Source organism: Streptomyces sp. NPDC055140 (assembly GCF_053607285.1).
Genome location: NZ_JBSGTG010000003.1, coordinates 1 through 56,671 on the forward strand (window position 1 = coordinate 1; position 56,671 = coordinate 56,671).

Consider the following 56,671-nt stretch of genomic DNA (forward strand, 5'->3'; position numbering starts at 1 on the left):
CCCCGCCGGCGCTGGCGGGGGCCGACGCGGCGTCCGGTGCGGGCGAGCGTGCGTGCCGGGCGTCACGTCGCAGGCGGGGAACTCGGGACAGGCTCCAGCACGCCGCGCAGCGACTCGGGCAGCTCCCCGCCGTACACGACGCCGAGGGTCTGGGTGGCCCGGGTCAGCGCGACGTAGAGGTCACTGACGCCGTACTCGCCGGGCTCCACGACCAGTACGCGGTCGAACTCGAGCCCCTTGGCCTGGCGGGGGTCGAGCAGCACCAGGTGCTTGGTGAGGTCGGGCTCGCCGCCCGCCACGACGTCCGGCAGCACGGCGGCGAGCGCCGTGTGCAGCCGGCGGGGGGCGATCACCGCGAGCCGCCCCTCCTCGGGCGTCGCGGCGACGGCCTCCTCGGCCACGGCCTTCACGACGTCGTCCGCCGCGCGCGCCCAGGGGCGAACGCCCGTCGAGCGAACCGAGGACGGCGGCTCGAAGCCGGGGTGCTCGGCGCGCAGCACGGCCGCCGCCACGTCCATGATCTCGGACGGCGTGCGGTAGTTGACGCCGAGCCGGGTGTGCTCCCAGCGGTCCTCGACGTACGGCGCGAGGATCTTCTCCCACGATCCGACGCCGGCCTCCTCGGCGGTCTGCGCGGGGTCGCCGACCAGCGTCATGGACCGCGTCGGCGAACGCCGCATCAGCAGCCGCCACGCCATCGGCGACAGCTCCTGCGCCTCGTCGACGATGATGTGCCCGAACGCCCAGGTCCGGTCGGCCGCCGCGCGCTCGGCGGCGCTGCGGTGGTCCTCCTCCTCGTACCAGTCGGCGACCCGCTCGGCGTCGACGATGTCGTGCGCGGCGAGGACCTCGGAGTCCTCCTCGTCCTCGAACTCGTACGTCTCGGAGCCGCGCGAGAGTTCGAGGACGCCCTGCGCGTAGCCGATCCGCTCCTGCCGCGCCGCCTCGGCCAGGGCGCGCTCGGCGCTGTCGTCGACGCCGATCAGCTCGGCGGCCTCGTCGAGGAGCGGAACGTCGGCGGGGGTCCAGTCCGCCGGCCCCGTCACGTCCCGCCGGATCGCCTTCGCGTCCTCGCCTGCCAGGCGCACGGGCTCGGCCAGGAAGTCCGCGACGAGGTCCTGCGGGGTGAGCTGTGGCCACAACTCCTCGATGGCGGCGTGCACTTCGGCGCTGGCGGCGACGCCCTTGCCGAGCTGGGCGAGGTCGTCGGGGCCGAGGAAGTTGGGCCCGCCGTACGGGTCGGCGCCGATGCGCTCCGCGAGCTGGGCGGTGAGCGCGTCGATGATCCGGAAGGCGAAGTGGGGGCGGGCGAGGTTGTGCGGCAGGAGCGTGTCGCGGGCCGCCTGCCGGGCCTCGTAGGCGATCTCCCAGTCGAGGATCAGATCACCGTCGTCGTGCCGGATGACCAACGGGGCGCCGGGCTCGGGGAGCTGCTGCCGGTCGCGGACGGCGAGCGCGAGGGCGTCGACCATGCCCTCGGCGCCCTTGACGGCGGCGGCGTGCGGGGTGTCCTCGGCGGTGGCGTGCACGCCGGGGAACAGCTCACCGAGCGACGCGAGCAGCACACCGGTCTCGCCGAGCGCGGGCAGGACCTCGCCGATGTAGCCGAGGAAGGCGGGGTTCGGGCCGACGATGAGCACGGCCCGCTTGGCGAGGAGCTCGCGCTGCTCGTACAGGAGGAACGCCGCGCGGTGCAGCGCCACCGCGGTCTTGCCCGTACCGGGGCCGCCCTCCACCACGAGCACACCGCGGTGCGAGTGACGGATGATCCGGTCCTGCTCGGCCTGGATGGTCTGCACGATGTCGCCCATGCGGCCGGTGCGGGCCGAGTTCAGGGCGGCGAGCAGCACCGCGTCGCCGGTCGGGTCCTCGAACCCGGTGCGCTCCTCGTCGCCCAGGTCGAGGATCTCGTCGTGCAGCTCGGTGACGGTGCGGCCCTCGGTGGTGAGGTGGCGGCGCCGCCTGATGCCCATGGGCGTGTGCCCGGTGGCGAGATAGAAGGGGCGGGCGACCGGCGCGCGCCAGTCGATCAGAATCGGGGTGTGCTCGCTGTCGTCCTCGCGAATTCCGATACGCCCGATGTGATGCGCGGTGCCGCCCGCCTTTTCGGTGAGATCGATCCGGCCGAAGCACAGCGAACCGTCGACCGCGTTCAGCGCGGCGAGCAGGCCGGAACGCTCGACGACGAGGAGATCCCTTTCGAGCCGCGCCTGCTGGCCGGTGCCGACCGGTGTCAGGGCGTCCGTGACCGACTCCGCGGCATCGCCACGCAGCACATCGACGCGCGCGTAAAGCCGGTCGATGAATTCCTGCTCTTTCTGCAATTCAGCGATTTCACGCGCTTCACGGGTTGACAAAGCGGCTCCCTGCCGGGTACAGTGTGTTTATTCGGCCCCTCGTGAGGGGCCTTTTCTGTGGGTACACAGAAACACTAAATATACCCCCTGGCAGGGTCCAATTGCACCCCGGGGATTTCACCGCCGCTATTCGGTCCGACCTCCGTCACACCGACGTGATCAGACGACCTCCGCCAATTCCTCCAGCAGTCGCCTCTTCGGGCGCGCCCCGACCCGCGACCACACCGGCTCGCCGTCCTTGAAGACCATCAGCGTCGGCATCGACAGCACCCCGTAACGCACCGCGGTCTCCGGGTTGCGGTCCACATCGATCACCACGACGTCGAGCCGCTCCCGCTCCTCGTCCGCGATGGAGCGAAGCACCGGCGCGAGCTGCCGGCACGGCCCGCACCACTCGGCGGTGAACTCCACCAGGACCGGCCGCCCGGCCCCCAGGACCGCTCCGTCGAAGTCCGCGTCCGTGACGTCCCTCAGATCCGTGCTCACATCACCCTCCCAGTTCGCAGCGCGGCGACGGGTCCTCGCCCGCCAGCGCGCCCATGGCCTCTTCGGCGCGCTCCAGCTGCGCGCCGACCTTCCCCCGCACGGCGGTCAACTCGCCGATCAGCGCATCGAGTTCGCCGAGCTTGCGGCGGTACACCGCGAGCGAGGCGGGGCACGAGTCGCCCTCGGGATGCCCGGCCCGCAGGCACTCCACGAAGGGCCGGGTCTCCTCCAGCTCGAACCCGAAGTCCTGCAGCGTCCTGATCTGCCGCAGGGTCCGCAGGTCCGCCTCGTCGTACGTGCGGTAGCCGTTGCCCCCGCGCCGCGCGGGCAGCAGCCCGCGCGACTCGTAGTACCTCAGCGTCCGCGTGGACGTCCCGGCCCGCTCCGCCAGCTCTCCGATGCGCATGTCTTCGACCGTAAACGTTGACGCCGACGGAAAGGCCAGCGATTACGCGTTGCTCTGCGCGGCCGACTCCTTCTCAGGGACGTCCGACGCGACCTCGGCGTCCGGCTCAGCGGCGCCGGACGGCTCGACAGCGGCGTCCGCCTCCGTCACCCGCTCTCCCCGCCCCGGCAGCAGTACCGCCACCAGCACCGTCCCGACGCCGAGGATCACCGCGCCGACGACACTCGTGTGCGCCACCGCGTCCGAGAACGCGGAGCCCACCGCGTCGGCCATCTGCCGCGCACCGCCCGCGAGCTGCTCGGCCTGCGCCTTGAGCTGGGCCGCCTGCTCGGGGCTGGTCGCGCCCGCCGCCTTCTCGGCGATCTTGTGGGCCTGGTCCCCGATGCCCTGCGCCACCGCGTAGCCCGCGCCGACCGAGTCCTGCGCGGTGCTCAGCGCGTCGGCGGGCAGCTTCGAACCGGCCGTGTTGTCCGCCAGCTGCGACGAGTACGAACCGGCCAGGACCGAGCCGAGGATCGCGATGCCGAGCGAGCCGCCGAGTTCGAGCGACGTGTCGTTGACCGCGCCGCCGACGCCCAGCTCCGACTCGGGGAACGAGCCCATGATCGCGTCGGTGCACGGCGAGAGGGCGAGGCCGATCGCGAGGCCGAGGATGACGAGGGGCAGCACGAAGTCCCCGTACGAGGACGTGGCGTCGACGCGCGTGAGGAGGGCGAGGGCCGCGGTGCCGCCGACCATGCCGGCCGTCACCGTGATCTTCATGCCGATGCGCGGGGTGAGGTACCCCGTGAGCGCCGAGCCCACGAAGACCGCTCCGGCGAGCGGCAGCATGCGGACGCCGGTGGCCAGCGCGTCGTAGCCGAGGACGAACTGGAGGTGCTGGGTCAGGTAGTAGAAGGCGCCGAAAACCGCGAGGAAGAAGAGGGCGACCGCGAGGTTCGAGCCGGAGAAGCGGCGGTCCGTGAAGCGGCGGACGTCCAGGACCGGGCGCGGGTGGCGCAGCTCCCACAGGACGAATGCCACCAGGGCCACGCCCGCGACGACCGCGGCGCCGATCGCCTTGGCGCCCCAGCCGAAGTGCGGCCCCTCGATGATCATGTAGACGAGGGCGCCGACCCAGACGACGGAGAGCAGTCCGCCGACGTAGTCGATGCGGTGCTGGTGCGTGGCCTTGGACGGCGGTACGAGGACGAGGGCGCCGACGAGGGCGACGGCTGCCACGGGCACGTTGATCAGGAAGGTGGACGACCAGCCGTGGTCGCGCAGGAGCGCCCCGGCGACCAGCGGCCCGGCCGCGATGGCGAGGCCCGCGGTGGCGGTCCACAGCACGATGGCCTTGGCGCGCTCGGCGCGCGGGAAGGTGGCCGCGAGCAGCGACAGCGTGGCGGGCATGATCATGGCCGCGCCGACGCCCATCACCGCGCGGGCCGCGATGACCCCGGTGGAGCTGCCGACGAGCGAGCCCGCGACGGCTCCGCCGCCGAAGACGACGAGGCCGAGGACGAGCGCCCCGCGCCGGCTGTACTTGTCGCCGATCGCGCCGAGCAGCAGCATCAGGGCCGCGTACGGGACGGTGTAGCCGTCGATGACCCACTGGAGGTCGGCGCTGGTCAGGCCGAGGTCCTTGGTCATGTCGGGCGCCGCGACGGTGAGCGCGGTGTTCGCCATGACGATGATCAGCAGGCTCAGGCAGAGCACGATCAGGGCCCACCAGCGGCGGGCGTACGGCCGGTCCATCCCCTCGACCGGTTCCTTCATGACGAGGCGCATTCCCTTGCCACCCTCCGGGGCGCTCGGCCCCCACAGTCCACGAGTCCGCGTGTCCACGGATATTGCACAGCACTGTGCAATTACACAGCCATGTGCAATTTACGTCATTGCACAGCACTGTGCAAAACCACACGTGAACGGGGTCGGAGCCGGGGTGCAGAATGGGCGCGTGACTTCAGGCCGAGCCGACACCAACCGCCGCCGCATCCTCGACGTCGCCCTCGCCGAGCTGCTGCGCGACCCGGACGCTTCCATGGACCAGATCGCCAGGGCCGCGGGCGTCGTCAGGCGCACGGTCTACGGGCACTTCCCCAGCCGCGAGGCGCTCGTCGCCGCGCTGGTCGACGACGCCGTCGTCGCGGTCGAGGCCGCGCAGACCGAGGGGCGCGCGGGCGTGACCGACCCGGCCGAGGCCGTGGCCCGCTCGCTGCTCGCCGTGTGGGAGGTCGCCGACCGCTACCGCCTGCTGGTCGCGCTCGCGCAGCGCGCCGTCACCGTCGAGGGCATCCGCGCCAGGCTCGGCCCGGTCCGCGACAGCTGCACCGAACTGCTCCAACAGGGCCTGGAATCCGGCGAGTTCACCTCTCCCCTGCCGCCGTCGGCCCTCGCGTACGTCCATGAGCAGGTGCTGTTCGGGCTGCTCGAAGCGGTCAACGACGGGCTGCTCCCAGCAGAAGAGGCGGGCCGCTCCGCCGCGGTCACCGTACTGACCGCGGCGGGCGTACCCGCCTCTCGCGCCACCGAACTGGTGGCAGGGCTCAACTAAGGGCTGTCACACGCCCCGTCAGGGGCGCGGGGAACTGCGCGACCAGCCCCTACCGGCCCGCCGCCTCCCCCTCCCCAGGGGCGCGGGGAACTGCGCGGCTGGCCCCAGGCCGACCCGCACCTGCCACACCGCGTACCCGGCGGAGCGCTCAGGCCTTGGCCAGCTCCTTGTCGTCGCCGCCCCGCTGGTCCGGAACGTCGGCCGCCGGGGCGTGGGTCCCGTCGTCCACGAGCGTGCGCTCGTCGAAGGGCAGGTCACCGGCGAGCACGCGCTGGACGCGGTCCTTGTCGACCTCGCCCGTCCACGTACCGATGAGGAGCGTGGCGACCGCGTTGCCCGCGAAGTTGGTCAGGGCGCGGGCCTCGCTCATGAAGCGGTCGATGCCGATGATCAGGCCGACGCCGTCGACGAGTGCGGGCTTGTGCGACTGGAGTCCGCTGGCGAGCACCGCGATACCGGAGCCGGAGACACCCGCGGCGCCCTTCGACGCGACCATCATGAACAGCAGCAGGCCGATCTGCTGGCCGATGGCGAGGGGCTGGTCCATGGCGTCCGCGATGAAGAGCGAGGCCATGGTCAGGTAGATCATCGTGCCGTCGAGGTTGAACGAGTACCCGGTCGGCACGGTGATGCCGACGACGGGACGGCTGACGCCCAGGTGCTCCATCTTCGCGATGAGCCGCGGCAGCGCGGACTCGGAGGACGAGGTGGAAAGGATCAGCAGGAACTCGCGGCCGAGGTACTTCAGGAGCGCGAACAGGTTGTACCCGGTGGCCAGGCGCAACACGCTCCCGAGGACCACCACGACGAACAGGATGCAGGTCACGTAGAAGCCGAGCATGATCGTGGCCAGGGCTTTCAGGGCGTCCACACCGGTCTCGCCGATGACGGCCGCCATCGCGCCGAACGCGCCGACGGGCGCGGCCCACATGATCATGCCGAGGACGCGGAAGACCAGCTTCTGGATGTGCTCGACACCCTTGAGGACCGGCTCACCGGCGCGCCCCATGGCCTGGAGTCCGAAGCCGACGAGCAGCGCGACCAGGAGCGTCTGGAGCACCGCGCCCTCCGTGAACGCCGACACAAGGGTCGTCGGGATGATCCCGAGGACGAAGTCGACGGGGCCCTCGGCGGCGTCCTTCGCCGCGGTGTGGCCGACGTCCTTCACGGCCTGCGTGAGGTGCATGCCGTCGCCCGGGTGCAGGATGTTGCCGACGACCAGGCCGATGGCCAGCGCGACCACGGACATCACCAGGAAGTAGCCGAGCGCGAGCCCGCCGACCTTGCCGATCTTGGCGGCCTTGCGTACGGAACCGACGCCGAGCACGATCGTGCAGAAGATGATCGGCGAGATCATCATCTTGATCAGGTTCACGAAGCCGGTGCCGACCGGCTTGAGCTCCTTGGCGAAGTCCGGCCAGATGAAGCCGACCGCGATGCCGAGAAGGACGGCACCGATGACGGCGATGTACAGATAGTGGGTGCGGTCCCTCTTGGTGGCGGCTGCCACCTGGGTCTCGGCCACGGGTGCCTCCTGACGACGGTGTCTGGCGTACTGCGTACGGGAAACCTGCACGTACGCGCCATGCGTGCGGCTCACGTCTGGCGAATCACGGTGACTATCTCCCGGCTTGTGAGGGCCGTCACCCTTCCGTTCATTTAGTTCACGCTTATACGTTCACTTCGTGCCGAGAGGCAGACTGGGTCCATGCGCCTCCCCCTCCTGCCACGCGCCCGCAGCCTGGCCGGCCAGCTCTTCGCGATGCAGGTCGTCCTGGTCGCCGTCGTGGTCGCGGGGTGCGCGCTGTTCACGTACATCAGCGACGGCAACCAGGCCGAGCAGGCCGCCACGCGCCAGGCGACGGCGGCGGCCCGCGCGGTCGCGGACGCGCCCTCCGTCCGCGGGGCGATCACCGGGGACGGCGACCCGACCCGCACGCTCCAGCCGTACGCGAGCGACGTCCAGCGCCACACCGGCGTGGACTTCGTCACGATCATGGATCCGCACGGCATCCGCTGGACGCACCCCGACGAGCGCCGCATCGGCGAGCGCTTCCTCGGCCACATCGGGCCCGCGCTGCGGGGCCGGACCTTCTCGGAGACGTACACGGGCACCCTCGGCCCGTCCGTGCGCGTGGTGACCCCGATCATGTCGGGGAAGCGGATCGTCGGTCTGGTCAGCGCCGGCATCACGGTCGAGGAGATCAGCGCGCAGGCGCGCGGCCAGGTGATGGCGGTGGCCGGCGTCGCGGCGGGCGCCCTCGTGCTCGGCGGCATCGGCACGTACGTGATCAACGCCCGGCTGCGGCGGCACACCCACGGCATGAACGCGACCGAGCTCAGCCGCATGCACGCCTACCACCAGGCGGCGCTGCACGCGGTGCGCGAGGGCCTGGTGATGCTCGACGGGCAGCGCAGGATCGCGCTCATCAACGACGGGGCGCGCGAGCTGCTCGGCGTCGGCGACGAGACGGTCGGGCGTAACGTCGCGGAGCTCGACCTGCCCACCCCGCTCACAGGCGCGCTCCTCGCGGCGGAGCCTCGCGTCGACGAGGTGCACCTCACCACCGACCGGGTGGTCGTCGTCAACACCTCGCCCGTCTCCAGCGGCGACCGGCGCGGCACCGTGGTGACCCTGCGCGATCACACCGAACTCCAGGCGGTCATGGGCGAGTTGGACTCCGAGCGGGGCTTCACGCAGGCGCTGCGCTCGCAGGCCCACGAGGCCGCGAACCGGCTCCACACCGTCGTCTCGCTGATCGAGCTGGACCGGGCCGACGAGGCGGTCGACTTCGCGACGGCCGAACTGGAGCTGGCGCAGACCCTCACCGACCAGGTCGTCGCCGCCGTGAGCGAACCGGTGCTCGCCGCGCTCCTGCTCGGCAAGACGGCGCAGGCCAACGAGCGCGGCGTGGAGCTGGAGATATCCGAGGACAGCCGCATCGACGACGGCCTGGTGCCGCCCACCCTGCCGGCCCGCGACCTCGTGACGATCCTCGGCAACCTGCTCGACAACGCGGTCGACGCGGCGCAGGGCTCCCCGCACGCGAAGGTGACGGTCACGGCCCGCGCGCAGAACGACACCCTGCTGCTCCGGGTCACGGACACCGGCCCGGGTGTCGCCGACGGCCACGCGGACGCGGTCTTCGAGCGGGGGTGGTCCACCAAGCCGGCCGGTCCCGGCGGGCGCGGCCTCGGACTCGCGCTCGTCCAGCAGTCCGTCGCCCGTAACTCCGGCACCCTGACCCTGGCCGAATCCCCCACGGGCGGCGCACAGTTCACCGTCGTCCTGCCCCTCCAGCGCACGAGCGCGACCACACCCACGGGAGGCACCGCGTGACCGATGCCGACGCCACCAGCGGCACCATTCGAGTACTGGTCGTCGAGGACGACCCGGTGGCCGCCGACGCCCACGTCCTGTACGTGAACCGGGTCCCCGGCTTCACCGCGATCGGCAAGGCGCACACGGCCGCCGAGGCCCACCGTGCCCTGGAGCGCACCCAGGTCGACCTGCTCCTCCTCGACCTGCACCTCCCGGACGGCCACGGTCTCCAGCTGGCGCGCTCACTGCGGGCGGCGGGCCATCACACGGACGTCATCGCGGTGACCTCGGCCCGCGACCTCACCGTGGTCCGCGAAGGGGTCTCGCTCGGCGTGGTGCAGTACGTGCTGAAGCCCTTCACGTTCCCGACGCTGCGCGACCGGCTCGTGCGCTATGCGGAGTTCCGGGCCGCGGCGGGCGAGGCGGGCGGCCAGGACGAGGTCGACCGCGCCCTGGCCACGCTGCGCGCCCCCGGTCCGGCCGCGCTGCCCAAGGGGCTGAGCGCGCCGACCCTGGAGCGCGTCACGCGGACGCTGCGCGCCGCCCCGGAGGGTCTGACCGCCGCGGCGGCGGCCGAGTCCGTGGGCATCTCGCGCATCACGGCCCGCCGCTACCTGGAGCATCTCGTCGAGTCGGGCCGGGCCGCCCGCAGCCCTCAGTACGGCCAGGTGGGCCGACCTGAGCTGCACTACCGCTGGCTGACAGCGGTCTAGACCATTGGTCAACCACCCGCCCCTGCACGGGGATTGACCTTGCTCCGACCCCGCCCGTACGTTCACCGGGCAGCCCCGCTCGGCAAGCCGGCCGGCGGCGGCCCGTAGGAGGTCGTGCCCGTGCGCCCCACCGCTCCAGTGCTCCTCAGCGCCACTCTGCTCATCGCCGCGACCGGCCTGACGGCCTGTAGCAGCGGCTCCGGGGACGACCCGGACACCGTAAGGATCTCCTTCAAGCAGTCGACCGACAACCAGATACGCGTCATGGACAAGTACCTGGCGTCGATGAAGACGCAGTTCGAGAAGGACCATCCGGGCAAGAAGGTGAAGCTGGTGCCGATCAAGGCGCCGGACTCCGAGTACTACACCAAACTCCAGCAGATGCTGCGCTCCCCGAAGACGGCACCCGATCTGGTCTACGAGGACACGTTCCTCATCAACTCGGACATCACCAGCGGCTATCTGAAGCCCCTCGACCCGTATCTCGCCAAGTGGCCCGACTGGAACCAGTTCATCGACACGGCGAAGAACGCGGCCAAGGCCCAGGACGGCAAGACGTACGGCGTCCCGGACGGCACGGACACCCGCGGGCTCTGGTACGACAAGGGCATCTTCGCGAAGGCCGGCATCAAGACCCCGTGGCAGCCGAAGACCTGGGACGAAGTCCTCGACACGGCCCGCACGATCAAGAAGAAGGTCCCCTCCGTCACCCCGCTCAACGTCTACACGGGCAAGCCCGGCGGCGAGCAGTCCTCGATGCAGGGCTTCGAGATGCTGCTGTACGGGACAGGGCCGGGCACCGCGGACCCGCTGTACGACAGGTCGTCCAACAAGTGGATCACCGCGGGCAAGCCGTTCAAGGACGCGCTGAACTTCGTGAAGACGGTCTACGGCGAGAAGCTCGGCCCCGACGTCTCCGACGCCCTCGACCCGAACATCGGCACCCGGGTCCGCGGCGAGCTGCTCCCCAAGAGCAAGCTGGCGATCAACCTCGACGGCTCCTGGCTCCCGCAGGACTGGCTGAAGGGCAGCGGCCACGAGTGGCCCGAGTGGTCGCAGAGGCTGGGCCTCGCGCACATGCCGACGCAGAACGGCCAGGCGCCGGGCAAGGTCAGCATGTCGGGCGGCTGGACGTGGTCGATCCCGTCGAAGGCGTCCAACCCCGACCTCGCCTTCGAGTTCATCAAGACCATGCAGACCAAGGCCAACGCCCAGAAGTGGTACATCGCGAACTCGGGCATCGCGGTCCGCAAGGACGTCGCGGCCGACCCCGCGTACGTGAAGGCGCAGCCCGGCATCAAGTTCTTCACGGACCTGGTGGCGTCGACCCACTACCGGCCCGCGTACCCGGCGTACCCGAAGGTCTCCACGGCGATCCAGGAGGCGATGGAGTCGGTCACGACGGGCGACAGCTCGGTCGAGAAGGCGGCGAGTACCTATGACGAGCAACTCAAGACGGCGACGGACGGCAAGGTGATCACCAAGTGAAGGTGGGGCGGGGCGGTGCACGCCGTCCCCTGACACGCGCCCTGCCCCTGGCCCCTTCCCTGGTCCTGCTGCTGCTCTTCCTCGCGGGCCCGATCGCGTACTGCGCGTACATCGCCTTCACGGACCTGCAGTTGACGGGCCAGGCCCACTCCTCCTTCGTGGGCTTCGACAACTTCACGGCCGCGTTCAAGGACGACGCGTTCCTGAACGCGGTCTGGCTCACCCTCGTCTTCACCGTCCTGTCCTCGCTCATCGGCCAGAACACGCTGGGCCTCGCCCTCGCCGCACTGATGCAGCGCGCGTCGAAGACGGTCCGCACGGTCACGGGCGCGGTCGTGATCTGCGCCTGGGTCCTGCCGGAGGTCGTCGCCGGCTTCCTCCTCTACGCGTTCTTCCGCCGCGAGGGCACGCTCAACGCGATCCTGGACTGGCTCCATCTGCCCACCCAGAACTGGCTGTTCACGCTGCCGATCCTCGCGGTGTCCTTCGCGAACGTATGGCGCGGGACGGCGTTCTCCATGCTGGTCTACTCGGCGGCGCTCGGCGAGATACCCAAGGAGATCACCGAGGCGGCGGAGATGGACGGCGCGGGCGGCTGGCGCCGCATGTGGCACATCACGCTGCCGATGATCCGCCGCTCCATCGGCACGAACCTCATGCTGAACACCCTGCAGACGCTGTCCGTCTTCGGCCTGATCTGGGTCATGACGCGAGGCGGGCCCGGAAACCGCAGCCAGACCCTGCCCCTGTTCATGTACGAGCAGGCCTTCCAGAAGAGCATGATCGGCTACGGCACGGCGGTCGCCCTGCTCCTCCTGGTCGTCGGCTCGCTCTTCTCGCTGGTCTATATGCGCCTGCTGCGCTCGGAGGCCTGAGTGTCCTCACCCCGCACCGTCCGCCACCGCCTCGCGGCCGACGCCGGACTCCTGACCGTCGCCGCGGCGTTCGTCCTGCCGCTGGCATGGGTGGTCCTCTCCGCCCTCGACGCACACGCGAACCTCCAGGTGAAGATCCCCGACGGCGTCACCCTGGACAACTTCGACGCGGTCCTGACCCCCGACATCACCTTCACGCCGCTCCTCAACAGCCTGCTGCTGTGCGGTGGCGCGACCCTCATGACGGTGGCGAGCGCGGCCCTCGCGGCGTACCCGCTGTCCCGCTACCGCTCCCGCTTCAACAACCCGTTCCTGGCGACGGTCCTGTTCGCGACGTGTCTCCCCATCACGGCGATCATGGTCCCGGTCTACGCGCTCTTCGTGCAGGTCAATCTGATCGACACGATGCAGGGCACGATCCTCTTCTTCGCGGCGTCCCAACTCCCGTTCGCCATCTGGCTGATGAAGAACTTCATGGACGGCGTTCCGAAGGAGCTGGAGGAAGCGGCCTGGACGGACGGAGCGTCCTCGTTCCAGTCCCTGATCCGCATAGTGCTCCCCTTGATGGGACCAGGCATATCAGTGGTCACGGTCTTCTCGTTCGTCATGATGTGGGGCAACTTCTTCGTCCCCTTCATGCTCCTGCTCACCCCCGAACAGATGCCGGCCTCGGTGAGCATCAACGACTTCTTCGGCAACCGGGGCACAGTCGTCTACGGCCAGCTGGCAGCGTTCTCGATCATCTACTCGACGCCGGTGATCCTCCTGTACGTCCTGGTGGCCCGGCGCTTCGGCGGGGGGTTCGCGCTGGGGGGTGCGGTCAAGGGCTGACCGGCCGAGCCGCCTGCCGCACCCTCGCGCCCCGCACTGATCGACGGGCCCCCCGGCCGCCCCCTCAGCCGATCGGCACCGGCATCCTCACCACGTCGTACGCCAGGTCGATCGTGTGGCCCGTGGCCGGGTCGGTCAGTTCCACGCGCCAGTGGGGGGCGAACTGGTCGACGCCCTCGGCCATTGGGATCGTGCCGGAGATCAGGACCGTGCCGGGCACCAGGTCACCGCGTTCGCGCAGGACGTCGGCCCAGTAGGCGGGGGTGAGCAGCTCGGCCAGGGTGCCGTCCTGGATCAGGGTCTCCCGGCCGTCGTGGGTCACCCAGGCGCGCAGGGTCAGGTCGTCGAGGCGCTCCTGCACGTCAGCGAGGCGCCAGGCGCGGCGGGCGAGGACGTCGGGGCTCGCGTTCTTGCTCCATGCCACGCCGTGCACCTCCAGCTCGCGGTCGGTGTGGTCGCAGGCGGCCGTCAGGAGCAGGTCGCCGTCCTGGTCGACCACCAGCGCCCACTCGGCCTCGCCCGAGGTGCGCCCGTGCTGGACGCGGACCTGGTCGGTGTGCTGGGCGAGGTAGGGGGAGACGGGGTAGAGCGCGGGGGTCACGGACGGCGCGGGCACTCCCAGCTCGGCGAGTTCCGCCACGTGGGCGGCGACGTCGTCCTGGCTGCGCCCGGCATATCCGGCGTTGAGCACCTGCACGACATCGACCTTGCGGGTGGTGCCGTCGGGCAGTTCGAAGGTCAGCAGCGCCATGGGGTTTCTCCACATCGTTCGCGGTATCGGCGAGGTTAACTTTGCGCGGAAGGCTTGCGCATACGACCTGTATACAAGAAGTATGCCGGAAGGTCGACAGTTAACCTCACCCAAGGAACCTCAGGGACGGACGTCGTGAACCACACCAGCACGAGCACGGAAAAGACCCCGCTCGGCGGGTCCGCGGTCCGCCGCGCCTTCTTCGCCAGCCTGACCGGAACCGCACTGGAGTGGTACGACTTCGCCATCTACTCCGTCGCGGCGGCGCTGGTCTTCGGCGACGTGTTCTTCCCCTCGAAGGACCCCGCCACCGGCACCCTGCTGGCGTTCTCCACGTACGCCGTCGGCTACGTGTCGCGCCCGCTCGGCGGTTTCGTCTTCGGCCGCCTCGGCGACAGGCTCGGCCGCAAGAAGGTCCTGATCGCGACCCTCGTCCTGATCGGGGCCGCGACCCTCGCGATCGGCCTGCTCCCCTCCTACGCCACGATCGGCGTGGCCGCGCCGATCACCCTCGTGATACTCCGCTTCGCCCAGGGCGTCGGTGTCGGCGGGGAGTGGGGCGGGGCGGTGCTGCTGTCCAGCGAGTTCGGCGATCCGCGCCGGCGCGGCTTCTACGCCTCGGCCGCGCAGATCGGTCCGCCGGTCGGCAACCTGCTCGCCAACGGCGTACTCGCCGCCCTCGGCGCCATCCTGACGGAGGCTCAATTCACGTCCTGGGGCTGGCGCGTGGCGTTCCTGCTGTCCGGCGTGCTCGTCTTCTTCGGCCTGTGGATCCGCGCGAAGCTCGAGGAGACCCCCGTCTTCAAGGCGATGGAGGCCGAGCAGAAGCGCCCCGAGGCCCCGATCCGCGAGGTCTTCACGACGCACCCGCGCGCCCTGGCGGCCGCGATCCTCAGCCGCGTGGCCCCGGACGTCCTGTACGCGCTGTTCACCGTCTTCGTCCTGACCTACGCGACCGGCGAGCTCGGCATGTCCCGCGGCTCCGCCCTGGCCGCCGTCCTCATCGGCTCCTCCCTCCAGGTCTTCCTGATCCCGCTGGCCGGCGCCCTGTCCGACCGCGTCAACCGCCGCGTCCTGTACGGGGTTTCGGCCGCGGCCGCCGGCGTGTGGCCGTTCCTGTTCTTCCCGATGATCGGCGGCGGGAGCTGGCCGCTGCTCGCGCTCGGCGTCGTGGTGGCCCTGGTCTTCCACTCCGCGATGTACGGCCCGCAGGCGGCCTTCATCGCCGAGCAGTTCTCCCCGCGGCTGCGCTACACCGGCTCCTCGCTCGCGTACACGCTGGCCGGTGTCATCGGCGGCGCCGTCGCGCCCCTGCTGTTCACGGCGCTGCTCGACGCGTACGACTCGTGGATCCCGCTGGCCCTCTACGTCGCGGGCACCGCGATCGTCACCATCGCCGGGCTGTGCCTGGGCCGCGACGGCGACCGGAGCGACGAGGAGCTGCTGAGCGGCGAACCGGTCCGCTCCCCCGCCACGTCGACGGCGTCCTGACCCCCAGACCGCGCATTCCCGAACCCCCACACGAGGAGGAACGTCTCATGCGTATCGCGCTGAGCCAGATCACCACCGGCCCCCGCCCCGAGGAGAACCTCGCGCTCCTGCGCGAACAGACCCGTCTCGCGGCAGACGCGGGCGCCCGCGTCGTCGTCTTCCCGGAGGCCGCCATGGCCTGCTTCGGGACCCCGCTGGCGCCGCTGGCCGAACCGCTCGACGGCCCCTGGGCCACAGCGGTGCGCCAGATCGCCAAGGAGGCCGAGCTCGTCGTCGTCGCGGGCATGTTCACACCCGCCCCGGACGGAAAGGTGGCGAACACCCTGCTCGCGACCGGTCCCGGCGTCGAGGCGGCGTACGACAAGATCCACCTCTACGACGCCTTCGGCTTCGCCGAGTCCGACACGGTGGCACCCGGGTCCGAGGTCGTCACCTTCGATGTCGACGGCACCCGCATCGGCCTCGCGACCTGCTATGACGTCCGCTTCCCCGAGCTGTTCAGGGCCCACGCCGACGCGGGCGCGGTCGTGTCCGTACTCCCCGCATCCTGGGGCGCCGGCCCGGGCAAGCGGGAGCAGTGGGAGCTGCTGATCCGCGCCCGCGCGCTCGACGCCACGCTCTGGCTCGCCGCCGTGGACCAGGCGGACCCGGCGGCCTCCGGCGTCACCGCCGCGTCGAACGCCCCCACCGGCATCGGCCACAGCGCCGTCGTCGGCCCGGACGGAACCGTGCGGAAGCACCTCGAAGAGGGACCGGGGCTGCTCATCGCGGACCTGGACCTCGACGAGGTCGCCTCGGTCCGCCGTTCCATCCCGGTGCTGGCCAACCGCAGGAACCTTTGACGACGAGCCGGATGTACGGCACCGGCAGGCCGACTATCCCGCGAGCAGCACCTTGAGCGTCGACTCCAGGTGGCCGTCGATCGCGGTGCACGCGGCCTGCCGGTCTCCGGAGGCGATCGCGTCGAGGATCGCCTCGTGCTCATGGAGCACGGACTCCTGCCGGCCGTGCTGGTTGAACAGCGCCACCACCCCGGCCCTGATCTGCCGGCTGCGGAGCCCGTCGTAGTGGCGGTCGAGCAGGGCGTTGCCCGCCGCCGCCACGATCGTCGCGTGGAAGAGGTGATCCACCGCGATGAACTCCTTGGCGTGCTCGGCCCCGCTGAGCGTGCGCTGGCGGTCGAGCAGCGCGGTCAGCTCGGACACGGGGGCCTTGCCCCCGGCGATGACCCGCTCCGCGGAGTACCGCTCGACGATGCCGCGCAGCTCCATCAGCTCGGTGATCTCCCGCCCCGACAGCGGCACGACCTGTGCCCCGCGCTTGGGGACCAGCCGTACGAGGTCCTCGGCGGCGAGCAGCAGGAGCGCCTCGCGGATCGGGGTGCGGGAGACGCCGATCCGGTCGGCGAGCTCCTGCTCGGAGAGGAACTCCCCTTGCCTGTCCGGGTCTGCGAGCACGTTCTCCTTGAGAAACGCGTAGGCCTTGTCCCGTCCCGACGTCACGACTGCCCCCAAGGTTGCATACAAGGAGTATACGGATCTGGTTACCGGGAGTCCCGTCCCCGTAGGTTCCTACGACAAGTAACCCGGTGTGAACAGACCGTAGCCACCGGCATTTCCCACACCTACCGTGTGCCCGTGCACCCAAGCGACTCCGCCCCGCCGTTCAACGCTCCGGCCGCCCGACGCCTCCGCGAGGCCCTCGGGATGGCGCCCGGGCATGTCGCTTACGGCATGCGCGCCTCGTACGGCCAGCATCACGTCACGCCCGACACGATCATCGCCTGGGAGCGTGGACTCACCTCGCCGACATCGGCGGAGCTCACCGCGCTCGCGGGTTCTCTGTGGTGCTCGCCGGGTGACCTCATCGGCGCGGCGCGGACGCTGCGCGAGCACCGGATGGCCCGCGGCATGGCGCCGGAGGACGTGGCGCGCACGGTGGGGGTGGAGATCCATTCGTATCTGCGGATGGAGGAGACCGGCGAGTGGCGCGGCAACGAGCGCCAGTCGGCCACCCTCGCCGAGGTGCTCGGCCTTGCGCCGCCGGCCTTCGCGACCGTCACGGGCCGCGACGAGCAGCTGGCGGACTTCCTGCGCAGCGCGGTGACCACGCGCTGGCAGGCGTACACGCGCCCGATCACCAAGCTCGTCCCCGTACACAAGGGTCAACTGGAGGACGCACTCCAGGAGATGCAGCTCGAGTACCAGGCACTGATGGCCGCGACGCTCAGCTGGGGCGGCGGTTCGGGACGCGAGTCGGGCGAGGCCGGGCGGGAGTTCCTCGACGGGATCCTCGACGAATTCTGGTCGAGGATGCACACGTCGTAGGCGGTAGCCGGACCGTGGAGGTCTAGAAGACCGATTCTGCCTCGTCCATGCGGTCCTTCGGCACCGTCTTCAGTTCGGCGACGGCCTCGGCGAGCGGGACCATCTCGATCTCCGTGCCGCGCAGCGCCGTCATGCGTCCCGAGACGCCCCGGTGCGCGGCCTCGACGGCGTGCCAGCCGAAGCGCGTGGCGAGGACCCGGTCGTACGCGGTGGGGGTGCCACCGCGCTGGACATGGCCGAGAATGACCGGCTTCGCCTCCTTGCCGAGGCGGCGCTCCAGCTCGAACGCGAGGGCCGTGCCGATGCCCTGGAAGCGCTCGTGGCCGAAGCGGTCGATCGCGCCGGTCTGGTAGTCCATCGTGCCCTCGGCGGGGTGCGCGCCCTCGGCCACGCAGATGACGGCGAACTTCTTGCCGCGCGCGAAGCGTTCCTCGACCATCTTGACCAGGTCGGCCGGGTCGAAGGGGCGCTCGGGCAGGCAGATGCCGTGCGCGCCGCCCGCCATGCCGGACTCCAGGGCGATCCAGCCCGCGTGCCGGCCCATCACCTCGACGACCATGACACGCTGGTGGGACTCGGCGGTGGTCTTCAGCCGGTCCATGGCCTCCGTGGCGACGCCGACGGCGGTGTCGAAGCCGAAGGTGCGGTCCGTGGCGGAGATGTCGTTGTCGATGGTCTTCGGGACGCCGACGACGGGCAGGCCCGCGTCGGCGAGCATCCGGGCCGCGGTCAGCGTGCCCTCGCCGCCGATGGGGATGAGGACGTCGAAGCCGATCTCGGTGGCGAGTTCCTTGGCGTTCTCGCAGGCGGCGCGGAAGCGGTCGCGCTCGAGCCGGGAGGAGCCGAGGATGGTGCCGCCGCGGGCGAGGATGCCGCTCACGGCATTCAGGTCGAGGGTGCGGTAGCGCCCGTCGAGCAGTCCCGCGTATCCGTCCTCGAAGCCGATCACCTCGTCGCCGTGGTGTGTGACGGCGCGGTGCACGACCGACCGGATCACTGCGTTCAGGCCAGGACAGTCGCCGCCGGCGGTGAGAACTCCGATACGCATCGTGCGTGTCTCCTGCTCGCTGTTGAGACTTGTGAGCCGCTCCGATTCTTTCACGGCCGTGGGGGCGATGCGGATCACCGCCGGGCGCGGGGGCCCGTGCGGCGCGTGTTCCGGAGGGCTTTCGGCCCCCGGACCAGGGCCTTTGTCCGGCGGGCGACTTAGCCACCCCCGGAGGTATTGTCAAGAGGGCACGGCTACGACTTTCATCAGAGGCCGGTTCAGCGGCCGATTCTCTGCGGCAGAGGCCCCTTCTCTGCGGCCCGTCCAGCGAAAGGGAGAGCACGCGTGACGCGCAGCGTGTACGTGACCGGGATCGACCGGAGTGACGGCCGGCAGGTCGTGGAGCTGGGAGTCATGGAGCTCCTGACCCGGCAGGTCGACCGGGTGGGCGTCTTCCGCCCGCTCGTCCACGACGGTCCCGACCGGCTCTTCGATCTCCTGCGGGCGCGCTACCGCCTCTCCCAGGACCCGGCGACGGTCTACGGCCTCGACTACCACGAGGCGTCGGCCGTGCAGGCCGAACAGGGCACCGACGAACTGGTCTCACGCCTCGTGGACCGCTTCCACCAGGTCGCCCGGGACTACGAGGTCGTCCTCGTCCTCGGCACGGACTTCGCCGACACACAGCTCCCCGACGAGCTGGCCGTCAACGCCCGCCTCGCCAACGAGTTCGGAGCGTCCGTCATCCCCGTGGTGGGCGGCCGCAAGCAGACCCCGGAGTCCGTGCACGCCGAGACCCGCAACGCGTACCGCGCGTACGAGGTCCTCGGCTGCGACGTGCTCGCGATGGTCGTGAACCGGGTGGCGGCGCAGGACCGCGAGGAGATACGCGAGAGCCTGGGGGCCCATCTCCCGGTCCCCACCTACGTACTGCCGGACGAGCCCGCCCTGTCCGCGCCGACGGTCTCCCAGATCGCGCAGGCGCTCGGCGGCGAGGTGCTGCTCGGCGACGACGCGGGCCTCGCGCGCGACGCGCTGGACTTCGTGTTCGGCGGCGCGATGCTGCCGGCGTTCATCAAGGCGCTGACGCCGGGCTGTCTGGTCGTGACGCCCGGGGACCGCGCGGACCTCGTGGTGGGGTCGCTCGCCGCGCACAGCGCCGGCACCCCGCCGATAGCGGGCGTCCTGCTGACCCTCGACGAGCGGCCCGGCGAGGAGATCCTGACGCTCTCCGACCGGCTCGCGCCCGGCACGCCGGTGGTGGCGGTGAAGGGCGGTTCCTTCCCCACGGCGGGTGAACTGTTCTCCATGGAGGGCAAGTTGAACGCGGCGACGCCCCGCAAGGCGGAGACGGCGCTCGGTCTCTTCGAGCGGTGGGTCGACACGGCCGGCCTGCTGGAGCGCGTCTCGGCGCCGAGCAGCGACCGCGTCACCCCGATGATGTTCGAGCACAAGCTCCTGGAGCGGGCCCGCGCCGACAAGCGTCGCGTCGTGCTGCCCGAGGGAACCGAGGAGCGCGTCCTGCGCGCGGCGGACGTCCTGCTGCGCCGCGGGGTGTGCGACCTGACGCTGCTCGGCCCGGTGGAGCAGATCCGCAAGAAGGCCGCCGACCTGGGCGTCGACCTGGTGGACTCGCAGCTCATCGACCCGGCCACGTCCGAGCTGCGGGACCGGTTCGCCGCCGAGTACGCGCAGCTGCGCGCCCACAAGGGCGTCACGGTCGAACTCGCGTACGACGTGGTGGCGGACGTGAACTACTTCGGGACGCTGATGGTGCAGGGCGGTCTCGCGGACGGCATGGTGTCGGGTTCCGTGCACTCGACGGCCGCGACGATCCGCCCCGCGTTCGAGATCATCAAGACCAAGCCGGACGCCGCCATCGTGTCGTCCGTCTTCTTCATGTGCCTCGCCGACAAGGTCCTCGTCTACGGCGACTGCGCGGTGAACCCGGACCCGGACGCGCAGCAGCTCGCCGACATCGCCGTCCAGGCGGCCGCCACCGCCGAGCAGTTCGGCGTGGACCCGCGGATCGCGATGCTGTCGTACTCGACGGGCACGTCGGGCTCGGGCGCGGACGTCGACAAGGTGCGCAAGGCCACGGAGCTGGTGCGCGAGCGGCGCTCCGATCTGAAGATCGAGGGCCCCATCCAGTACGACGCGGCGGTCGAGCCGTCGGTGGCGGCGACCAAGCTGCCCGGCTCAAAGGTCGCCGGCCAGGCCAGCGTGCTGATCTTCCCCGACCTGAACACCGGCAACAACACGTACAAGGCCGTGCAGCGTTCGGCAGGCGCCATCGCCGTCGGTCCGGTCCTGCAGGGTCTGCGCAAGCCGGTCAACGACCTCTCGCGTGGCGCGCTCGTGCAGGACATCGTCAACACGGTCGCCATCACGGCGATCCAGGCCCAGACGCCGGCCTCCTGACCCCTACGAAGAGGTAAGCACCTGTGACCGCCACGCCCAGCCGAGTTGTCGTCCTCAACTCCGGTTCCTCATCGCTGAAGTACCAGCTGCTCGACATGGAGAGCGGCGCCCGGCTCGCCGTGGGCCTGGTCGAGCGCATCGGCGAGGAGACGTCCCGCCTCAAGCACACGCCGCTGACCGGGGGCGGCGGCGAGGCGCGCGAGGTGAACGGCCCGATCGCCGACCACGACGCGGCCCTCAAGGCGGTCGCCGGGGAGCTGGCCCGCGACGGGATGGGCCTGGACTCCCCCGAGCTCGCCGCGATCGGTCACCGGGTGGTGCACGGCGGCATGTTCTTCACCGAGCCGACCGTCATCGACGACGCGGTGCTCGCGGAGATCGAGCGGCTGATCCCGGTCGCGCCGCTGCACAACCCGGCCAACCTCACGGGCATCCGCACCGCGATGGCGCTGCGCCCGGACCTGCCGCAGGTCGCCGTCTTCGACACGGCGTTCCACACGACGATGCCGGAGTCGGCGGCGCGCTACGCGATCGACGTGAAGACCGCCGACGAGCACCGGATCCGCCGCTACGGCTTCCACGGCACGTCGCACGCGTACGTGTCCCTCAAGGCCGCCGAGCTCCTCGGCAAGACCCCCGAGGAGGTCAACGTCATCGTGCTGCACCTGGGCAACGGCGCCTCGGCGTCGGCGGTGCGCGGCGGCCGGTGCGTGGACACGTCCATGGGCCTGACGCCCCTGGAGGGCCTGGTGATGGGGACGCGTTCGGGCGATGTGGACCCGGCCGTCATCTTCCATTTGATGCGGGTGGGCAACATGTCCGCCGACGAGATCGACGTACTGCTCAACCAGAAGAGCGGTCTGGTCGGTCTCTGCGGCGACAACGACATGCGGGAGATCCGGCGTCGTATCGACGAGGGCGACGAGGAGGCGCGGCTCGCCTTCGACATCTACATCCACCGTCTGAAGAAGTACATCGGCGCCTACTACGCGGTGCTCGGCCGGGTGGATGCCGTGGTGTTCACGGCGGGGGTCGGCGAGAACGCGGCGCCGGTGCGCGAAGCTGCCGTCACGGGCCTGGAGGAGCTGGGCCTCGCGGTCGACGGCGAGCTCAATTCCGTACGTTCGGACGAACCGCGGCTGATCTCGCCGGAGTACGCGCGGGTGGCGGTCGCCGTCGTCCCGACCGATGAGGAACTGGAGATCGCGCGGCAGACCTACGCCCTCGTGCACGACTCCGCGGCCCGCAACGACTGAGCGCACCACCGCCCATTTGTAGATTCCACCAGACGGAATATTCCGCAGCGAAACAAACCGATAGGATCGCCCCCATGCGCCGTTCCAAAATCGTCTGCACGCTGGGCCCCGCCGTCGACTCCGAAGAGCAGCTCATTGCGCTGATCGAAGCCGGCATGAATGTGGCCCGCTTCAACTTCAGCCATGGCACGCACGCCGAGCACCAGGGGCGGTACGACCGTGTCCGGGCCGCCGCGGAGAGCACCGGCCGCGCCGTCGGCGTCCTCGCGGACCTCCAGGGCCCCAAGATCCGTCTCGAGACCTTCGCCGAAGGCCCCGTCGAGCTGGTGCGCGGTGACGAGTTCACCATCACCACCGACGATGTGCCGGGCGACAAGTCGATCTGCGGCACGACCTACAAGGGTCTGCCCGGCGATGTCTCCAAGGGCGACCAGATCCTCATCAACGACGGCAACGTCGAGCTGCGCGTCGTCGAGGTCGACGGGCCGCGCGTGAAGTCGATCGTCGTCGAGGGCGGTGTCATCTCCGACCACAAGGGCATCAACCTGCCCGGCGCGGCCGTGAACGTGCCCGCACTGTCCGAGAAGGACATCGAGGACCTGCGCTTCGCCCTGCGGATGGGCTGCGACATGGTCGCCCTGTCCTTCGTGCGCAACGCCGACGACGTCCAGGACGTCCACAAGGTGATGGACGAGGAGGGCCGCCGGGTCCCCGTCATCGCCAAGGTGGAGAAGCCGCAGGCGGTCGACAACATGGAGGGCGTCGTCGCGGCGTTCGACGCCGTGATGGTGGCCCGCGGTGACCTCGCCGTCGAGTACCCGCTCGAGAAGGTCCCGATGGTGCAGAAGCGCCTCGTGGAGATGTGCCGCCGCAACGCCAAGCCGGTGATCGTCGCAACCCAGATGATGGAGTCGATGATCACCAACTCCCGCCCCACGCGCGCCGAGGCGTCCGACGTCGCCAACGCGATCCTGGACGGCGCGGACGCGGTCATGCTGTCCGCCGAGTCCTCCGTGGGCGCCTATCCGATCGAGACCGTGAAGACGATGTCGAAGATCGTCGTCGCGGCCGAGGGGGAGCTCCTGTCCAAGGGCCTCCAGCCGCTCGTGCCCGGCAAGAAGCCGCGCACGCAGGGCGGTTCGGTCGCCCGCGCGGCCTGCGAGATCGCCGACTTCCTGGGCGCCAAGGGCCTGGTGGCCTTCACCCAGTCCGGCGACACGGCCCGCCGCCTGTCCCGCTACCGCGCGGCCCAGCCGATCCTGGCCTTCACCACGGACGAGGGCACCCGCAACCAGCTGACGCTGAGCTGGGGCGTCGAGTCGCACATCGTGCCGTACGTCGACAACACCGACGCGATGGTCGACCTGGTCGACGCCGAGATGGTGAAGCTGAACCGCTTCAACGACGGCGACACCGTGATCATCACGGCCGGTTCGCCCCCCGGCGTCCCCGGCACCACCAACATGGTCCGGGTGCACCACCTGGGCGGCGGAGAGCGCGACTGACGCCCCTCCCTGAACTGCGCCGAGGGCGCCCCCTGTTGAAGGGGGCGCCCTCGGCGTCTGTGCGGCTCCCGGACTGGTCCGTGGGTGGCGCGGCAGCAGGATCAGTCGGTGAGGTACTGGTGGAGACCCGGCACGTGCAGGGTGCCACCGAACTGACCGGCCTGCTTGACCTTCACGTTCGTGAAGTAGATCAGCGGGATGTTCAGCGGCGGCGGGTGCTCCGCGTCGAACGTGATCGGGATCAGCCCCAGGAGGTTGCCCGAGATCGACTCCGTGTACATGGTGGTCTTGCCGTCACGGATGGTGGACGTGGTGCCCTTGCCGGCCTGGACGTGGTACGTCCTGCCGCCCGGGCCCTCGACCATCTGGTGCAGGTCACCGATGTCGGTGCCGTCCGAGATGACGTACTTCAGGACCTTCTTGACCGTGCCGTTGGGCGTGCGCACGTTCACGACGCCCTGATAGTCCGCGCCCTTGAGGGTCAGCGAACTGGCCTCAAGACGCCACGAGTCGTTCGGGACCTGAGCAGGGGTCTGCTCGTTGCCCCCCTCGGCATCCGTCGCGGCCGGGCAGTTGTCCGGCACACCGGTCTCGCCCGCCGACGGCGTCGGGACCACCTTCGTGGCCTTGCCCGCGGTGTCGCCGACGGCCTTCCCGGCCTTGTCCACCGTGTCCTTGACCGCGTCCCCGGCCTTGTCCGCCGTGTCCGTGACGGGCTTGGTGACCTTGCCGACGGTGTCCTTGACGGTGCCGCCCACATCCGTGGACTTGGACGCCGAGGCCGAGGGGGTCGGGGTCGCCGACTCCTTCTGATCCGGCGTCAGCAGGTCCTTGAGCGCGTCGCCGACACCCAGCGGGTCGAGCGGGTTCTTGGTCTCGGAGGGCGTCGGGGTCGGCGTGGCCGTCTTGCTGCCGGCCGTGCTGTCACCCGAGGGCGTGTCCGTGGACTTGGACGCGGAGGGCGACGGGGTGGGCTCGGCCTTGTCGCCCGAGTCCGCCTTGTCGCCCGACGTGTCCTTGCTCGCGGAGGCCGAGGGCGTCGGGGTGGGCGAGGCGGACTCGTCCCCCTTGTCGTCGGCCGCGTCCTTGCCGTCCTTGGACGCCTCGATCGCGTCGGCGCACGCCTTGTAGTCGTCCGCCGAGAACTTGGTGGGGTTGTCCTTGGCCTGCGCGAGCGTGGGAGTCAGACCCATGCCCATGAGTACGGCCGTGGGCATGGCCGCGATGGCTATGGCCTTGCCCGCGGGCATGTGCAGCCTGTTGAGCAGATGCTTTCTGGGGGCTGCATGCCGCGGCCCGGTTCTCTCACGGAACTCTGCCGCAGAGTTCTCGTGGCGCACCTCGTCAGCCGGCACGGTGCCTCCCGTTCGTCCCGTCGTTACCGTTCGTGCTCGTTCCTGACAGATCGTCCGACGCGCCACCGAAGGCATCGAAGGCCGCCGTCTCGCCCTTCGGAGAGTCGGCGTCGTCCGCGGACTTCACACCGCCGGTCTCCGTCTTCGCAGCCCGTGAGGGCCCCCAGGAGATGCCGAGAGCGCCGCCGAGCAGCGCCAGCAGGAAGCCGATGACAAAGCCACCGAAGTTGGAGACCACCAAGGAGACCAGGGCGAGCAGGATCGCCGCGACGCCCGCGAAGACGCGGGACATCGGCTGGAACCAGAGCGTCAGGCCGAGCACCACAAGCAGGACGCCGATGATCAGCGAACCGGCGCCGGCGGTCGTCGACATCCGGATGGTCATCGAGCCGAGCGTGAGGTTCGCGTACGGGAAGTACATGATCGGAATGCCGCCCAGCAGCGTCAGCAGACCACCCCAGAATGGGCGCTGACCGCGCCACCCTCGGAACGATCGGCGCGTCCGGCCGAGCCTGTCGCCCAGCCCTGCTTGCGCTTCGGCGCTCATGTCGTACAGCTCCTCGGGAATGGCGTTGTTCTGTGGTGATGGTGCGTGTCGGATACGGGCACGGGGACGTCACGGAGCTTCCCGTTCGCCCCCGCGCCCGGCCGTTCAGCGCTGTGAGTGAACTAGACCCTGGGGCCTAGTAGCACTCGTGTGCGCCCTTCTGCACCTGCATGTGCAGGCCGGAGAGCTTGAAGGTGCCGGCCGTGGTCGCCCACGCGCGCTGCTTGACATCTTCGAAGTGCACCGAGTCGGCCTGCTGCGAGAACGAGTCCGGGACGTACTTGTCGCCCTTGGCCGGACCCGGGCCCTTGGTGGTCGAGTCGATACCGACGCCGATGTCGATGTTCTTGAACGTGGCGTTGGTCGACAGGTCGTCGGCGTCGATGTACAGCTTCTTCGCCTCGACGCGGGGGCCGCCCGCACCGCCCGCGCTGAGCTTCATCGACACTTCGCCGAAGACCGGTACCGGCACGACGACCGACTGGCACAGGTTGGTTATCTTCGCCTCGTTGAGGCCGACGACGGCAACCGGGTGCGCACCCGACTTACCGGTGTCGAGCGCCCCGTACTGGACGAAACCCGTACCGTCGAGCGAGTCTGCCGTCACCTTGAACGACTGACCCGAAACACTGAACGATGCCGCAAGCGCACCCTGCGAGAGGGCGACTCCGATCACGGCTGTCGCCGCGACGCTCGGCACCATGACTACGGCGAACCGCTTCCATCTGGTTCCGCCACGAGCCACGGACTCCATGACTTTCCTCCTTCTCGGACGTACATCTCCGGCCCTGACTGCACCCGTTGGGGTGCTCAGCCGGGCAGGGATGGGAGAAGTGCTACGTCCTCGGGAAGGAGAGCGCCCGCTTCGGGGGCGCGCATTGGCACCCGAATCACCGGCGATCACCCCCGAGCGACAACCACTGGTCGCACCTGACAGTCACGCGCAACCTGCTGGACAGGCCCTGCCGGGAAGCAGAGACCCCCCTGCCCAAGGCCGGCGGCACTGCTACCGGCCTGCTCGGTGGGGACCCTGAAACCCCGCGACCCGATTGGCTGTCGGACTGCGGGATGAGGACCGAGCGTCGCCGATCGTGGTGCATTCTCGGCTGGCGCACAAGGGGGTTCGTTACTGGCTAGTAACGGACGGATAACCGAACAACGACCGGATGATGTCACCCGGCAACACAGGGTGGTGTCAAGCGAGTTGCCAAAGCAGAGAAAGAAGGGGCGTAACCGGACAGAAGGTGGCCCCTGACTTACTCCAAGTAACAGCGGCCGCCTTTACCAAGTTTTGGTAAAGCACGACCGCTGTGTACCCGTGGAGACAGAACTTTCACCTGGGCACCACATCGCCCGGCGTTTAGGAACTGGTCAGAAACGGCTCAGAAGAGAACCCGGGCCAGAGCCGTACGGCCCGTAATCACGCGCGGATCGTCGAAGCCGACGACCTCGAAGAGTTCGAGCAGCCGCACGCGCGCGGCGTCCCGGTCCTCGCCCGCCGTGACCCTCACCGTGTCGACAAGTCGGCCGAACGCGTCAGCGACATGGCCTCCGACCAGGTCGAGGTCGGCTGCGGCGATCTGTGCCGCCACGTCGGAGGGCCGGTCCGCGGCGTCCTGACGGACCTTCTGCGGATCGAGACCCTGTACGCGCAGGAGCAACTCGGCCTGCGCCAGGCCGAGCTTGGCCTCGGTGTTGCCGGGGTCGTCGTTCAGCACGTTCTCGTACGCCTGGACGGCGCCGGGGAGGTCGCCGGCGTCAAGAGCCTGCGCGGCTGCTTCGAGCAGAGCGTCGTGCGGACCGACCGGAGCCTCCACGACCGGTGCAGATCCCTCCGCATCGGGGTCGACCGTGATGCCGGTCAGGCCGAAGCGCTCCTCGGCGACCTGGATCAACTGGTCGAGCGTCCCGCGGATCTGCTCGGCCGGCGCGGCCCCCTGGAAGAGCGGCAGGGCCTGTCCGGCCACCACCGCGAAGACCGCCGGAATCCCCTGGACCCCGAACTGCTGCATCAGCATCTGGTTGGCGTCGACGTCGATCTTGGCGAGCACGAACCGGCCGTTGTACTCGGCCGCGAGGCCTTCGAGCAGCGGGCTCAGCTGCTTGCACGGCTCGCACCACTCCGCCCAGAAGTCGATGACGACGGGCACCTCGGCCGAGCGCTGGAGGACATCGCGCTCGAAACCGGCCTCGTCGACATCGATGACGAGGCTTGACGGGGAGACGGCCCCGCCGCCGCCCTGCCGCGCGGACTCGGCACGCGCCTGCTCCGCCTTCGCCTTGGCCTCCTGGGCCGCCTTCACCGCGGCGAGGTCGACGACTCCGCTCATGGACATGTTCCGTGGCTGCATGAGTACATCCTCCCCCTTCCGCGGTGCGTTGTGGGCCGGGACCGCCGGTCGCGGCCTCCCGCCGGACTGCGGGCGCCGTCAGGTGATCGGTCGCGGACTTGGTCTGCGGCCCCAAGAGGGGCCGTTCTGCGGCCCGAAGGGGCCTGTTCGGCGCCGGGTCCCCACCCGGTGCCTCGTGGTTGTCGCAAGGCTCACTGAGCTTTCGCTACGGGTCGTAGCGTAACTCTCGCGCGGGCCGCGTGGGGAGGGGGTCTCGGTGATCTTCGCTGTGGTCTGCCTCACGGCGCTATCCCTACCGGCCGGTATGGTCACTTTCATGCAGAGCCGCACCCCACCGCCCCTCCCGAGAACGGGCCGCCCACGAAGCGCCGCCGCCGACGCGGCGATCCTCGAGGCGACCCGTGCGGCGCTGGTGGACCTCGGCTGGTCCAAACTCACGATGGGCGACGTGGCGACCCGCGCGGGCGTCGCCAAGACGACGCTCTACCGGCGCTGGGCAGGCAAGAACGAGCTCGTCGTGGACGCGGTCGCGGTCCTCTTCGACGAGCTCGAACTCCCGGACAACGGCAGCCTCGCCGCCGACATCGGGGGCGTGGTCCTCCAGTTCGCGGCGCTCCTGAACCGCCCGGAGACCAAGACGGCGCTGATGGCGGTCGTCGCCGAGTCGACGCGCGACGAACCGCTGCGCGAGCGCATCCGCACCTCGATCGTGGACCGGCAGAAGCGCCTGGTCCTGGAGGGCCGCGCCCGCGCCCACGCACGCGGCGAACTCCCCCTCGAACCCGACCCGGCCGCCGCCTCCCGCACCGCCGACCTCATCTTCGACGTGGTCGCTGGAGCCGTGGTGCACCGCACGCTGGTGAGCGCGGAGCCGGTGGACGAGGAGTGGGTCGACCGCTTCACCACGCTGCTCCTGGGCGGACTCGCCTCCGTACAGGCCTAGCCCGCCCGGGCTCCGTCAGTTGTTCCAGGCGCAACTGCCCAGCTTGGCACGCTTCTTGACCACCAGTCGGGCCGCCTCGTCCGCCGGCAGGACGTGGGTGTGCGAGCCCCGGCACACGACCGTGCGGTCGCCGTGTCCGGCGAGGTCCACGAGGATCTGGTCCCAGTGGCGGTACTGCACGTCGTGCGCGGAGTCGGCGTAGGTGCGGACCGTGACGCGGTCCGCGGAGAACTGCTGCCGCCAGGTCGCGAGGGTGGCCGGCGGGACCGTGGTGTCCTTGTCGCCGCCGTACAGATGGACGGGGGCCGTCAGCTTCGACAGGTCGGGGCCCGGCCGCTCGCAGTACAGCCTCTGCTCGTGGACCTGCGGCGCCGGATCGGCTTGCTGGCCACGCTGGTTGTAGGTGCGGGCACCGTCCTCGTACGCCGTGTCCGCGAAGCCCGGGATGGACTTGACGGGGCTGTCGGCGGGGAACGCCCACCACTTGCGCGGGTCGGTGATGGAGTCCTTCAGCGCAGCGGCGAGCGCGTCGTCGGACATCGCGCAGTACGCGGGCTTCTCGCCGTACGGCGGCAGGGCGGCGGCCAGGTGCAGGGCTGAGACGCGGCCGGGCGCGCGGGCGGCGAGTTCGGCGGCGTAGGGACCGCCTCCGGAGATCGCGACGACCCTGAACCTCTCGACGCCGAGGCGGTCGAGCACGTCGAGGGCGTCCCGCGCGAAGTCCGCCTTGCCGAGGGCGGGATCGTACGCGGTGTCGCCGAAACCGTTGCGCTCGACGGAGATCAGCCGCAGGCCCAGGTCCGCGCGTGTGGTGCGGAAGAAGTCAGTCATGTGGACGGCCCGCGCGCTGGTCCCGGTGCCGCCTATGTAGAGGACCGGAACGCCGTTGTGCGGACCCGAGTCGGTGTAGTGGGCCGTACGTCCGGAGGGCAGCTTCGCGGCGCGTACGTCGGGGCCGAGCGGGTCGAAGGTGTTCTGTACCTTCGGCTCGGCCGGCGGGCTCGCGCTCACCGCCCCGGATCCACCGAGGACCATCCCGCCGAGCAGGGCGAGTGCGGCGCAACCGACGGTGGTGGTGGTGCGGTTGAGTCCGGACAGACGCACGGGAACTCCAGGGGCAGGCGACGATTGACGTGCCCGCGCCTACCCCTGCCCGCGCCGGGTGACACCTGTCACCGTGTCCCCCGGCGCGAACTCCCGTCAGAATCCGGCGGGTTCGGTGTACACGCCCCACTCGTCGCGCAGCACCCCGCAGATCTCACCCAAGGTGGCCTCGGCGCGTACGGCGTCGAGCATGGGCGGGATCATGTTGCCGCCGTTGCGCGCGGCCTTCAGCATCTCGTCGAGGGCGGAGCGCACGCGGGCGTCGTCCCTGGCCGCCTTGCGCACGCCGAGCTCGCGCACCTGCTCGCGCTCGACCTCGTGGCTGACCCGCAGGATCTCCAGGTCGCCGGTGACGGACCCGTGGTGAGCGTTGACGCCGACGACCCGCTTGTCGCCCTTCTCCAGCGCCTTCTGGTACTGGAACGCGGACTCGGCGATCTCGCCGGTGAACCAGCCGTCCTCGATGCCGCGCAGGATGCCGGAGGTCATCGGCCCGATCGGGTGCTGCCCGTCCGGGTGGGCGCGCAGGCCGCGCTCCTTGATCTGCTCGAAGATCTTCTCGGCGTCGGCCTCGATCCGGTCCGTGAGCTGCTCCACGAACCACGAACCGCCCAGCGGGTCCGCGACGTTGGCGACGCCGGTCTCCTCCATGAGGACCTGCTGCGTGCGCAGCGCGATCTCGGCGGCCTGCTCGGAGGGGAGCGCCAGGGTCTCGTCGAGGGCGTTCGTGTGCAGCGAGTTGGTGCCGCCGAGCACGGCCGCGAGCGCCTCGACTGCGGTCCGCACGACGTTGTTGTACGGCTGCTGCGCGGTCAGGGAGACCCCGGCGGTCTGCGTATGGAAGCGCAGCCACTGCGCCTTGTCGGTCTTCGCCCCGTACACGTCCCGCATCCAGCGGGCCCAGATGCGGCGGGCGGCGCGGAACTTGGCGATCTCCTCGAAGAAGTCGAGGTGGGCGTCGAAGAAGAAGGAGAGGCCGGGCGCGAAGACGTCCACGTCGAGCCCGCGCGACAGGCCGAGCTCCACATAGCCGAAGCCGTCGGCGAGCGTGTACGCCAGCTCCTGCGCGGCCGTGGAGCCGGCCTCGCGGATGTGGTACCCGGAGACCGAGAGCGGCTTGTACGCGGGGATGCCCGCCGCGCAGTGCTCCATGAGGTCGCCGATCAGGCGCAGATGCGGCTCGGGCTGGAAGAGCCACTCCTTCTGCGCGATGTACTCCTTGAAGATGTCGGTCTGGAGCGTGCCGTTGAGGACGGCCGGGTCGACGCCCTGGCGCTCGGCGGCCACGAGGTACATGCAGAAGACGGGCACGGCGGGGCCCGAGATCGTCATGGACGTCGTGACGTCCCCGAGCGGGATGTCCTTGAACAGGACCTCCATGTCGGCGGCGGAGTCGATGGCGACGCCGCAGTGCCCGACCTCGCCGAGCGCGCGCGCGTCGTCGGAGTCGCGGCCCATGAGCGTCGGCATGTCGAACGCGACGCTCAGCCCTCCCCCGCCGGCGGCGAGGATCATCTTGTACCGCTCGTTGGTCTGCTCGGCGTTCCCGAACCCGGCGAACTGCCGGATCGTCCACGTACGGCCCCGGTACCCGGTCGGGTACAGGCCGCGCGTGAACGGGTACTCGCCGGGCCATCCGATCCGCTCGAAGCCCTCATAGGTGTCCCCGGGACGTGGCCCGTAGGCCGGGTCGACCGGGTCCCCGGAGAGCGTCGAGAAGTCGGCGTCCCGCTTGCGGGCGGAGTCGTACCGGGCCTGCCAGCGACGGCGGCCCTCTTCGATGGCGTCAGCGTCCATGCTTCCCATGCCTTCAAATTTACTTGGACGTCCTAGTAAATGTCGATGGCAAACCGCCCGCACATCGTGCGGGCGGTGGAGTGGCGCGGTCCGTCAGGCCTTGGCGACGACGGGGCCGTCGTCGGCGACCTTGGAGTCCAGCTCGCGGGAGACCTTCCGCTCCACGAAGAACGCGGCGGTCGGGATCGTGCCGGCGATCAGCACCCACAGCTGCTTGCCGACCGGCCACTTCGCCTTGGAGCCCAGGTCGAAGGCGAAGACCAGGTAGATCACGTACAGCCAGCCGTGCGCGATGGCGACGACGCGCGTGGCATCCGCCGCGCCGTCGATGCCGAGCACGTACTTGGCGATCATGCCGAGGCACAGCAGGACCAGCAGGACGCCCGTGACAAAGGCCATCACCCGGTACCGGGTCAGCACGCTTCGTTTCATGGATACGAGCGTAACGGCCCGTTTTGCGCGATCTTCGCGCGGGTCAGGCCTCGTCGAAGTCGTGGGCGGCGACCCGCAGCGGCCGCAGCATCGCGAAGATCTCGCCGCACTCCTCGGCGTCGTACGCCCCGAGCCCGAAGTCCATCGCCATCAGGTCGCGGGTGGCGGCGTCGCAGACCTCGCGGCCCTTGGTGGTGATGGAGGCGAGCGTTCCGCGCCCGTCGTTCGGGTTGGGCCGCTTGTCGACGAGCCCGGAGCGCACCAGGCGGTCGACCGTGTTCGTGACCGAGGTCGGGTGCACCATGAGCCGCTCGCCGATCTTCGACATCGGCAGCTCGCCGGCCTTGGAGAAAGTGAGCAGCACCAGCGCCTCGTAGCGCGCGAAGGTCAGTCCGTACGGCTTCACGACCGCGTCGACCTCGGCGAGGAGGATCTGGTGCGCGCGCATGATCGAGGTGATCGCACCCATGGACGGCACGGATCCCCAGCGCTGCTTCCAGAGTTCGTCTGCACGGGCGATGGGATCGAAGGCAAGGCTGAGCGGCTTCGGCACGCCCAAGACCTTACCGGCCGGTCATATGCTGGTCAGCCCCGTCTCGCCCTTCGGTCCGGAGCCCTGCGCGAAAGCCCCGGCCCACCCGGGCCGGGGCTTCACACGGAGGTCAGGTTCCGGGGCTTCACTCGGCGGCGAGGTGCCTCTCGACCGTCGCGACCTTCGACGTCATGCCGTCCGTCACACCGGGGCGGATGTCCGCCTTGAGGACGAGGGACACCCGCGGGGCCCGCGCCTCGACGGCGGCGACGGCACGCTTCACGACATCCATGACCTCGTCCCACTCACCCTCGATGGAGGTGAACATCGCGTCGGTTCGGTTCGGGAGCCCGGACTCGCGCACGACCCGGACGGCGTCGGCCACGTACTCGCCGACGTCCTCGCCGACACCGAGCGGGGAGACCGAGAAGGCGACGATCATGCGTTCACGGCCTTCTCCTGGCGGGCGCGGGACGCGATGACCGCGGCCTCCGCCTCACGCTTCAGCTTGCGCTCGGCGAAGAAGCCGCCGGTCGGCAGGACGGAGAGGACGAAGTAGAGGGCGCCGGTCCTGAAGCCCCACTTCGTACGGTTCCACGCGTCGAGCCAGAAGATCACGTAGAGGATGAACAGGACGCCGTGCACCATGCCCATGACCGGGACGGCGTCGAACTCCGTGGTCCGCTTCAGCACCGAGCAGACGAGGAGCAACAGGAAGGAGACGGCCTCAGGAGCGGAGACCAGGCGGAGTCGGCGGAGTGCGGAGGCGGTCTTGATGTCCACGGGGCACCTTCGGCAGAAGCGGTGAGGGGGCGGGCGTTCGATCTTGTGAACGCAAGCACAAGCGCTGCCCATTGTGGCATCGGGGACGTCCCGGGGTTCGCTCAGGGTTCGTTCAGGGCCGGGACCCCTGTCCCGGGGGGCATCTCGCCCATTACCGTCACATCGTGGCTACATTCCGGCTTCAAGGCAGCAGAGTGCTCGCCGTCGACATGACGGGCGACAGCGTCAAGGCGAAGAACGGCTCGATGGTCGCGTACGACGGCCGGATGGCGTTCAAGAAGATGACGGGCGGCGGCGAGGGCATCCGCGGCATGGTGACCCGCCGCCTCACCGGCGAGGAGATGACGGTGATGGAGGTGAAGGGGCAGGGCACGTGCTGGTTCGCGGACCGGGCGAGCGAGATCAGCGTCGTGAACCTGCGGGGCGACAAGCTCTTCGTCGAGTCGAGCAATCTGCTCTGCACGGACGCGGGCCTGCGCACCGGCACGTCCTTCACCGGCGTACGCGGCGCCTCCCAGGGCAACGGCCTGTTCACGACGACCGTCGAGGGCCACGGCCAGGCGGCGATCATGAGCGAGGGCCCCGCCGTCGCGCTCCGCGTCAGCCGGGACCACCCCCTGACCGTCGACCCGGGCGCGTACATCGCACATCAGGGGAATGTGCGGCAGTCCTTCCAGTCGGGCGTCACGTTCCGCACGTTCATGGGCGAAGGCGGCGGCGAGGCCTTCCAGATCCGCTTCGAGGGCGACGGCCTGGTCTACGTACAGCCCAGTGAGCGCAACACGATCGCGGGAGACGTGTGAGATGCCCTTCCGTGAGATCAACTCGAAGATGGTCGAGGCGACGGTCGTGCCCGGGCAGCGGATCTACAGCCAGCGCGGCGCGATGCTCGCCTACAAAGGGGACGTGACCTTCACGCCCAGCATCCAGGGCGGCCAGGGCGGCGTGATGTCCATGATCGGGCGCCGCGTGGCGAACGAGGCGACGCCGCTGATGACCGTGGACGGCAGCGGCACCGTCCTGTTCGGGCACGGCGGCCATCACGTCCAGGTGATAGCCCTCTCCGGAGACACCCTCTATGTGGAGGCGGACCGGCTGCTCGCCTTCGACGGGAGCCTTCAGCAGGGCACGATGTTCATGGGCTCGCAGGGCGGCGTCATGGGGATGGTGCGCGGCCAGGTCACCGGGCAGGGCCTGTTCACCACGACCCTCAAGGGACACGGCGCGGTCGCCGTCATGGCGCACGGCGGCGTCATCGAGCTGCCGATCACGCCGGGCCGCCCCGTCCATGTCGACCCGCAGGCGTACGTCGCGCACCACGGCGACGTGAGGAACAAGCTGTCGACGGCCCTCGGCTGGCGCGACATGGTGGGGCGCGGCTCCGGCGAGGCGTTCCAGCTGGAGCTCAGCGGCAGCGGCGCGGTGTACGTCCAGGCCTCGGAGGAGAAGCTGTGAGCACCCCGGTGATCTTCGACCCGGCCACCCTGCCGGCAGACGACAATGTGAACGCGTACACGTTCTGTGTGGAACTCAAGGGCAGCAACTGGTTCCTGCAGAAGGGCAAGATGATCGCCTACTACGGGCGCATCGACTTCAACGGGATCGGGCACGGCCGCCTCGACCGCCTCGTACGGACGTCCTTCCACTCCCCGCTGCACGCGAGCGACTGGGTCGTGGCGGAGGGCTCGGGCAAGATGCTGCTCGCCGACCGGGCCTTCGACGTGAACTCGTACGACCTGGAGAACGGGAACCTGACCATCCGCTCGGGTAACCTGCTCGCTTTTCAGCCAACTCTCGCGCTGAAGCAGTCGATCGTTCCCGGCTTTCTGACACTCATTGGCACGGGCAAATTCGTGGCGGCCTCGAACGGCCCGGTGGTCTTCATGGAGCCGCCGATCCGCGTAGATCCACAGGCGCTGGTCGGCTGGGCTGACTGCCCGTCACCTTGCCACCACTACGACCACTCCTATCTGACGGGCGTGATCGGCGGTCTACGTGCGATGACGGGCATCGGAGGCGTCTCCGGGGAGGAGCACCAGTTCGAGTTCGTGGGCGCCGGGACGGTATTGCTGCAGTCCACGGAGACGTTGATGACGGAACAGGCGACGGGCGCCGTGCCGCAGCGGGCAGGGGTGCCGGGCGGTCAGGGGGCGCCCGGACAGCAGCCGGGGGTACCGCGTCTTCCCGGACAGCTCGGCGACCTCCAGCGTCGCTTCGGACTGTGAGCGGTAATCTGCGGAGTGTGACGTCGAACGCGTGACCCCTTTGTGTCACGAGGGGGTGGGAGGCGTCACACCCCCCACTTTCGTTCGCATTTCAACTTCTTAGGTAGAATCAATATATGGAGACCGAGACGGCCACACGCTGGCTGACCGACGAGGAACAGTGCGCCTGGCGCACGCACGTAGAGGTCAACAGGATGCTGACGTATCAGCTCGAGAAGGACCTCCAGCCGTTCGGCCTGACGATGAACGACTACGACATCCTCGTGCATCTCTCCGAGACGGACGACCGCCGGATGCGCATGAGCGATCTCGCGACCGCCACTTTGCAGTCCAAGAGCCGGCTCTCCCATCAGATCACCCGTATGGAGAACGCCGGACTCGTCCGCCGTGAGAACTGCGAGTCCGACCGCCGCGGCCTCTACACCGTCCTGACCGAGGAGGGCATGGAGACCATGAAGAAGGTCGCCCCGCACCACGTGGCGTCCGTACGGCGGCACTTCGTCGACCTGATCTCCCCGGAGGAGCTCGACGCCCTCCACAAGGCCCTGACCCCGATCGCCGAACACCTGCGTTCGCAGCGCGGCAAACCGTGACCATTGCGAACGGGGAACGCCGACCTTCCCCGTCCGCCGGCGTCAGGCCACCGGCGCCACCGGCAGCCTGAGTTCGAAGAGCGCTCCGCCCGCGGGCGACGAGCGGACCGCCAGGGCGCCGCCGTGCCGCACGGCGACGTCCCTGGCGATGGCGAGTCCCAGACCCGCCCCGCCGTCGTCCCGGGCCCGCGCGTCGTCCAGGCGCACGAACCTCTCGAAGATCCGCTCCCGCTCCGCCTCCGGCACGCCCGCGCCGTCGTCGCCGACCTCGACGACCGCCCACGGCCCCTCGGCCCGCACGGCGATGTCCACACGGGACCGGGCGTGACGCTGCGCGTTGTCCAGCAGATTCCCGACCACCCGCGCCAACTGGCTGCGCGAGCCCGCCACTTCGACGCGTTCGAGGTGCGTCCGGACCGCGACGCGGCCCGCCGGGCGCTGCGACAGCTCCTCGCCGGCCAGCGTGGCCAGATCGATGCGCGCCTCCCCCGGCCGCTCCCCCGCGTCGAGCCGGGCGAGCAGCAGGAGCCCCGCGGCGAGTTCCTGGAGCCGCACCGTGTCGGCCACCGCCCCGTCCACGTCGAGCAGTTCGGGGTGGGCGGCGCCCACTTCGAGCTGGGTGCGCAGCGACGCGATGGGACTGCGCAGCTCGTGCGAGGCGTCGGCGACGAACCGGCGCTGGCGCTCCACGGACGTCTCCAGCGCGGCGAGCGTCTCGTTAGTGGTCCGCGCGAGGCGCGCCACCTCGTCGTGCGTGGCCGGCTCCGGCACCCGGCGCGCCAGGTCCTGCGACGCCGTGATCGCGGACATCTCGCTCCGGATGCCCTCGACGGGGCGCAGCGCCCTGCGGGTCACCAGCCAGGTGACCGCGCCGACGACGCCGAGCAGCACCGGGAAGCCGATCAGCATGACGGTCAGCGCGGTGCCGACGGCGCTCTGCTCGGCGGACAGCGAGGCGCCCGCGTACACGGTGAGGTCGCCCTGCCGGGTGCTCTTCACCTCCAGCGCGGCGAACCGGTAGTCCCGGGTCTCCCCGTCGACGGTGGCCGAGCCCTTGCCGCCCTCGGCGTCGTCGGCGATCTCCCCGTACGCGTACGAGTCGTCGTCCCCGCCCCCGCCCTTGCCCTTGCCCTTGCCCTTGCCCCCATGCCGGTCGGAGCCGCCGTCGTCGTCTCCTCCGTCGTCATCGCCACCGGCGTCGTCCACCGGCGGGGTCACCGGCTTGACGGCGGACGAGCCGGTCCCGCTGATCCGCTCCAGGTCCTCACCGGCGGCCAGGAGCCGGCCGTCACCGTCCACGACCTGCACCGGGGTGTCATCACCGTCCGGGAGTTCGAGGGCGGCGGGCGCGGTGCCGGTCGCGATCGACACGGCGACCTTGCGGGCGGAGGACTCCGCCTCGCTCGACGCCTGGTCGGTGAGGTTGGACCGCAGCGCGAGCAGCACGGACGCGCCGGCGGCGAGGAGCGCCACGGCGACGACGAGGGTCGCGCCGAGCGTGGCTCTGGCCCGTACCGAACCGAACAGCCGCCGCCTCATCGCGGCACCTCCAGGCGGTAGCCCACGCCGCGCACCGTCCTGATCAGCTCCGCGCCCAACTTCTTGCGCAGGGTGCTGACGTACACCTCGACGATGTTCGGGTCGCCCTCGTACGCGAAGTCCCAGACGTGCTCCAGGATCTCCGCCTTCGAGACGACCTCGCCGGACCGCACCACCAGCTGCTCGAGGACCGCGAACTCCTTTGCGGTGAGCGGCACTTCGGTCTCGCCGTGCAGGACGCGGCGCGCGCCGGTGTCGACCCGCAGCGGGCCGAGCGTGCGGACGGACGAGCCGCCGCCGGTGCCGCGCCGCCGCAGGAGCGCCTTCACGCGTGCGACGAGGACGACGTACGAGAACGGCTTGGTGAGGTAGTCGTCGGCGCCCGTGTCGAGCCCCTCCGCCTCGTCGTACTCGCCGTCCTTGGCGGTGAGCATGAGGATCGGCACGTCGTGGCCGGCGGCGCGCAGGGCGGCGCAGACGCGGTAGCCGTTCATCCCCGGCAGCATGATGTCGAGGACGACCAGGTCGTACGCGCCCTCGCCCGCCCGATGGAACCCTTCGAGGCCGTCGTGGACGACGTCGACGGCGAACCCCTCCGCGGTCAGGCCCCGGGCGAGGGAGAGGGCGAGACGCTTTTCGTCTTCCACGATGAGCAGGCGCATGGGGGCCAGGGTCGCAAACGGAACCTGAAGAAGTCTTCAGGTTCCTTCAGCGGGGCTTCAGCATCGGTCGGCCACTGTGGTCCTCGTCGAAGCGCACCGGGTGTCCGGTGGGCCGGAAATCGTCTCGGGGAGGACCCTCATGAAGCGCAACATCGTGATCGCCACCATCGCCGCCGTGGCCCTGATCGGCGGCGGCACCGCGACCGCCGTCGCGGTCTCGGGCGGCGACGACGACACCACGTCGGCGGGCACGTCGACCGCGTCGCGGGGCACGGGGCACGACGACGACCGCGCGGAGCACGTCACAGAGCTGAAGACCGCGAAGGTGACGGCCTCGGACGCCATCGCCGCCGCCCTCAAGTCGATGCCCGGCACGGCGGTCTCCGCCGAGCTCGACGACGAGAACGACCATGTGGTCTGGGAGGTCGAGGTCCTGAACCGCACGACGTGGCACGACGTCCTCGTCGACCCCGCCACGGGCAAGGTCACCGGCTCGCACACCTCACGCCACGACGACACCGCCCGCGTCACCGCCACCCTGAAGGACGCGAAGACCACGGCGCAGGACGCGGCACGGGCCGCCGCCGTGAAGGGGACGGTCACCGAGATCGACCTCGACGACGACGGCACGGCCCACGCCTGGGAGGCCGAGACCACGGCGGCGAACGGCACCGACGCCGACTGGCGCGTCGACCTCCGGACCGGCGCGGTAACCCCGGACCGCTCGTCCCACGACGACGGCGACGACCACGGCCGCGACGACGCCACACGCACCACGCACGACGCGGGCGACGACCACGGCCGCGACAACACCGCCACCCACGACACCGGTGACGACCACGGCGATCACGGCCGCGGTCACGACGCCGACGACGACCACGGCCACCACGGCGACGACGACTGACGCCGGCGCCGTCAGGCCCGGCGCGGATCGGCTCATCGCGCCGCCGCGCCCGTCTCCTGAGCCGCGTCCGGGACACCGTCCCCGGGCGCGGCTTCCGCCGTCGTACGGGCGCCGCGCGCACCCCGTACCCCCCACACCGCCGCCGCGACCGGCGCCGCCGCGGCCACGGCGAAGCAGACGGCGAGCGGCAGGCGGGCCACCAGGAGGCCCGCTCCCGCCGTGCCGGCCGAGATCCCGGCGTTCACCGCCGTGTTGACCCAGGCCCCGGCCTGGGTGCGAAACGCCGGCCCGGCCGTCTCGTCCGCCACGAGATACGCGGTCGTCAGGGCGGGCGCGACGAAGAGGCCCGCAATCACGGCCGCCGCGCCGAGCGTCACCAGCCCGGGCGCGAGCGCCGCCGCCCCCAGCGCGGCGGCGAGCCCCGCGACGAGGAACGGCAGCCGGACGCGGGCAGGGGTGGACCAGGTGAGGGCGCCGTTCACAAGGCCGCCGACCGCACTGCCCGCCGAGAGCGCGGCCATCACCCAGGCCACGGCGTCGGCGTGCTGACGGGCGTCGGCGAAGGCGAGGACGAGCAGGTCGAGGGCGCCGAGGGCCAGACCGACGCCCACGGCGACGACCACCGGCTGCGCGAGGCCGCGCACCGGCGACATCCCGCCGGAGGGCCCGCGCCGCCCCGCGTCCCAGCCCGCAAGGCCCCGTACGGCCGGGGACGCCACGAACGCGGCGGTTCCCGCGGCCACCAGGACCGCGCTGGCGGCGACGCCGAACGCAGCGGGGGCGAACTGCACGACCACGCCCACGATGAGCGGGCCGGAGACGAGCAGCAGCTCCTCGGCCACCCCGTCGAGGCTGTACGCGCGCTGGAGCAACCCCTCGCGCTTGCCGACGAGTTCGCTCCACACGGTCCGCATGGTCGGGCCGAGGGGCGGGGTGCACGCGCCGGCGGCGAGGGCGGCGACACCGAGCAGGAGCCCGGAGGCCCCCGGCCGCCAGGTCAGCGCCGCGAGCACGCCGAGCAGGACGGCGTACGCCCCGGTCATCGGCGGGAGCGCGCGGCACGGCCCGTAGCGGTCGATGAGGAGCGCTCTCAGGGGGGAGAGGAAGACGCTCGCGGCGCCGAAGAGCGCCATGGCCGTGCCCGCGACGGCGTACGAGCCGGTGGCGGACTTCACCGCGAGCATCAGGGACAGGGACACGGTCCCGTAGGACAGCCGCCCGAGCAGGGCGGCACCGAAGGTGCGGCGGGCATGCGGCACCCGCAGCAGGGCTGCGTACGACATGGGTGGGAGTTCCTCAGAACGAAGGGCACACGGACGCCGAGGACCGCGACGTCACCGTTCGACGGTGGTCGCGGTCGGGTCGTGCCCTACGCACAGAGAAGGAACATACGTCCAACGTACCAGCGGGGGGCGGGAGTTGGCGATGGGCGGAACCGCGGCGCGGTCCCGGCCCCACCGTCCGCTCAGGCCTCCGTCAGGCCCTCCACCAGGGAGTCCGCCGCCCGGTACGGGTCGAGCTCGCCCGCCACGATGCGCTCGGCCAGCGAGCTGAGGCGGCGGTCGCCGTGAAGGTCCGCGATGCGCTCGCGCAGGGCCGTGACGGCGATCGTCTCGACCTCACGGGAGGCGCGGGCGAGGCGGCGCTCCTGGAGGACATCGTGCTCCTCCATCCAGGCCCGGTGCTTCTCGAGCGCCTCGACGACCTCGTCGATGCCCTCGCCGCGGGCGGCGACGGTCTTGACGATGGGCGGGCGCCAGTCACCGGCGCCCCGGGACTCACCGAGGCCCAGCATGTGGTTGAGCTCGCGGGCGGTCGCGTCCGCGCCGTCGCGGTCGGCCTTGTTGACGACGTACACGTCGCCGATCTCCAGGATTCCGGCCTTGGCCGCCTGGATCCCGTCGCCCATGCCGGGGGCGAGCAGGACCACGGACGTGTCGGCCTGCGAGGCGATCTCGACCTCGGACTGGCCGACGCCGACCGTCTCCACGAGGACGACGTCGCAGCCGGCCGCGTCGAGCACGCGGATCGCCTGCGGCGCGGCCCACGCGAGCCCGCCCAGGTGCCCGCGCGTGGCCATGGAACGGATGTACACGCCGGGGTCGGACGCGTGCTCCGACATGCGGACACGGTCACCGAGCAGGGCGCCGCCGCTGAACGGCGACGACGGGTCGACGGCGAGCACACCGACCCGCTTCCCGGCTCGCCGATAGGCGCTGACCAGGGCGGACGTGGACGTGGACTTGCCCACGCCCGGCGACCCGGTCAGCCCGACGACGTACGCGTGCCCCGCGAGCGGGGCCAGCGCCGCCATCACCTCGCGCAGCTGCGGGGACGCCCCCTCCACCAGGGAGATCAGCCGGGCCACGGCCCTGGGCCGGCCTTCCCTGGCCTGGGCCACCAGGGTGGAGACGTCCTGCATCACAGCTCCGTTCACTCGGTTTCGTCCGGCATCCGTACCGGCATAGGTGCCGGCGGAAGGGTTACGCCTTGGGTACCCGCACGATCAGCGCGTCACCCTGGCCACCGCCGCCGCACAGCGCGGCCGCGCCGACGCCGCCGCCGCGCCGCTTCAGCTCGAGCGCGAGGTGCAGGACGACACGGGCGCCGGACATCCCGATCGGGTGACCGAGGGCGATCGCGCCGCCGTTGACGTTCACCTTTTCCGAGGACACGCCGAGGTCCTTCATTGACTGCACGGCGACGGCCGCGAAGGCCTCGTTGATCTCGACGAGGTCGAGGTCCTCGACGCCGAGGCCCTCCTTCTTGAGGGCGTGCCGGATGGCGTTCGACGGCTGCGACTGGAGCGAGTTGTCGGGGCCCGCCACGTTCCCGTGGGCGCCGATCTCGGCGATCCACTCCAGGCCGAGCTCCTGCGCCTTCGCCTTGCTCATGACGACGACCGCGGCGGCGCCGTCGGAGATCTGCGAGGAGGTGCCGGCCGTGATCGTGCCGTCCTTGGCGAACGCGGGCCGCAGCCTGCCGAGCGACTCGGCGGTCGTCTCGGCGCGGATGCCCTCGTCCTTGCTGAACAGAACCGGGTCGCCCTTGCGCTGCGGGATCTCGACCGGGGTGATCTCGGCCTCGAAGAGGCCGTTCTTCTGGGCGGCGGCGGCGCGCTGGTGCGACTGGGCGGCGATCTCGTCCTGCTCGGGACGCTTGATGCCGAGGCGGGTGTTGTGCTTCTCCGTCGACTCACCCATCGGGATGTTCTCGAAGGAGTCGGTCAGGCCGTCGTACGCCATCGCGTCGAGCATCTCGACGGCGCCGTACTTGTAGCCCTCGCGGGACTTGGGGAGCAGGTGGGGCGCGTTCGTCATGGACTCCTGGCCGCCCGCGACGACGACGTCGAACTCGCCGGCGCGGATCAGCTGGTCGGCGAGCGCGATGGCGTCGAGGCCCGAGAGACACACCTTGTTGATGGTCAGCGCCGGCACGTTCATGGGGATGCCGGCCTTGACGGCCGCCTGGCGCGCGGGGATCTGCCCTGCCCCCGCCTGGAGCACCTGGCCCATGATCACGTACTGCACCTGATCTCCGCCGATCCCTGCCCGGTCGAGCGCCGCCTTGATGGCGACCCCTCCGAGGTCGGCTCCGGAGAAGGACTTGAGCGAGCCGAGCAGCCGGCCCATGGGCGTACGGGCGCCCGCGACGATCACTGAGGTGGTACCGGTCGTTCCAGACATGAGGCACGGCCCCTTGGAGATGAGGAGTGAACGAGGGTTTACTCGAATGTACTGAGCAGTACCTCCCACGTCACCGGCCGAACGGTGTGATCGCGCGCACGTTGCGTAACCACCTCCGACCGCGCTGCACTTACAGCATGCTGACGCGAATCGACCACATCGGAATCGCCTGTTTCGACCTCGACAAGACCGTTGAGTTCTACCGCGCTACCTATGGCTTCGAAGTGTTCCACTCCGAGGTGAACGAGGAGCAGGGCGTGCGCGAGGCCATGCTCAAGATCAATGAGACGAGTGACGGCGGGGCCTCCTACCTCCAGCTCCTCGAGCCCACCCGGGAGGACTCCGCGGTCGGGAAGTGGCTGGCCAAGAACGGCGAGGGCGTCCACCACATCGCCTTCGGCACGGCGGACGTCGACGCCGACTCCGCGGACATCAGGGGCAAGGGCGTACGCGTCCTGTACGACGAGCCGCGCATCGGTTCGATGGGGTCGCGCATCACCTTCCTGCACCCCAAGGACTGCCACGGCGTACTGACCGAACTCGTCACTTCCGCACCGGTTGAGTCACCTGAGCACTGACCTCCGTATATCTGGGCCGGTAGGGTTGGGGGCGGCCGTCCGTCACACGGACGGCCGCGGGCCGGGGTCCGGGTTTCGGGGGGCGAGCGACGGGGCAGCAGCCCATGCTCCGCCGTTGATCTGACACCATTCCCCGGGGGCCCCGTTCGGCGGATGGACGGTGCTCGTTTGGAGAGACTTGCGACCAGGGGACGGATGGGACCGCGCAGTGCGGGGCTACGAGAGCCAGGACAGCCGGCAGCCGGCTGAGACCGACCATCTCTCACGGTTCGAGGCCGAGATGGACCGGCTGAAGACCGAGCGGGAGAAGGCGGTCCAGCACGCCGAGGACCTGGGCTACCAGGTCGAGGTGTTGCGCGCCAAGCTGCACGAGGCGCGCCGCAACCTCGCGTCCCGTCCTGCCTACGACGGCGGGGACATCGGTTACCAGGCCGAGCAGCTGCTGCGTAACGCGCAGATCCAGGCCGACCAGCTGCGCGCCGACGCCGAGCGCGAGCTGCGCGACGCCCGCGCCCAGACACAGCGCATCCTCCAGGAGCACGCCGAGCAGCAGTCCCGGCTCCAGTCCGAGCTGCACGCCGAGGCCGTCTCGCGCCGCCAGCAGCTCGACCAGGAGCTGTCCGAGCGCCGCCAGACCGTCGAGGCGCACGTCAACGAGAACGTGGCGTGGGCCGAGCAGCTGCGCTCCCGCAGCGAGCAGCAGGCCCGCCGGCTCGTCGACGAGTCCCGTGCCGAGGCCGACCAGGCCCTCGCCGCCGCCCGCGCCGAGGCCGAGCGGGTCACCACCGAGGCCCGCCAGCGCCTGACGTCGGAGGCCGAGACGGCCCGCGCCGAGGCCGAGGCCCTGCTGCGCCGCGCCCGCACCGACGCCGAGCGCCTCCTGAACGCCGCGTCGACGCAGGCGCAGGAAGCTACCGATCACGCCGAGCAGCTGCGCTCGTCCACGGCCACCGAGTCGGACACGGCCCGCCGCCAGTCCGCCGAGCTCAGCCGTGCCGCCGAGCAGCGCCTGTCCGAGGCCGACACGGCGCTGCGCGAAGCCCGCGCGTCGGCGGAGAAGGTCCTCACCGAGGCGAAGGACGCCGCCGCCAAGCAGCTCGCGAACGCCGAGTCGGCGAACGAGCAGCGCACGCGCACCGCCAAGGAGCAGGTCGCCCGGCTCGTCTCGGAGGCCACCAAGGAGGCCGAGTCCACCAAGTCGGAGGCCGAGCAGGTCGTCACCGACGCCAAGGAGCAGGCGGAGAAGATCCTCGCCGAGGCCGGCGAGAAGGCACGCAACGTCACGGCCGAGGAGACCGCCTCCCAGCTCGCCAAGGCCGCCCGCACGGCCGAAGAGGTGCTCAACAAGGCGTCCGAGGACGCCAAGGCCACCACGAAGGCCGCCTCCGAGGAGGCCGAGCGGCTGCGCAGCGAGGCCGAGGCCGAGGCAGACCGGCTGCGCGGCGAGGCGCACGACATCGCCGAGCAGCTCAAGGGCACCGCGAAGGACGACACCAAGGAGTACCGCGCCAAGACCGTCGAGCTCCAGGAGGAGGCCCGCCGGCTGCGCGGCGAGGCCGAGCAGCTGCGGGCCGAGGCGGTCGACGAGGGCGAGCGGATCCGCAGCGAGGCGCGCCGCGAGGCCGTCCAGCAGATCGAGGAGGCGGCCAGAACCGCCGAGGAGCTGCTCGCCAAGGCGAAGGCGGACGCGGACGAGCTGCGGGCCGGCGCGCAGACCGAGAGCGAGCGGGTCCGCACCGAGGCCATCGAGCGCGCCACGAACCTGCGCAAGCAGGCCGAGGAGACCCTGGAGCGCACCCGCGCCGAGGCCGAGCGGCACCGCGAGGAGGCCGGCGAGCAGGCCGAGGCCACCAAGGCGGAGGCCGAGCGGGCGGCGCAGGAGCTGCGTGAGGAGACCGAGCGCGCGGTCGCGGCACGGCAGTCGGAGGCCGCCGACGAGCTGACCCGGCTGCACACCGAGGCCGAGCAGCGCCTGACGGCGTCCGAGACCACTCTCACCGACGCGCGGGCCGAGTCGGAGCGCATCCGCCGCGAGACCGCGGACGAGACGGAGCGGCTGCGCGCCGAGGCCGCCGAGCGGATCCGTACGCTCCAGGCACAGGCCGAGACGGAGGCCGACCGGCTGCGCACCGAGGCCGCGTCGGACGCGTCCGGGACCCGCGCCGAGGCGGAGAACGTCGCCGTACGGCTGCGGTCCGAGGCCGCGGCCGAGGCCGAGCGGCTCAAGTCGGAGGCGCAGGAGAGCGCGAACCGGGTGCGCGCGGAGGCCGCGGTCGCGGCCGAGCGGGTCGCCACAGAGGCCGCGGAAGCGCTGTCCGCCGCCCAGGAGGAGGCCGCCAGGCGCCGCCGCGAGGCCGAGGAGACCCTCGGTTCCGCGCGCCAGGAGGCCGACCAGGAGCGCGAGCGGGCCCGCGAGCAGAGCGAGGAACTCCTCGCGGTCGCCCGCGCCCGTGTCGAGGAGGCGCAGGCAGAGGCCGTACGTCTCGTGGAGGAGGCCGACCGGCGCTCCACCGAGATGGTCGGCGCCGCCGAGCAGACCGCGCAGCAGGTGCGCGACTCCGTGTCCGGGCTCCAGGAGCAGGCGCAGGAGGAGATCGCGGGCCTGCGCAGCGCCGCGGAACACGCGGCCGAGCGCACCAAGTACGAGGCGCAGGAGGAGGCCGACCGGGTCCGCGCCGACGCGTACGCGGAGCGCGAGCGCGCCACCGACGACGCCAACCGCGTGCGCGGCGAGGCCGCCGCCGAGTCGGAGGCCGCCAAGTCCCTTGCGGAGCGCACGGTTTCGGAGGCGATCGCCGAGTCGGAGCGGATGCGGTCCGAGGCGTCGGAGCACGCCCAGCGGGTCCGTACGGAGGTCTCCGAGCGGCTCGCGTCTGCCGAGCAGGACGCGTCCCGTGCCCGGGCCGACGCCCGCGAGGACGCCAACCGGATCCGTTCGGACGCCGCCACGCAGGCGGACACCCTCATCACGGAGGCCACGAGCGAGGCCGAGCGCCTCACCCACGAGACGAACACCGAGGCGGAGCGCGTCCGCGCCGAGTCGACGGCCGCCGCCGAGAAGCGCGTCGGCGACGCCACGGAGGCCGCCGAGCGCCTCACGAACGAGACCAACGCCGAGGCGGAGCGCGTCCGTTCGGAGTCCGTCGCCCGCGCCGAGCAGCTCGTCGGCGACGCCACGACCGAGGCCGCCAGGCTGCACGCGGAGTCCACCACCGCGGCCGATCAGCTCACGAACGAGACCCTCACCGAGGCCGAGCGTGTGCGCGCCGAGGCGGTCGCCAGGGCCGAGAAGCTCATCGCGGACGCGGCCGGGGACGCCGAGCGGCTGCGCGCCGAGGCGGCCGAGACCGTCGGGTCCGCGCAGCAGCACGCCGAGCGGACCCGCAGCGAGTCGGAGCGCGTCAAGGCGGAGGCGGCAGAGGAGGCCGAGCGGCTCACGTCCTCGGCGCGCGCCGAGGCCGAGCGGACCCTCGACGAGACCCGCAAGGACGCCAACAAGCGCCGCTCGGAGGCCGCCGAGCAGGTCGACAAGCTCATCACGGAGGCGAGCGCGGAGTCCGAGAAGCTGACGTCCGAGGCGCAGCACGCCGCGCTGAAGGCGACCGCGGACGCCGAGTCGCAGGCCGACATGATGGTCGGCGCGGCCCGCAAGGAGGCCGACCGACTGGTCTCCGAGGCGACCGTCGAGGGCAACTCCCTGGTGGAGAAGTCCCGCACGGACGCGGACGAGTTGCTCGTCGGCGCGCGCCGCGACGCGACGGCGATCAGGGAGCGCGCCGAGGAGCTGCGCGAGCGCATCACCGGCGAGATCGACGAACTGCACGAGCGGGCGCGGCGCGAGTCCGCCGAGGCCATGAAGACGGCCGGCGAGCGGTGCGACGCGCTGGTGAAGGCCGCCGAGGAGCAGCTCACCGAGGCGCAGGCGAAGGCCAAGGAGATGGTCTCGGAGGCGGGTTCGGAGGCGAGCAAGGTCCGGATCGCCGCCGTGAAGAAGGCCGAGGGCCTGCTCAAGGAGGCCGGGGCGAAGAAGACCGAAGTGACCCGCGAGGCCGAGCGCGTCCTGTCCGAGGCGCAGGCGGAGGCGGAGCGCACGGTCGCCGAGGGCAAGCGCGAGCTGGAGGTCCTGGTCCGGCGCCGCGAGGACATCAACGCCGAGATCTCCCGCGTCCAGGACGTCCTGGAGGCGTTGGAGTCCTTCGAGGCCCCGTCCGCCGGCGGCGGGACCAAGGAGGGTGCCGTCAAGGCGGGAGCCGCAGCGGGGGCTACCCGATCGGGTGGCAAGGGGTCGGAAGGGTAGCCAGGACAGCAACGGGCGTGCTTGGTGAGGACCTTCGGCGCTGCCGCTGGCAAGCCATCCTGCGGTTAGCCACTCAAAAGGGGTGTCATTCTCCAGATCAAACGGGCATCTGCTCGATGACACGCCGCTTTGACCCCTAGGATTCCCCCTATCACCTCACCGGTCTCATTCGACAGGAACCCCATGAGCGACACTTCCCCCTACGGCTTCGAGCTTGTGCGGCGTGGGTACGACCGCGCTCAGGTGGACGAACGCATTTCCAAGCTCGTCTCCGACCGTGACAGCGCTCTCGCTCGTATCACTGCTCTGGAAAAGCGCATCGAAGAGCTTCACCTCGAGACGCAGAACGCTCAGGCGCAGGTGAACGACGCCGAGCCGTCGTACGCCGGTCTCGGCGCGCGCGTCGAGAAGATCCTCCGCCTCGCCGAGGAGGAGGCGAAGGACCTGCGCGAGGAGGCCCGGCGCGCCGCCGAGCAGCACCGCGAGCTCGCCGAGTCGGCGGCCCAGCAGGTGCGCAACGACGCAGAATCGTTCGCTGCGGAGCGCAAGTCCAAGGCCGAGGACGAGGGCGTCCGGATCGTCGAGAAGGCCAAGAGCGAAGCGGGCACGCTGCGCGCCGAGGCCCAGAAGGACGCTCAGTCGAAGCGTGAGGAGGCGGACGCCCTCTTCGAGGAGACCCGCGCCAAGGCCGCCCAGGCCGCCGCGGACTTCGAGACGAACCTGGCGAAGCGCCGCGACCAGTCCGAGCGCGACCTGGCCTCGCGTCAGGCGAAGGCCGAGAAGCGTCTCGCGGAGATCGAGCACCGCGCGGAGCAGCTTCGCCTGGAGGCCGAGAAGCTGCGGACCGACGCCGAGCGCCGCGCCCGCCAGACGGTGGAGACCGCGCAGCGTCAGGCCGAGGACATCGTCGCCGACGCGAACGCCAAGGCCGACCGGATCCGCTCGGAATCGGAGCGCGAGCTCGCCGCGCTGACGAACCGCCGCGACTCCATCAACGCACAGCTCACCAACGTGCGCGAGATGCTGGCGACCCTCACCGGTGCGGCCGTCGCCGCCGCGGGTGCGCCCGCGGAGGACGAGCCGATCTCGCGTGGAGTTCCCGCCCAGCAGACCCGCTGAGCAACCGCAGTCGGACGCCGAAGCCCCTTGCCGCTCCAGTGGCAGGGGGCTTTGTCCCGTTCTAGCGTTGCCGCATGATCGAGCTCGAGGGGCTGACCAAGCACTACGGCGAGAAGCTGGCCGTCAACAACCTCACCTTCACCGTCAGGCCGGGCATCGTCACGGGGTTCCTCGGCCCCAACGGCGCCGGCAAGTCCACGACGATGCGGATGATGCTCGGGCTCGACAACCCGTCAGCCGGCGATGTGCACATCGACGGGAAGCACTACGCACAGCTGAAGGACCCGCTGCGGTACATCGGCGCGCTCCTCGACGCGAAGGCCATGCACGGAGGCCGCAGCGCCTACAACCACCTGCTGTGCCTGGCGCAGAGCAACGGCATCCCGCGCACCCGCGTCGTCGAGGTCCTCGACACGGTGGGTCTGACACCCGTCGCCAGGAAGAAGGCGAAGGGGTTCTCGCTGGGCATGGGCCAGCGCCTCGGCATCGCGGGCGCGCTCCTCGGCGACCCGCGGATCCTGATGTTCGACGAGCCGGTCAACGGGCTCGACCCCGAGGGCATCCACTGGATCCGCAATCTGATGAAGTCCCTCGCGGCGCAGGGCCGTACCGTCTTCGTCTCCTCGCACCTGATGAGCGAGATGGCGCTGACCGCGGACCACCTCGTCGTCATCGGCCAGGGCCGTCTCCTCGCCGACACCTCGATGTCCGACTTCATCCAGGAGAACTCCCGCTCGTACGTGCGTCTGCGCTCGCCGCAGCAGGAGCGGCTCCTCGACGTGCTGCACGAGGCCGGGATCACGGTCGTCGAGGCGGGCAACGGCACGCTCGAAGTGGACGGCCGCAGCCCCGAGCAGCTCGGTGACCTCGCGGCCGCCCACCATCTCGTCCTGCACGAGCTGAGCCCCCAGCAGGCCTCGCTCGAGGAGGCGTTCATGCAGCTCACCGCGGAGTCGGTGGAGTACCACGCGCACACCGACGAGCCCGGGGTGCCGCCGCCGGTCCGGCTGCCGCCACCGCCGCAACAGCAGGGCTGGGGCGAGAGCTGGGACCGTACGAAGAACAAGGGAGCCTGATCGATGGCCACGACCCAGGTTCTCCGGTCCGAGTGGACCAAGATCAGGTCCGTCGCTTCGACGGTGTGGACGCTCAGCCTCGCGGCGGTCCTGACGATCGCGCTCGGGGTGCTGATCTCGATCCTGTCCAGGAACGAGTTCAAGAACATGAACGCGAGGGACCGACTGTCCTTCGACCCCACGTTCATCAGCTTCGCCGGGATGAGTCTCGGTCAGCTCGCGATGATCGTCTTCGGGGTCCTCGTCGTCTCGAACGAGTACAGCACCGGGATGATCCGCACCTCGCTCGCCGCGGTCCCCCAGCGCGGCACGTTCCTGTTCAGCAAGGTCGCCGTGGCCACCGTCCTGGCGTTCGTCGTGGGCCTCGCCACGAGCTTCATCGCGTTCTTCCTCGGGCAGGCGGTCCTCGGAGTGCACCGGGCGCAGATCGGTGACCCGGGCGTCCTGCGCGCGGTCATCGGCGGCGGCCTCTACATGACGCTCATCGCCATGTTCTCGATGGGCGTCGCGTCGATGCTGCGCAGCCCGATGCTGTCGCTCGGCATCCTGATGCCGTTCTTCTTCCTGATCTCGAACATCCTGGGCAACGTCTCGGCGACGAAGAAGATCGGCCGGTTCCTGCCCGACCAGGCCGGCAGCAAGATCATGCAGGTGGTGCCGCCGATCGACGACGACACCCCGTACGGGCCGTGGGGCGGCCTGGGCATCATGGTGATCTGGGTGATCCTGGCCCTGTTCTTCGGATATGCGCTCCTCGAGAAGCGGGACGCATAAGGGTTCCGGGCAGCTCCAGGGGCTTTGCCTCGTCTTGGCCGGAACCGTCAGCGCCCCGATATCCTCCTAACTCTTACGGGGGGCGTGTGCCCCGATGTCCTGAACCTTTCGATGGGTGCGGAGAATGATCGAGGCAGTCGGCCTGACGAAGCGCTACGGCGCCAAGACAGCCGTGTACAACCTTTCCTTCCAGGTCCGGCCGGGTACGGTGACCGGCTTCCTGGGTCCGAACGGGTCCGGCAAGTCGACGACCATGCGCATGATCCTGGGTCTCGACCAGCCGACGACAGGCCAGGTGACCATCGGCGGCCACCCGTACCGCAAGCTCCCCAACGCTCCGCGCCAGGTCGGCGCCCTGCTCGACGCCAAGGCGGTGCACGGCGGCCGGCACGCCCGTAACCACCTGCTCTGCCTCGCGCAGCTGTCCGGCATCCCGGCCCGCCGCGTGGACGAGGTGCTCGGCGTCGTCGGCCTCCAGGACGTGGCGAAGAAGCGCTCCAAGGGCTTCTCGCTCGGCATGGGCCAGCGCCTCGGCATCGCGGCCGCACTGCTCGGCGACCCGCAGGTGCTCCTCTTCGACGAGCCGGTCAACGGCCTCGACCCGGAGGGCATCCTCTGGGTCAGGAACCTGATGAAGTCGCTCGCCGCCGAGGGCCGCACCGTCTTCGTCTCCTCGCACCTGATGAGCGAGATGGCGCTGACCGCCGAGCATCTGATCGTCATCGGCCGCGGGCAGCTCCTCGCCGACATGAGCGTGCGGGACTTCATCTCGCACAACTCGGCCGACTTCGCGCGGGTGCGCACGCCGGAGACGGAGCCGCAGCAGCGCGAGAAGCTGACGGCCGCGCTGACCGAGGCGGGCGGCCAGGTGCTGCCCGAGCAGGACGGCGCACTGCGCGTCATGGGCCTGCCACTCCCCCGCATCAGCGACCTGGCGCACGGCGCCGACGTACGGCTGTGGGAGCTCTCTCCGCACCAGGCCTCGCTGGAGGAGGCGTACATGCGGATGACGCAGGGCGCCGTCGACTACCGCTCGACCGTCGACCAGCGGGCCGGTCTTCAGCAGCAGCTCCCGCCGGGCGCGATGCCGCAGCAGCAGTTCCCCGCGCCCGGCCAGGGCCAGCCGGACTGGTACGCGCCGCCGCCGCCCCAGCAGGGCGGTCAGCCGTTCGCCCCGCCGCAGGCCGCACCCGGCGGGCCGAACCCGTACGCCGCGCCGCCTCGGCAGTCGCCGGCCGCGCCCGCGGCCCCCGCAGCCCCTGCCCCCGCCAACCTGAACAAGCCCGAGGACCCTCGATGACGACGCCGCCCCCGCAGCCGGCTCCGCAGGCCTACGCCCAGCAGAGCGCGCCCAACTGGCAGGGCGCGCCCGGCACTTCGTATACCTCGCCCATCCCGGTCACCCGCACGCACCTGGGTCACGCGCTCGCCTCGGAGTGGACGAAGATCAAGTCCGTGCGTTCGACGCTCTGGACGCTCGGCATCTTCCTGTTCCTGGTCCTCGGCGGCGGCCTGTTCGTCTCCGCCCAGACCGAGGACCTCAACTACCAGGACGTGCCGTTCACGTTCCCGGCCTTCATCGGCCTGCTCCTCGGCCAGATCTGCCTGATCACGCTGGGCGTCCTCGTGACGTCGTCGGAGTACGGCACCGGCATGATCCGCACGACGTTCACCGCGTCGCCGCAGCGCTACCGGGTGTTCGCCGCCAAGATCCTGGTGTTCTTCGCGGTCTCGTTCGTGGTCTCCGCGGGCTCCATCCTGCTGGTGGGCCTGCTCACCTCGTCGATGCACAGCGGCCCCGACGCGGGCGACCTGAGCTGGGGCGGCACGGTCCTCAAGGGCGGGCTCTACGTGTCCCTGCTCGGCGTCCTCGGCCTAGCCGCGGGCTCCATGCTGCGGCACTCGGCTGGCGCGATCACCGCGATGCTCGGCATCGTGCTGCTGCCGTCGATCCTGCCGGTCTTCCTGATGATCTCGCAAAGCACGCGGACGCTCGGCGAGAAGATGCAGGAGTACAACGCCATCAACGCCCTCGCCAAGATCTTCGGCGCGGACGGCGGGAGCTCGGGCGGGTCCCAGGTGTGGCTGCTGGTCGGCGTCACGGCCGCGGCCGTGGTCGGCGCGTTCGCGCTGCTGGAGCGGCGCGACGTGTAAGGGCGTCAGTCGCTAGTAACGAGGCGCGTTCCTGGGCCGCTGCACCCGTGTGGTGCGGCGGTCCTTCGCGTTCCAGCAGGCCTTGTGCCAGTGCCGGCGCTCGTCCACGCCCGAGTGCTCGGGCCAGGCCACGACGTGCGCGACCCCGGAGGGGATCTCCTGGTCGCAGCCGGGGCACCGGTACGTCTTGCCTGCGGCGCTCGCGCCCGCAACCTGGCGCACGCTCCACTCCTCGCCCTGCCAGCTCTCCGTACGCTCGAATCCGCCGTAGCGGTTGCCCTGCTCATCGTCCGGTGCCTGGCTGGACGGTCGGCCGCCGCGACGGGGCGACATCTGGTTTCGGCGCGGGGACACCGGCTCTCCTCTAGGACTTGTACAGGTGCCTGCACAGGGACTGGGGCTCACGTCCAGCGTACGCGGACGCCTCTCGGGTACCCGCACAACGTCACCCCCCATGAGTTCTCCGGAAAATCTGCCAATCTCCATGGCAAGCCGTGCCCTTGGCACTTGTCAGCCGTTAATGCCGTGGGGGGAGTGCCGCGTCGGCGCCAAGAAAGGCAGGAGTGCGATGCGCGTAGGAACTTTTGTACTGGCGGCCCAGTTCCCCGGCCAGGGGCAGGGGGAGGCGCTGCACCGGGCGGTGCGGTCCGCCGAGGTGGCCGAGGAGGCGGGGCTCGACTCGGTCTGGCTGGCGGAGCACCACTTCGTGCCGTACGGCACCTGTCCGTCCGCGGTGACGCTCGCGGCGTTACTGCTCGGCCGCACCCGGCGCATCCGCGTCGGCACGGCGGTCAGCGTGCTGCCGACCGCCCACCCGGTCGCCCTCGGCGAGCAGGCGGCACTGCTGCACGTGACGTCCGGCGGCCGCTTCTCGCTCGGCGTCGGCCGCGGCGGCCCCTGGGTGGACCTGGAGGTCTTCGGCTCGGGCATCGAGGCGTACGAGAAGGGGTTCCCGGAGTCCCTGGACCTGCTGCTGCGCTGGCTGCGCGAGCCCCGCGTCGAGGCCGAGGGGGAACGGTTCGGCTTCCGCGAGGTCACCGTGGTCCCGCGCCCCGACGAAGCGCTGAACTCTCCCGACGGTCCCGAGGTGGTGGTCGCCTGCACCTCACCGAAGAGCGTGCGCCTTGCGGCGGAGCGTGGCCTTCCCATGCTGCTCGGCATGCACGCAGGGGACGAGGAGAAGGCCGAGATGGTCTCCCTGTGGCGCACGCACGCGCGGGCCGCCGGCCACAGCCCGGAGGAGATCCGCGCCGCGGCGCACGTCTCGGCCGGGGTGGCCCAGATCGGCGACCGCGGGGCGCAGGCGCGGGAGACGCTCCTCAAGGCGATGCCCGGCTGGCTGAAACAGGGGCTCGACGCCCATGTGACGGTGGACGGCCGCACGCGGTCCATGCGGGACCCGGTCGCGTACACGGAACTGCTGTGCGGGCTGCACCCGGTGGGGACTCCCGGGCAGTGCGCCGACCGGCTCGCGGCGACCTCGGAGCGCACGGGCATCACGCGGTTCGCGCTGCTCGTCGAGGGCTCGGGAGATCTCGCGGCCACCGAGGAGAACGTGCGCAGGCTGGGCGCCGAGGTACTCCCCCGGCTCCGCTGAGACGCGTAACGGCCGCGCGGCGCGTAGTCCACCGCTCCGTACTTGTGCACCTCCCGCGTACGGAGCGGCAGACCATCCGATTCCGCCTTCAACCGGCCGTCAGCAGTCCCTGAGCTCAGGGGACTGGTTCAACAGCTGATTGCGGGCCGAGGTGAAGCGGGCCAGCGTGCCGTCCACCGACGGGTCCTGTGGGAACACCGCCAGACGGTGGCAGTTCTGGAAGGCCAGCCGTACACCGAAGTGCCGCTGCAGCGCGCCACGAATCGCGTCACTCGCGAGCGCACGCAGCAGCTGCCCACGTGCCTGCTCGTCCGGCGGAGGCGTCTGGTTGTCGGCGAAGTCTCCGCCGTCGACCTTCAGCTGGGCCACCAGGGAGCTGATCATCTCCCATGCGTAAGGCAGGGAGGTCCGGACGCAGTCGACGAAGTCAGCTTCGTCGACCTCGCCTCGCTCGGCCTGTTCCAACAGTGCCGGTGAGACGTCGAGCGACATGGGTTCTCCTCTCGCACCCCCGCGGGGAGCGGGGGCTGACGGGCAGGTAAGGAGCGCGCGACGACGTACGACCACGAACACGCTGCGTACAGGCGTCGCGACCTCCCGCTTATACGGTAAGCAACGTCCGGGGCCCGCAACAGGGGATCGCGGGCACAGTCGGTCCACAACCGGCCAATAACGAACCCGGTAGTTCCAGGGCGAATCGCGTGGACCACTGGTCGTCGAGTAGCGTTGCCGACCATGCGTCTCGTCATCGCCCGCTGCTCCGTGGACTACGCGGGCAGGCTCACAGCCCATCTCCCGTCGGCTCCCCGCCTGATCCTCGTGAAGGCGGACGGCAGCGTCTCGATCCACGCGGACGACAGGGCCTACAAACCTCTCAACTGGATGTCCCCGCCCTGCACCCTGAAGGAGGGCAAGGGCGACGACAGCGGCACCTGGACCGTCATCAACAAGGCGGGCGAGAAACTCATCATCACGATGGAGGAAGTCCTCCACGACTCCTCGCACGAATTGGGCGTGGACCCGGGCCTTATCAAGGACGGCGTGGAAGCGCACCTCCAGGAGCTCCTCGCCGACAGGATCGACACACTCGGCGAGGGCTACACGCTCATCCGCCGCGAGTACCCGACGGCGATCGGGCCCGTCGACATCCTGTGCCGGGACGGCGACGGCGCGACCGTGGCCATCGAGATCAAGCGGCGTGGCGAGATCGACGGCGTGGAGCAACTCACGCGCTATCTCGAGCTGTTGAACCGGGACCCGCACCTCGCCCCGGTGCGCGGCATCTTCGCCGCCCAGGAGATCAAGCCGCAGGCCCGCGTCCTGGCCACGGACCGCGGCATCGGCTGCACGGTCCTGGACTACGACGCCCTGCGCGGCATCGAGGACGACAAGCTCCGCCTGTTCTGATCCGTCAGGCATGGCTGAGGGCCGGGTTCACAGGAACCCGGCCCTCAGTCATGCGCTGCGTACGTACGGCCGTCAGATCGTCGACGAGGCGCCCGGCCCGCTGGGCGAACCCGGCGCGCCGTCCGCCGGGCTGCTCATCGCGGAGCTTCCGCTCGGCGCCGGACCACTGGCCGAATCCGACGTGTCCGGGGTCGACGACGGAGTGGGATCCGGGCTGGACGACGTCGGGGCTGGCGTGGTCGGCGTCGGCGTCGTCGGTTTCGGCGTGGTCGGCGTCGGGTCCGGCTTCGGCGTCTTGCTGGGCGACTTGGACGGCGACTTGCTCGGCGACTTCGACGGGGACTTGCTCGGCTTGTCCGACGGCCTGCCGCTCTCGGACGACGGCCCGGTGCTCGGCGTCGGGTCGTCCGACGTGTTGGGGATGCCGTCCTTGCCCGGGTCGGCGGGCCGCTGGGTGGAGCCC

The 56,671-nt window shown here is 70.7% G+C and carries 53 protein-coding genes (1 of these 53 cut by a window edge); 27 read left to right on the forward strand and 26 right to left on the reverse strand.

What is annotated here, in order from left to right:
• Window positions 1–62: 62 nt before the first annotated feature.
• From ACWFR4_RS07610 to ACWFR4_RS07625, 4 genes are all read right to left on the reverse strand, one after another.
• Window positions 63–2,324: a HelD family protein gene (locus ACWFR4_RS07610; protein ID WP_453651445.1), complete on the reverse strand. Its 2,262-nt coding sequence runs from the start codon at window positions 2,322–2,324 to the stop codon at window positions 63–65.
• A gap of 192 nt (window positions 2,325–2,516) precedes the next feature.
• Complete coding sequence (trxA, locus tag ACWFR4_RS07615) at window positions 2,517–2,843, reverse strand: thioredoxin (protein WP_453464669.1); 327 nt, start codon at window positions 2,841–2,843, stop codon at window positions 2,517–2,519.
• A 1-nt stretch (window position 2,844) separates the two neighbouring features.
• Window positions 2,845–3,249, reverse strand: a complete 405-nt coding sequence (locus tag ACWFR4_RS07620) for a MerR family transcriptional regulator (protein WP_453651447.1) — start codon at window positions 3,247–3,249, stop codon at window positions 2,845–2,847.
• A 42-nt stretch (window positions 3,250–3,291) separates the two neighbouring features.
• Window positions 3,292–5,019, reverse strand: coding sequence for an MFS transporter (locus ACWFR4_RS07625; protein WP_453464675.1), 1,728 nt, complete (start codon window positions 5,017–5,019; stop codon window positions 3,292–3,294).
• Between the two features lie 169 nt (window positions 5,020–5,188).
• Between ACWFR4_RS07625 and ACWFR4_RS07630 the strand changes: the two genes are divergently transcribed.
• Entirely contained in the window at window positions 5,189–5,785 is a 597-nt protein-coding gene (locus tag ACWFR4_RS07630) for a TetR/AcrR family transcriptional regulator (RefSeq protein WP_453464677.1), read from the forward strand.
• 148 nt (window positions 5,786–5,933) lie between these two features.
• Here ACWFR4_RS07630 and ACWFR4_RS07635 read toward each other — a convergent pair whose 3' ends face one another.
• On the reverse strand, window positions 5,934–7,310 hold the full coding sequence (locus ACWFR4_RS07635) for a cation:dicarboxylate symporter family transporter (RefSeq protein ID WP_453464680.1): 1,377 nt from the start codon (window positions 7,308–7,310) through the stop codon (window positions 5,934–5,936).
• A gap of 183 nt (window positions 7,311–7,493) precedes the next feature.
• Here ACWFR4_RS07635 and ACWFR4_RS07640 point away from each other — a divergent pair, with 183 nt between their 5' ends.
• From ACWFR4_RS07640 to ACWFR4_RS07660, 5 genes are all read left to right on the forward strand, one after another.
• On the forward strand, window positions 7,494–9,125 hold the full coding sequence (locus tag ACWFR4_RS07640; protein ID WP_453464683.1) for a sensor histidine kinase: 1,632 nt from the start codon (window positions 7,494–7,496) through the stop codon (window positions 9,123–9,125).
• Window positions 9,122–9,820: a response regulator gene (locus ACWFR4_RS07645; protein WP_453464686.1), complete on the forward strand. Its 699-nt coding sequence runs from the start codon at window positions 9,122–9,124 to the stop codon at window positions 9,818–9,820. The genes ACWFR4_RS07640 and ACWFR4_RS07645 overlap by 4 nt, the downstream gene beginning before the upstream one ends.
• A 120-nt stretch (window positions 9,821–9,940) precedes the next feature.
• On the forward strand, window positions 9,941–11,308 hold the full coding sequence (locus tag ACWFR4_RS07650) for an extracellular solute-binding protein (protein WP_453464688.1): 1,368 nt from the start codon (window positions 9,941–9,943) through the stop codon (window positions 11,306–11,308).
• Window positions 11,305–12,183: a carbohydrate ABC transporter permease gene (locus ACWFR4_RS07655; protein ID WP_227297277.1), complete on the forward strand. Its 879-nt coding sequence runs from the start codon at window positions 11,305–11,307 to the stop codon at window positions 12,181–12,183. Before ACWFR4_RS07650 ends, ACWFR4_RS07655 begins: the two co-directional genes overlap by 4 nt.
• Entirely contained in the window at window positions 12,184–13,014 is an 831-nt protein-coding gene (locus ACWFR4_RS07660; RefSeq protein WP_453651449.1) for a carbohydrate ABC transporter permease, read from the forward strand.
• 64 nt (window positions 13,015–13,078) lie between these two features.
• Here the strand turns inward: ACWFR4_RS07660 and ACWFR4_RS07665 are convergent, their stop codons facing one another.
• Window positions 13,079–13,765, reverse strand: a complete 687-nt coding sequence (locus ACWFR4_RS07665; protein ID WP_453464694.1) for a DUF2848 domain-containing protein — start codon at window positions 13,763–13,765, stop codon at window positions 13,079–13,081.
• A 135-nt stretch (window positions 13,766–13,900) separates the two neighbouring features.
• Between ACWFR4_RS07665 and ACWFR4_RS07670 the strand changes: the two genes are divergently transcribed.
• Window positions 13,901–15,256, forward strand: a complete 1,356-nt coding sequence (locus ACWFR4_RS07670; protein WP_453651451.1) for an MFS transporter — start codon at window positions 13,901–13,903, stop codon at window positions 15,254–15,256.
• 47 nt (window positions 15,257–15,303) lie between these two features.
• Window positions 15,304–16,098, forward strand: a complete 795-nt coding sequence (locus ACWFR4_RS07675; RefSeq protein WP_453651452.1) for a carbon-nitrogen hydrolase family protein — start codon at window positions 15,304–15,306, stop codon at window positions 16,096–16,098.
• 33 nt (window positions 16,099–16,131) lie between these two features.
• Here ACWFR4_RS07675 and ACWFR4_RS07680 read toward each other — a convergent pair whose 3' ends face one another.
• Window positions 16,132–16,758: a GntR family transcriptional regulator gene (locus ACWFR4_RS07680; protein WP_453464702.1), complete on the reverse strand. Its 627-nt coding sequence runs from the start codon at window positions 16,756–16,758 to the stop codon at window positions 16,132–16,134.
• A gap of 135 nt (window positions 16,759–16,893) precedes the next feature.
• On the opposite strand from ACWFR4_RS07680, the gene ACWFR4_RS07685 reads away from it, so the two are divergent.
• Window positions 16,894–17,583, forward strand: coding sequence for a helix-turn-helix domain-containing protein (locus tag ACWFR4_RS07685; RefSeq protein WP_453464705.1), 690 nt, complete (start codon window positions 16,894–16,896; stop codon window positions 17,581–17,583).
• Between the two features lie 22 nt (window positions 17,584–17,605).
• On the opposite strand, the gene ACWFR4_RS07690 is transcribed toward ACWFR4_RS07685, so the two are convergent.
• Window positions 17,606–18,631 (reverse strand): ATP-dependent 6-phosphofructokinase, encoded by a 1,026-nt coding sequence (locus ACWFR4_RS07690; RefSeq protein ID WP_100595810.1) that lies wholly within the window; start codon window positions 18,629–18,631, stop codon window positions 17,606–17,608.
• A 285-nt stretch (window positions 18,632–18,916) separates the two neighbouring features.
• Between ACWFR4_RS07690 and pta the strand changes: the two genes are divergently transcribed.
• The 3 genes from pta (at window position 18,917) to pyk (ending at window position 23,753) form a co-directional block, all read left to right on the forward strand.
• Window positions 18,917–20,992: a phosphate acetyltransferase gene (pta, locus tag ACWFR4_RS07695; RefSeq protein WP_453464708.1), complete on the forward strand. Its 2,076-nt coding sequence runs from the start codon at window positions 18,917–18,919 to the stop codon at window positions 20,990–20,992.
• A gap of 23 nt (window positions 20,993–21,015) precedes the next feature.
• Complete coding sequence (locus ACWFR4_RS07700) at window positions 21,016–22,248, forward strand: acetate kinase (RefSeq protein ID WP_453651454.1); 1,233 nt, start codon at window positions 21,016–21,018, stop codon at window positions 22,246–22,248.
• 74 nt (window positions 22,249–22,322) lie between these two features.
• The gene (gene pyk, locus ACWFR4_RS07705) at window positions 22,323–23,753 is read left to right on the forward strand and encodes a pyruvate kinase (RefSeq protein WP_453651456.1); all 1,431 of its coding nucleotides are present in this window, start codon (window positions 22,323–22,325) and stop codon (window positions 23,751–23,753) included.
• Window positions 23,754–23,854: 101 nt separating this feature from the next.
• On the opposite strand, the gene ACWFR4_RS07710 is transcribed toward pyk, so the two are convergent.
• The 4 genes from ACWFR4_RS07710 to ACWFR4_RS07725 all read right to left on the reverse strand — a co-directional run bounded on the left by ACWFR4_RS07710 (window position 23,855) and on the right by ACWFR4_RS07725 (window position 28,006).
• On the reverse strand, window positions 23,855–25,108 hold the full coding sequence (locus tag ACWFR4_RS07710) for a hypothetical protein (protein ID WP_453651458.1): 1,254 nt from the start codon (window positions 25,106–25,108) through the stop codon (window positions 23,855–23,857).
• Window positions 25,098–25,655: a DUF6114 domain-containing protein gene (locus tag ACWFR4_RS07715; protein ID WP_453467022.1), complete on the reverse strand. Its 558-nt coding sequence runs from the start codon at window positions 25,653–25,655 to the stop codon at window positions 25,098–25,100. The genes ACWFR4_RS07710 and ACWFR4_RS07715 overlap by 11 nt, the downstream gene beginning before the upstream one ends.
• Window positions 25,656–25,791: 136 nt before the next feature.
• Window positions 25,792–26,409, reverse strand: a complete 618-nt coding sequence (locus ACWFR4_RS07720; protein ID WP_453467020.1) for a DUF6230 family protein — start codon at window positions 26,407–26,409, stop codon at window positions 25,792–25,794.
• A 628-nt stretch (window positions 26,410–27,037) separates the two neighbouring features.
• Window positions 27,038–28,006: a tetratricopeptide repeat protein gene (locus ACWFR4_RS07725; protein WP_453651460.1), complete on the reverse strand. Its 969-nt coding sequence runs from the start codon at window positions 28,004–28,006 to the stop codon at window positions 27,038–27,040.
• Window positions 28,007–28,322: 316 nt separating this feature from the next.
• On the opposite strand from ACWFR4_RS07725, the gene ACWFR4_RS07730 reads away from it, so the two are divergent.
• Entirely contained in the window at window positions 28,323–28,949 is a 627-nt protein-coding gene (locus tag ACWFR4_RS07730; RefSeq protein ID WP_453467017.1) for a TetR/AcrR family transcriptional regulator, read from the forward strand.
• A gap of 15 nt (window positions 28,950–28,964) precedes the next feature.
• On the opposite strand, the gene ACWFR4_RS07735 is transcribed toward ACWFR4_RS07730, so the two are convergent.
• The 6 genes from ACWFR4_RS07735 to ACWFR4_RS07760 form a co-directional block, all read right to left on the reverse strand.
• A complete protein-coding gene (locus ACWFR4_RS07735; protein WP_453651462.1) occupies window positions 28,965–30,053 on the reverse strand; it encodes an alpha/beta fold hydrolase in 1,089 nt (362 codons plus the stop codon).
• Between the two features lie 96 nt (window positions 30,054–30,149).
• Window positions 30,150–31,850, reverse strand: a complete 1,701-nt coding sequence (locus ACWFR4_RS07740) for an acyl-CoA mutase large subunit family protein (protein ID WP_453467026.1) — start codon at window positions 31,848–31,850, stop codon at window positions 30,150–30,152.
• Between the two features lie 93 nt (window positions 31,851–31,943).
• A complete protein-coding gene (locus ACWFR4_RS07745; RefSeq protein ID WP_453467013.1) occupies window positions 31,944–32,282 on the reverse strand; it encodes a DUF3817 domain-containing protein in 339 nt (112 codons plus the stop codon).
• Between the two features lie 43 nt (window positions 32,283–32,325).
• Window positions 32,326–32,835 (reverse strand): MarR family winged helix-turn-helix transcriptional regulator, encoded by a 510-nt coding sequence (locus ACWFR4_RS07750; RefSeq protein ID WP_453467011.1) that lies wholly within the window; start codon window positions 32,833–32,835, stop codon window positions 32,326–32,328.
• A gap of 124 nt (window positions 32,836–32,959) precedes the next feature.
• Window positions 32,960–33,256, reverse strand: a complete 297-nt coding sequence (locus tag ACWFR4_RS07755) for an MTH1187 family thiamine-binding protein (protein WP_116509796.1) — start codon at window positions 33,254–33,256, stop codon at window positions 32,960–32,962.
• Window positions 33,253–33,597 carry a DUF3817 domain-containing protein gene (locus ACWFR4_RS07760; protein ID WP_453651464.1) on the reverse strand — a complete coding sequence of 115 codons (345 nt, stop codon included), beginning with the start codon at window positions 33,595–33,597 and terminating at the stop codon, window positions 33,253–33,255. Before ACWFR4_RS07760 ends, ACWFR4_RS07755 begins: the two co-directional genes overlap by 4 nt.
• 164 nt (window positions 33,598–33,761) lie before the next feature.
• On the opposite strand from ACWFR4_RS07760, the gene ACWFR4_RS07765 reads away from it, so the two are divergent.
• From ACWFR4_RS07765 to ACWFR4_RS07780, 4 genes are all read left to right on the forward strand, one after another.
• Entirely contained in the window at window positions 33,762–34,400 is a 639-nt protein-coding gene (locus ACWFR4_RS07765) for an AIM24 family protein (RefSeq protein ID WP_453467008.1), read from the forward strand.
• A gap of 1 nt (window position 34,401) precedes the next feature.
• Window positions 34,402–35,052 (forward strand): AIM24 family protein, encoded by a 651-nt coding sequence (locus ACWFR4_RS07770; RefSeq protein ID WP_266559981.1) that lies wholly within the window; start codon window positions 34,402–34,404, stop codon window positions 35,050–35,052.
• A complete protein-coding gene (locus ACWFR4_RS07775; RefSeq protein WP_453467007.1) occupies window positions 35,049–35,822 on the forward strand; it encodes an AIM24 family protein in 774 nt (257 codons plus the stop codon). The genes ACWFR4_RS07770 and ACWFR4_RS07775 overlap by 4 nt, the downstream gene beginning before the upstream one ends.
• A gap of 116 nt (window positions 35,823–35,938) precedes the next feature.
• The gene (locus ACWFR4_RS07780; RefSeq protein WP_453467005.1) at window positions 35,939–36,415 is read left to right on the forward strand and encodes a MarR family winged helix-turn-helix transcriptional regulator; all 477 of its coding nucleotides are present in this window, start codon (window positions 35,939–35,941) and stop codon (window positions 36,413–36,415) included.
• Window positions 36,416–36,457: 42 nt separating this feature from the next.
• Here ACWFR4_RS07780 and ACWFR4_RS07785 read toward each other — a convergent pair whose 3' ends face one another.
• Together ACWFR4_RS07785 and ACWFR4_RS07790 are read right to left on the reverse strand one after the other, a co-directional pair.
• Window positions 36,458–37,954, reverse strand: coding sequence for an ATP-binding protein (locus ACWFR4_RS07785; RefSeq protein WP_453467003.1), 1,497 nt, complete (start codon window positions 37,952–37,954; stop codon window positions 36,458–36,460).
• Entirely contained in the window at window positions 37,951–38,616 is a 666-nt protein-coding gene (locus ACWFR4_RS07790) for a response regulator transcription factor (RefSeq protein WP_453651466.1), read from the reverse strand. The genes ACWFR4_RS07785 and ACWFR4_RS07790 overlap by 4 nt, the downstream gene beginning before the upstream one ends.
• A 139-nt stretch (window positions 38,617–38,755) precedes the next feature.
• On the opposite strand from ACWFR4_RS07790, the gene ACWFR4_RS07795 reads away from it, so the two are divergent.
• Entirely contained in the window at window positions 38,756–39,520 is a 765-nt protein-coding gene (locus ACWFR4_RS07795) for a PepSY domain-containing protein (RefSeq protein WP_453651468.1), read from the forward strand.
• A gap of 32 nt (window positions 39,521–39,552) precedes the next feature.
• On the opposite strand, the gene ACWFR4_RS07800 is transcribed toward ACWFR4_RS07795, so the two are convergent.
• The 3 genes from ACWFR4_RS07800 to ACWFR4_RS07810 all read right to left on the reverse strand — a co-directional run bounded on the left by ACWFR4_RS07800 (window position 39,553) and on the right by ACWFR4_RS07810 (window position 43,206).
• Window positions 39,553–40,803 carry an MFS transporter gene (locus tag ACWFR4_RS07800; protein WP_453651470.1) on the reverse strand — a complete coding sequence of 417 codons (1,251 nt, stop codon included), beginning with the start codon at window positions 40,801–40,803 and terminating at the stop codon, window positions 39,553–39,555.
• Window positions 40,804–40,985: 182 nt separating this feature from the next.
• Entirely contained in the window at window positions 40,986–41,942 is a 957-nt protein-coding gene (gene meaB / locus ACWFR4_RS07805; protein WP_266674234.1) for a methylmalonyl Co-A mutase-associated GTPase MeaB, read from the reverse strand.
• A gap of 61 nt (window positions 41,943–42,003) precedes the next feature.
• The gene (locus ACWFR4_RS07810; RefSeq protein WP_453651472.1) at window positions 42,004–43,206 is read right to left on the reverse strand and encodes an acetyl-CoA C-acetyltransferase; all 1,203 of its coding nucleotides are present in this window, start codon (window positions 43,204–43,206) and stop codon (window positions 42,004–42,006) included.
• 137 nt (window positions 43,207–43,343) lie between these two features.
• Here ACWFR4_RS07810 and mce point away from each other — a divergent pair, with 137 nt between their 5' ends.
• The 7 genes from mce (at window position 43,344) to ACWFR4_RS07845 (ending at window position 53,204) form a co-directional block, all read left to right on the forward strand.
• Entirely contained in the window at window positions 43,344–43,784 is a 441-nt protein-coding gene (gene mce / locus ACWFR4_RS07815) for a methylmalonyl-CoA epimerase (protein WP_100595983.1), read from the forward strand.
• A gap of 208 nt (window positions 43,785–43,992) precedes the next feature.
• Entirely contained in the window at window positions 43,993–48,081 is a 4,089-nt protein-coding gene (gene scy, locus ACWFR4_RS07820) for a polarized growth protein Scy (RefSeq protein WP_453651474.1), read from the forward strand.
• A gap of 183 nt (window positions 48,082–48,264) precedes the next feature.
• Complete coding sequence (locus ACWFR4_RS07825) at window positions 48,265–49,200, forward strand: coiled-coil domain-containing protein (protein WP_266559998.1); 936 nt, start codon at window positions 48,265–48,267, stop codon at window positions 49,198–49,200.
• A 74-nt stretch (window positions 49,201–49,274) separates the two neighbouring features.
• Window positions 49,275–50,276, forward strand: a complete 1,002-nt coding sequence (locus tag ACWFR4_RS07830) for an ABC transporter ATP-binding protein (RefSeq protein ID WP_453651476.1) — start codon at window positions 49,275–49,277, stop codon at window positions 50,274–50,276.
• Between the two features lie 3 nt (window positions 50,277–50,279).
• A complete protein-coding gene (locus ACWFR4_RS07835) occupies window positions 50,280–51,050 on the forward strand; it encodes an ABC transporter permease (RefSeq protein WP_453460004.1) in 771 nt (256 codons plus the stop codon).
• 124 nt (window positions 51,051–51,174) lie between these two features.
• Window positions 51,175–52,350: an ABC transporter ATP-binding protein gene (locus ACWFR4_RS07840; protein ID WP_453651478.1), complete on the forward strand. Its 1,176-nt coding sequence runs from the start codon at window positions 51,175–51,177 to the stop codon at window positions 52,348–52,350.
• Complete coding sequence (locus tag ACWFR4_RS07845) at window positions 52,347–53,204, forward strand: ABC transporter permease (protein ID WP_453651480.1); 858 nt, start codon at window positions 52,347–52,349, stop codon at window positions 53,202–53,204. The genes ACWFR4_RS07840 and ACWFR4_RS07845 overlap by 4 nt, the downstream gene beginning before the upstream one ends.
• 12 nt (window positions 53,205–53,216) lie before the next feature.
• On the opposite strand, the gene ACWFR4_RS07850 is transcribed toward ACWFR4_RS07845, so the two are convergent.
• Window positions 53,217–53,558: an ATP/GTP-binding protein gene (locus ACWFR4_RS07850; protein ID WP_453459995.1), complete on the reverse strand. Its 342-nt coding sequence runs from the start codon at window positions 53,556–53,558 to the stop codon at window positions 53,217–53,219.
• Between the two features lie 214 nt (window positions 53,559–53,772).
• On the opposite strand from ACWFR4_RS07850, the gene ACWFR4_RS07855 reads away from it, so the two are divergent.
• Complete coding sequence (locus ACWFR4_RS07855; RefSeq protein WP_453459993.1) at window positions 53,773–54,801, forward strand: LLM class flavin-dependent oxidoreductase; 1,029 nt, start codon at window positions 53,773–53,775, stop codon at window positions 54,799–54,801.
• 99 nt (window positions 54,802–54,900) lie between these two features.
• Here the strand turns inward: ACWFR4_RS07855 and ACWFR4_RS07860 are convergent, their stop codons facing one another.
• Window positions 54,901–55,293: an SCO5389 family protein gene (locus ACWFR4_RS07860; protein WP_116509837.1), complete on the reverse strand. Its 393-nt coding sequence runs from the start codon at window positions 55,291–55,293 to the stop codon at window positions 54,901–54,903.
• A 243-nt stretch (window positions 55,294–55,536) separates the two neighbouring features.
• Between ACWFR4_RS07860 and nucS the strand changes: the two genes are divergently transcribed.
• Complete coding sequence (gene nucS, locus ACWFR4_RS07865; RefSeq protein WP_453459990.1) at window positions 55,537–56,208, forward strand: endonuclease NucS; 672 nt, start codon at window positions 55,537–55,539, stop codon at window positions 56,206–56,208.
• A 72-nt stretch (window positions 56,209–56,280) separates the two neighbouring features.
• On the opposite strand, the gene ACWFR4_RS07870 is transcribed toward nucS, so the two are convergent.
• Window positions 56,281–56,671, reverse strand: the end of a protein-coding gene (locus tag ACWFR4_RS07870; RefSeq protein WP_453651482.1) for an ATP-binding protein. The gene runs 2,174 nt beyond the window's last position; only the last 391 of its 2,565 coding nucleotides appear in the window; its start codon lies beyond the right edge, outside the window; the stop codon is at window positions 56,281–56,283.

What these genes read in the sequence shown, in the direction of transcription:
- ACWFR4_RS07845 (WP_453651480.1), top strand. Translation starts at nt 52,347, where the DNA reads ATGACGACGCCGCCCCCGCAGCCGGCTCCGCAGGCCTACGCCCAGCAG.
- ACWFR4_RS07770 (WP_266559981.1), top strand. Translation starts at nt 34,402, where the DNA reads ATGCCCTTCCGTGAGATCAACTCGAAGATGGTCGAGGCGACGGTCGTG.
- nucS (WP_453459990.1), top strand. Translation starts at nt 55,537, where the DNA reads ATGCGTCTCGTCATCGCCCGCTGCTCCGTGGACTACGCGGGCAGGCTC.
- ACWFR4_RS07755 (WP_116509796.1), bottom strand. Translation starts at nt 33,256, where the DNA reads ATGATCGTCGCCTTCTCGGTCTCCCCGCTCGGTGTCGGCGAGGACGTC.
- ACWFR4_RS07730 (WP_453467017.1), top strand. Translation starts at nt 28,323, where the DNA reads ATGCAGAGCCGCACCCCACCGCCCCTCCCGAGAACGGGCCGCCCACGA.
- meaB (WP_266674234.1), bottom strand. Translation starts at nt 41,942, where the DNA reads ATGCAGGACGTCTCCACCCTGGTGGCCCAGGCCAGGGAAGGCCGGCCC.
- ACWFR4_RS07745 (WP_453467013.1), bottom strand. Translation starts at nt 32,282, where the DNA reads ATGAAACGAAGCGTGCTGACCCGGTACCGGGTGATGGCCTTTGTCACG.
- ACWFR4_RS07835 (WP_453460004.1), top strand. Translation starts at nt 50,280, where the DNA reads ATGGCCACGACCCAGGTTCTCCGGTCCGAGTGGACCAAGATCAGGTCC.
- mce (WP_100595983.1), top strand. Translation starts at nt 43,344, where the DNA reads ATGCTGACGCGAATCGACCACATCGGAATCGCCTGTTTCGACCTCGAC.
- ACWFR4_RS07855 (WP_453459993.1), top strand. Translation starts at nt 53,773, where the DNA reads ATGCGCGTAGGAACTTTTGTACTGGCGGCCCAGTTCCCCGGCCAGGGG.
- ACWFR4_RS07790 (WP_453651466.1), bottom strand. Translation starts at nt 38,616, where the DNA reads ATGCGCCTGCTCATCGTGGAAGACGAAAAGCGTCTCGCCCTCTCCCTC.
- ACWFR4_RS07675 (WP_453651452.1), top strand. Translation starts at nt 15,304, where the DNA reads ATGCGTATCGCGCTGAGCCAGATCACCACCGGCCCCCGCCCCGAGGAG.
- ACWFR4_RS07665 (WP_453464694.1), bottom strand. Translation starts at nt 13,765, where the DNA reads ATGGCGCTGCTGACCTTCGAACTGCCCGACGGCACCACCCGCAAGGTC.
- ACWFR4_RS07810 (WP_453651472.1), bottom strand. Translation starts at nt 43,206, where the DNA reads ATGTCTGGAACGACCGGTACCACCTCAGTGATCGTCGCGGGCGCCCGT.
- pyk (WP_453651456.1), top strand. Translation starts at nt 22,323, where the DNA reads ATGCGCCGTTCCAAAATCGTCTGCACGCTGGGCCCCGCCGTCGACTCC.
- ACWFR4_RS07785 (WP_453467003.1), bottom strand. Translation starts at nt 37,954, where the DNA reads ATGAGGCGGCGGCTGTTCGGTTCGGTACGGGCCAGAGCCACGCTCGGC.
- ACWFR4_RS07640 (WP_453464683.1), top strand. Translation starts at nt 7,494, where the DNA reads ATGCGCCTCCCCCTCCTGCCACGCGCCCGCAGCCTGGCCGGCCAGCTC.
- ACWFR4_RS07715 (WP_453467022.1), bottom strand. Translation starts at nt 25,655, where the DNA reads ATGAGCGCCGAAGCGCAAGCAGGGCTGGGCGACAGGCTCGGCCGGACG.
- ACWFR4_RS07690 (WP_100595810.1), bottom strand. Translation starts at nt 18,631, where the DNA reads ATGCGTATCGGAGTTCTCACCGCCGGCGGCGACTGTCCTGGCCTGAAC.
- ACWFR4_RS07830 (WP_453651476.1), top strand. Translation starts at nt 49,275, where the DNA reads ATGATCGAGCTCGAGGGGCTGACCAAGCACTACGGCGAGAAGCTGGCC.
- ACWFR4_RS07795 (WP_453651468.1), top strand. Translation starts at nt 38,756, where the DNA reads ATGAAGCGCAACATCGTGATCGCCACCATCGCCGCCGTGGCCCTGATC.
- ACWFR4_RS07800 (WP_453651470.1), bottom strand. Translation starts at nt 40,803, where the DNA reads ATGTCGTACGCAGCCCTGCTGCGGGTGCCGCATGCCCGCCGCACCTTC.
- ACWFR4_RS07825 (WP_266559998.1), top strand. Translation starts at nt 48,265, where the DNA reads ATGAGCGACACTTCCCCCTACGGCTTCGAGCTTGTGCGGCGTGGGTAC.
- ACWFR4_RS07780 (WP_453467005.1), top strand. Translation starts at nt 35,939, where the DNA reads ATGGAGACCGAGACGGCCACACGCTGGCTGACCGACGAGGAACAGTGC.
- ACWFR4_RS07725 (WP_453651460.1), bottom strand. Translation starts at nt 28,006, where the DNA reads ATGCAGCCACGGAACATGTCCATGAGCGGAGTCGTCGACCTCGCCGCG.
- ACWFR4_RS07720 (WP_453467020.1), bottom strand. Translation starts at nt 26,409, where the DNA reads ATGGAGTCCGTGGCTCGTGGCGGAACCAGATGGAAGCGGTTCGCCGTA.
- ACWFR4_RS07620 (WP_453651447.1), bottom strand. Translation starts at nt 3,249, where the DNA reads ATGCGCATCGGAGAGCTGGCGGAGCGGGCCGGGACGTCCACGCGGACG.
- ACWFR4_RS07625 (WP_453464675.1), bottom strand. Translation starts at nt 5,019, where the DNA reads ATGCGCCTCGTCATGAAGGAACCGGTCGAGGGGATGGACCGGCCGTAC.
- ACWFR4_RS07740 (WP_453467026.1), bottom strand. Translation starts at nt 31,850, where the DNA reads ATGGACGCTGACGCCATCGAAGAGGGCCGCCGTCGCTGGCAGGCCCGG.
- ACWFR4_RS07840 (WP_453651478.1), top strand. Translation starts at nt 51,175, where the DNA reads ATGATCGAGGCAGTCGGCCTGACGAAGCGCTACGGCGCCAAGACAGCC.
- ACWFR4_RS07860 (WP_116509837.1), bottom strand. Translation starts at nt 55,293, where the DNA reads ATGTCGCTCGACGTCTCACCGGCACTGTTGGAACAGGCCGAGCGAGGC.